This window comes from Pseudomonas sp. WS 5411 (assembly GCF_012985595.1).
Taxonomy (GTDB): Bacteria; Pseudomonadota; Gammaproteobacteria; order Pseudomonadales; family Pseudomonadaceae; genus Aquipseudomonas; species Aquipseudomonas shahriarae.
Genome location: NZ_JAARMC010000027.1, coordinates 1 through 57,110 on the forward strand (window position 1 = coordinate 1; position 57,110 = coordinate 57,110).

Here is a 57,110-nt window from a genome sequence, read left to right on the forward strand (position 1 = left end):
TTAGCCGCGCTGGGCCATGGATGGCCCATCGCGGCGGCCCCCCAAATCAATGTCGGATGACGGGCACACCGAGCCTGGGCGAGGTGCCGAGTGGTGGGGCAAGAGCCCTTTTGGTTACTTTTGGGGCTCTTTTCCAAAAGTGACCCGCCGTAAGGGCGGAACCCTAAGTGGCCATGACCGCAGCAACGGATATGTACACAAACCTAAAAATCACTAAAGAGATGTGTAGCTGGCTTGCCTGCAATGGGGCCCTGAAAACCAACCAATCACCCGCGCCGGGCAGCACGCTCGCGCAGATACTCCACCACCGCGCCCTGCTCCCCGGAAAACTCGATCCGGGCGCCCTTCTTCTCACGCTGGAACGCGTACATCGGGTCGTAGTATTCACGCAGCCCGACAATCCACCCGCGATGCAAATCCACGTTCCCCGAGCGGGCCTGCTCGGCCAGGGCGTCCTGCATCAGCCCGTGCAAGCGCTGGTAGCGCTCCCCACCCAGACGCTTGTGGATATTGGCCAGGCTCTGCACCAGGCGCTCGGCGAACAGGCTGAAGCCCGCTTCGCCAAACTCGGCGTTGAACTGCGCGCACAGGTCGATCACATAGTCGCGCAAGACCCGCTCGACGCGGTTTTCCAGACTCTCTTCCAGCCACACCATCGGGTACGCCTGCATGCCCCGGTGCAGGTTCAGCGGCAAGGCGCAGCTACCGATCATGCGGCTTTCGTCCTCAAGCACAAACTGCTCGATGCCCCGCGCGCGCTTTTTCAGTACGTCCACCGCCAGGCGGTTTTCAAAGTCGATATTCGACGGCTGGCCCGTGGCCCGCTTGCCAAAGCTGGAGCCCCGGTGGTTGGCGTAGCCTTCCAGGTCCAGGCCATTGCGCAGTTGCTGGAGCACCTCGGTCTTGCCGCTGCCGGTCAGGCCACCCAGCAGGACGAAATCGCACTGTTCCACAGCCTGGTCCACGGTCTCCAGCAAGAAGGTACGCATAGCCTTGTAGCCACCGCCGACCCGGGGATAGTCGATCCCCGCTTCGTCCTTGAGCACCTTCTGCACCAAGTGCGAGCGCAAGCCGCCACGGAAGCAATACAGGTAACCGTCAGGGTTGGCCTGGGCAAACGCGGTCCAGCGCGCCAGTCGCTCCTGCAGCGTTGCGCCGCTGACCAGTTGGTGTCCCAGCACAATCGCCGCCTGCTGCCCTTGCTGCTTATAGCAAGTGCCCACCCGCTGGCGCTCGTCATCGTTCATCAACGGCAGGTTGACCACGCCGGGGAACGCACCCTTGACGAATTCGACCGGCGCACGGGTATCCATCATCGGCCGGTCGTTAAGAAAGATATCGCGGTAATCGGTGATGTCGATGGGCATCAAGACACCTCTACCGCGTGGCTCTGTCGCTCGACCAACTGGCCAATGGGCGCAAGGTTCAGCCCCAGTTCGGCCGCTGCCGCGAGAAACTCGGCTTCGCCCTCAGGCGTGACCGCCACCAGCAGCCCGCCACTGGTTTGCGGGTCGCACAGCACGCGCTTGTGCAACTCATTGATACGGCCCAGTTGGCGCGAGTAACTGTCGAAGTTGCGCAACGTACCGCCAGGCACACAACCCTGGTCCAGGTAGTACTCGACCCCTGGCAGGCGTGGGACTTTTTCGTATTCGATAAGCGCGGTCAAACCGCTGCCGTCAGCCATTTCCACGAGGTGCCCGAGCAGGCCGAAACCGGTCACGTCGGTCATGGCGCTAACCCCGGCCAGCTTGCCAAAGCGGCTGCCGGGCTTGTTGAGGGTGCACATCCAGTCCCGCGCCAGGCCGATATCGGCTTCCCGCAGCTTGCCCTTCTTCTCGGCGGTGGTAAGGATGCCGATGCCCAGGGGTTTGGTCAGGTACAAGCGGCAACCGGCGGTGGCGGTGTCGTTGCGCTTCATATGACGCTTGTGCACCAGCCCGGTGACGGCCAGGCCGAAGATCGGCTCCGGGGCGTCGATGGAGTGCCCACCGGCCAGGGGAATGCCTGCCGCGTCGCACACCGCACGGCCACCGCGAATCACTTCCCGGGCGATCTCCGGGGCCAGCACATTGACCGGCCAGCCGAGAATCGCGATGGCCATCAACGGATCGCCGCCCATGGCGTAGATATCGCTGATGGCGTTGGTGGCAGCAATGCGCCCGAAATCGAAGGGATCGTCGACGATCGGCATGAAAAAGTCCGTGGTGGACACCACCCCGCGCTCGTCATCAATGGCGTACACCGCCGCGTCGTCCCGCGAGGCATTACCCACCCAGAGCTTGGGGTCGAGGTTCTGCGCACCGCTGCCGGCGAGGATCACTTCCAGCACCTGTGGCGAAATCTTGCAGCCGCAACCGGCACCGTGGCTGTACTGGGTCAGGCGAATCGGCTCGTTCATGGTGGACCTCAAACTATCAAGTGCGGGGATTCTAACAGACAGCAAAAGGCCGGCTGGGCTCTTGTGAGCGCAGCCGGCCTTTGGGGTTCAGCGGTTACTGGCGGGCAGCGAGTAAACGCTTGTGGCGATTACGCCGGGCAATGTTCAGGCACTCGATGGCAGCCGAGAAAGCCATGGCCGCGTACACGTAGCCTTTCGGCACATGGGCACCGAAGCCTTCGGCGATCAAGGTCATGCCGATCATAATCAAGAAGCCCAGGGCCAGCATGACCACGGTCGGGTTGTCGTTGATGAACTTGGCCAGGGGTTCAGCCGCTACCAGCATCACGATTACCGAAGTCACCACGGCAATGATCATGATCGGCAAGTGCTCGGTCATACCGACGGCGGTGATGATGCTGTCGATAGAGAACACCAGGTCGAGCAACAGGATCTGCCCGATGGCCGCGGCAAAGCCAATAGCCACTGTGTTGCCGACGCTGGCCTTCTCTTCGGGCTCCGGGTCCATGCTGTGGTGGATCTCGGTGGTTGCCTTCCATACCAGGAACAGGCCGCCGGCGATCAGGATCATGTCCTTCCACGAAAACGCCTGGCCGAAGACTTCGAATACCGGCGAGGTCAATTGCACAATAAACGCGATGGTGCTCAACAGGCCCAGGCGCAGTATCAGCGCCATGCTGATGCCGATGCGCCGTGCCTTGGCCCGGTGCTGCTCCGGCAATTTATTGGTGAGGATCGAGATGAAGATCAGGTTGTCGATCCCCAGCACGATTTCCATGACGATCAACGTCGCCAGGGCCACCCAGGCGGTAGGGCTCGCGGCCAGTTGTACAAGATAATCCATAGGTCAGTCCTGACTCGGTATACGGGGAATTAAGCTTCTTTGGAACTTGGCTCAGGCTTGGAGTCCTGATCCTGCTCGTCGTCCTTGGGGGCGATCAAGCCCTGGGTCGCTTCGCTCAACGCCTGTTCGGCGGCTTTATGGGTGTCGTCAATGGCCTGCTTGGCCGCTTCGCTGGCTTTGCCCAGCACCTGCTGCGTGCTTTTCTCGACCTGGTCGCAACCACTGAGCACCACTAATGAAAGCGCAAGCAACGACGCCGCGCCCAGGGAATTGAGTTTCATGATGTATTCCTCGTTAGAACCGTTGGGCCCAAGCATTGGGCCCGCGATAGCGAGGCATTCTAAGGAAGCGAACACTTCAGGAAAATTCGTATTTTTTTCGCTTATACTTCGATTTATACGAAGTAATACTCTGCAACCGAGGCACCTGATGCTCAACTACCGACAACTGCATTACTTCTGGGTGGTCGCCAAGACCGGCAGCATCGTGCGCGCCTGCGAGCAACTGAACCTCACACCGCAGACCATCAGCGGGCAAATCAGCCTGCTGGAGCAGACATTTGGTATCGCACTGTTTCAACGAGTCGGCCGCCAGTTGGAGCTGACCGAGGCCGGGCGCCAGGCCCTGCCCTATGCCGAGCAGATGTTCCAGACCGGCAATGAATTGGAAGCGATGTTGCGCGCCCAGCCCAATGAACAACAGATTGTGTTTCGTGTCGGCGTGGCGGATGTGGTGCCCAAGTCCATCGTCTACCGCCTGATCGCGCCGACCATGGAGCTGAGCGAGCCGCTGCGCATCACCTGCCGCGAAGACAAACTCGAGCGGCTGTTGGCCGACCTGGCGATCCAGCGCCTGGACCTGGTGATCTCCGACAGCCCGATGCCGACCCACCTGGATATCAAGGGCTACAGCCAGAAGCTGGGGGAATGTGGCATCAGCTTCTTCGCCACCCAGGCGTTGGCGGACCTGCACGGCGGCGATTTCCCACAATGCCTGCACGGTGCGCCGCTGTTGATTCCTGGTGCAGAAACCGTGGTGCGCAGCCGTTTGCAGCGCTGGTTCGCCGAGCAGCAGATCCGTCCGAAGATTATCGGCGAGTTCGACGACAGCGCCTTGATGCAGGCGTTCGGCCAATCCGGCAGCGGGATTTTTATCGCCCCCAGCGTGATTGCCGAGGAAGTGCTACGCCAATACGGCGTGGCATTGATTGGCCAGACAGACGCGGTCACCGAGTCGTTCTATGCCATCTCGGTGGAGCGCAAGGTCAAGCACCCCGGCATCGTGGCGATTACCGAAGGTGCTCGCCGCGAGCTGTTTACCGCGCTTTAGGCGCAGGCGACCCGGGTCTTGGCGGTCATCAGCCACAGGGCCAGGAGAATCGACAGCAGGATAAACCCCGACGCGGCAAACCCCAGGCTGCCCAGGCCCATGGTGTCGATCACCCGCCCACCGACCATCGCGCCCAGGCCAATGCCCAGGTTGGCCCCGGCAATGTTCAAGGACGCAGCAAATGCCGGCGCATGGGGTGCGGCCTTCATCAACCGCACATGGCTGACCAAAAACAGCGCCGCCTGGGTCACGCCCCAGATCGCCATGGCCGCCGCCAGGCCGAGGGTGGAGTGGATCGCCGGTACCAGCGCTACCATGCCGGCGATCATTAAGCCGCAGAACACCATGGAAGCGATCAGCGGATGCTTGTCGACCATGCGCCCGCCCAGGGAGTTACCGATCAGGCCGACGGCGCCAAAGCCCATCAGGCACCAGCCCACCAGGGTGCCATCGAAGCCGGCCAGGCGCTCCAGAATATCGGCCAGGTAGGTGTAAGCGGTGAACATGCCGCTGAAGACCAGGATCGACAGCAACACATGGCCCTGCATCAACGGGCTGCGCAGGATCTTGAACTGCGAACGCAGGGTCACCGCGTCCTTTTTCACGGTGGTGGCCGGCAGGTAGATCAACAGCAGCAATGCCTTGAGCATCGCCACCCCGGCGAGGATGCCAAAGGCGCTGCGCCAGCCGAATGCATCGGAGATCAGGGTGCCCACCGGGATGCCGAAGACGGTAGCGCAGACAATCCCGAAACCGATCTTGGCAATCGCCCGGCCAGCGTAGTCCGGCCCGACGATGTCCACTGCCGTTTCACTGGCCAGGGCCCAAAACACCGGCAGCCCCAGAGCGGGAATCAGGCGGGCCACGGCCATCACCCAGATATTCGGCGCCAGGGCCGCCAGGGTATTGGCCGCGCCAAACATCAATAGAATGCTGATAAACAGACGCTTGCGCTCGAAACGCGCGAAATACGCGGTCAGAAACGGCCCGAACGCGGCCACGGTAAAGGCAAACAAAGTCACCAGCAGACCGGCCTGGGACACGCTCACATCCAGGTCGCGAGCGATGGAGGGTAATAGCCCGACAATCACAAATTCGGTGGTCAACACGGTAAAACCGGCTGCGGACAGCAGCAGGATGGGCAACAACATGCACAACTCCAGAAACGGCGACGCCAGCGTTAGCCTTGAGGCCCGCTGACAGAGATATAAGAAGAGGATGGCGAATCTTAACAGAATGTGACCGTGCCACACACGGCCTTGGCGACTGAATGCCGCAGTAAACTGGATATTTCCTACAGCATGTTAGACTTCGCGCCCCGCATAGCGCTGTACACATTAAAAAAACTAGAGACACTCTTATGACTGCTGCTCCCTCACTCTTTCAACGACTTATGCGCCTCAGCCTGGTCACCCAGATTGTCATCGGCCTGACCGCTGGCATCTTGCTGGCCCTGCTGTCGCCCAGTGCGGCCCTGTCCACCGCGTTTATCGGCAAGGTATTTGTCTCGGCGCTCAAGGCCGTGGCGCCAATCCTGGTGTTTGTGCTGGTGATGGCCTCGATTGCCAACCACAAGCATGGCCAGGAAACCCATATCCGGCCGATTCTGTTCCTGTACCTGCTGGGCACCTTTTCGGCGGCGGTGGTCGCGGTCATTGCCAGCACCCTCTTCCCCTCGAACCTGGTGCTCAGCACCCATGACGTGGCCGTCAGCGCCCCCGGCGGGATTGGCGAGGTGATGCAGGGCCTGTTGCTCAGCGTGGTGGACAACCCTATCAGCGCCCTGATGAACGCCAATTTCATCGGGATCCTGGCCTGGGCCATCGGTATGGGCATCGCGATCCGTCATGCCGGGGAAACCACCCGAACCGTGCTGGACGACCTGTCCAACGGCGTCACGCTGATCGTGCGCGTGGTGATTCGCTTCGCCCCCCTGGGTATTTTCGGCCTGGTGGCCTCGACCCTGGCCGCTTCCGGCTTCGATGCCTTGCTAGGTTATGCGCACCTGTTGCTGGTGCTGATCGGCTGCATGCTGTTCGTGGCACTGGTGGTCAACCCAGCCATCGTGTTCTGGAAACTGCGCCGCAACCCGTACCCGTTGGTGCTGTTGTGCCTGCGTGAAAGTGGGATCACCGCCTTCTTCACCCGCAGTTCGGCGGCCAATATCCCGGTCAACCTGGCGTTGAGTGAGCGCCTGGGCCTGCATGAAGACACCTATTCGGTGTCGATCCCGTTGGGTGCGACCATCAATATGGCCGGCGCCGCGATCACCATTACCGTGCTGACCCTGGCGGCCGTGCACACCTTGGGCATCGCCGTCGACCTGCCGACCGCCGTGCTGCTCAGCGTGGTTGCAGCGATCTGTGCCTGTGGCGCGTCGGGTGTGGCCGGGGGTTCGCTGTTGCTGATTCCACTGGCGTGCAGCCTGTTCGGCATTCCGAGTGAAATCGCCATGCAAGTGGTGGCCGTAGGCTTCATTATCGGGGTGTTGCAGGATTCGGCGGAAACCGCGCTGAACTCGTCTACCGACGTGTTGTTCACCGCTGCGGCGTGCCTGGGCCAGGAAGACAAGAACCCGGCCTGACACAACCCGGCAAGCAAGTGGGCGCTGGTTTGGGTGGAAGCTGGCTTGCCTGCGATGCAAGCAACTCGGTCTATCAGTGATACCGAGGTGATGCTATCGCAGCGATGCGGCGATCCGACAAACCAGCTCCCACACAAACCAGCGCCCACATTTGTTTTGCGGTGTGACTCGGGGCTTAGAATGCGCCCATGTAGTCACGCTTGCCCACTTCCACACCGTTATGACGCAGCAAGGCGTAGGCGGTGGTGACGTGGAAGAAGAACTGCGGCAGGCCGTAGGTCAGCAAGTAGGACTGGCCGCTGAATCGCTTCTCTTTAGGCGTGCCCGGACGGGTGACGATCTCGATACCTTCCTTGCCGTCGATCTGTGCCGGGGTGATGGTGTCGATAAAGGCCAAGACCTTGGCAATCAGCGCTTGCAGGTCAGCGAAGGTAACTTCGGTATCTTCGTATTTCGGCACTTCGATCTCAGCCAGGCGCGCGGAAACGCCCTTGGCAAAATCCACGGCGATCTGTACCTGACGGACCAGCGGGAACATGTCCGGGAACAGACGCGCCTGCAGCAAGGCGTTAGGGTCGATGTTCTTGGCGGTGGCGTGGGCCTCGGCCTTGTTCAGCACATCGCTCAGGGCGTTGAGCATTTGCTTGAAGACCGGAAGTGAAGCGGCGTACAGGGAAATAGTCATGACAGTCTCGACAGTGGTGACAGGGTTTGAACAGCGGCGATTATAGACATGAGCGCTGCTTGTCTTTTATTTTTTCGGGATTAGGCTAGTGGGCTCACTGCATAGGGAAAGCGCGATGACCGCCGAGCACGACACCACCTCTTCCGAGCCGCGCCTGAACAGCACGGAAATCCGCGTTTTGGGCTGCCTGATCGAGAAACAGGCCACTAACCCGGAAACCTACCCGCTGACCCTCAATGCCCTGGTCCTGGCCTGCAACCAGAAAACCAGCCGGGAACCGGTGATGAACCTCAGCCAGGGCCAGGTTGGCCAGAGCCTGCGCGCCCTGGAGGGCCGTGGTTTTACCAAGCTGGTGATGGGCAGTCGCGCCGACCGCTGGGAACACCGCGTGGACAAGGCCCTGGAACTGGTGCCGGCACAGGTGATCCTTACCGGCCTGCTGTTCCTGCGCGGGCCGCAGACGGTCAACGAACTGCTGACCCGCAGCGGGCGCATGCATGATTTTGAAGATGCCGAGCAGGTGGTGCATCAACTGGAACGCCTGATCGCCCGTGACCTGGCGGTGCTGGTACCCAAGCAGGCCGGCCAGCGCGAAGACCGCTACACCCACTCCCTGGGCGATCCCGCGGATATCGAGGCGATCCTGGCCGCCCGCGGTAGCCCGGTGGAGCGCAGCAGCGCCAGTGGGGTTTCCGTGGAGCGCATCGAGGAGCTGGAGGCGCGGATTGCGGCGCTGGAAGAGCGCCTGTCACGCCTCGAATAAACGTCCCCCCTTATGGGAGCGGGCTTGTGTGGGAGCGGGCTTGCTCGCGAAAGCAGTGGGTCAGTCAACATCAATGTTTGCTGGGCCGACGTCTTCGCGAGCAAGCCCGCTCCCACCTGGGCCGGCGGTGTTTACTGCCGGGCGAAATCCACCGCCTTCTGGAACTGTTCGTCCGTCGGCCGGATGCCGGTGTACAACACGAACTGCTCCAGGGCCTGGATCGCGATCACTTCCAGGCCGGTAATCACCCGCTTGCCCTGGGCCCTGCCCCGCACGATCAACGGCGTTTCGGCGGGGATGGCCACCACATCGAACACGGTGTCTGCCGCATCAATCGCGTCGGCCGCAAACGCCAGGTCCTGCGCCTGGGCGCCGCCAGTCATGCCGATCGGCGTCACGTTGACCAGCATCTGCGGGCGCGCTTCACCCAAGGTCGCCTGCCACTGATAGCCCAGGTTCTGCGCCAGGGCCCGGCCCGCCATTTCATTGCGCGCAACGATCACGCCATTGGCATAGCCACCATCCCGCAAGGCACTGGCCACGGCCTTGGCCATGCCGCCGCTGCCGTACAGGGCGAAGGTCGAGTCCTTGGGCACCGCGTGTTTTTGCAGCAGTTGCTCGATGGCGATGTAGTCGGTGTTGTAGGCCTTGAGGTGCCCGGCGGTGTTGACGATGGTGTTGATCGAGGCGATGGCGCGGGCCGATTCGTCGAGCTCATCGACCAGCTCGATGCAGGCTTCCTTGAACGGCATCGACACCCCACACCCACGAATCCCCAAGGCACGGATCCCGGCCACGGCGCCGTTCAAGTCCTGGCTGCTGAACGCCTTGTAGTAGAAGTTCAGCCCCAGCTGCTCATACAAATGGTTATGAAATCGCAGGCCGAAATTGCCCGGACGGGCCGACAGCGACATGCACAACTGGGTATCCTTGTTGGGGTTCATCAGCATCGGTAACGCCTCTTCGAAGTAAGCAAATCGGTACAGACCTTACACAACCTTTACCTAGTGGCCGTGCTGTTTTCCTGAAATACGTTGTCTTAAAAGTATCCCCGCGACAATCCTTGAGTCTATTGATTGCAGACCACAAGCGCAGGGGCCAACCGAGGAAAGACCATGATTCGTAAAATCCCCAGGATCGCTTTGCTGATCGGTGCACTTGCTGTAGCCGGCCAAGCCTCCGCCCATGGTGGCGGTTGGGGTGGCCCGGCCGTATTGGGTGCGGTTGTCGGCGCAGCCGTAGTGGGCTCTGTGATCGCCAGCCATGATCGACCGGTGTATGTGCAGCAGCAACCGGTGTATTACCAGCCCCAGCCGGTGTATGCCGCCCCGCCACCGGTCTATTACCAGCCGGCGCCAGTGTACGTGCAGCAGCCGGTGTATTACCGCCGGGCGCCCGTGTATTACGGGCCACCACGTGGCTACTACGGCCCGCCCCGTGGCTATTACGGGCGTGGCTGGTAAACCCATCAGCAAAAGCCCCGCACACCCGGCGGGGCTTTTTTATGGGTGGCCAGGTCTGAATAAATCTCGCCAGGGTCGTTATGGGGACAACCCTGGCTGTTAATTCCGACATTATTAGGGCCAACGTGCACTTGCCCAATGGGGGGCCGCGCTGTCATGTTTGTGTCACACGGCACTCTCACTATCAAAACTGTCCCCTATAACAGGCCATAACAACAAGGACGCCCCAGCATGCCCACACAAAATCCGCACCGTACCGCCGGCCTCTGCACCTCGAGCAAGGTCTATAGCGCCTTGACCGAGCTCAAGCACCTGGAAGGCCATCGCAGCGCCAAGTTTCTTTCGCTGCTGGCAGAAAACCTGGTCCACAAAGGCCTGCTCAATGAACAGGAGGTGCTGCACATGCTGGACCAGGTGGTTGACTGAGCCCCTGCCGGTGCAGCCTCGATGACAGTGATGTTGACTATCGAGCAGGGTGATTTTCCCTCGCCGCCGGGCCACCGTAAGGTGACCTCCATCAGCAATGGAGGTAGATATGCCCACTATCCAGATCATGTCCGTCGTCGGCAGTGCCGTCCCTGTCCCCCTTCGCGAGCTGGGTTTGCTCGCCTGCTGGTACCTGGTACGCGACGGTGAAGCCATCAGTGGCCCCCTGACGTCGCTGCCCGATGCCCAGGCCCTGTCACGCAAGATGGCCCATTGTTTCTCGGCTTAGGGCAATGGCAGGCGTACCCGAGGTTTGGTTTCTACAAACAGCCCCCAGCTGGAAATAAACAGCGCGGCAATCAACGGCCCGATTACAAAACCATTGAGGCCGAAGACCGACAGGCCGCCCAGGGTTGAGATCAGGATCAGGTAATCCGGCATCTTGGTGTCCTTGCCCACCAGGATCGGGCGCAGCACGTTGTCCACCAGGCCGATCACAAACACCCCGAACAAGGCCAGCACCACCCCTTGCCAGATTGAACCGCTGAGCAGGAAGTACGCGGCTACCGGCCCCCACACAATCCCGGCACCCACCGCCGGCAGCAATGACAGAAACGCCATCAGCACCGCCCAGAGCAACGCACTGGGAATATCCAGAAACCAGAAAATCAGGCCACCCAGCGCCCCTTGGGTCACCGCCACCAGCACATTGCCCTTGACGGTCGCCCGCACCACGCGGTTGAACTTCAGTTGCAGGCGACGCTTCTGTGGCTCGGCCAGCGGCACCGCCGTGCGCACTTTGCGCACCAGTTCGGGGCCGTCGCGCAGCAGGAAGAACAGCAGGTAGAGCATGATGAAAAAGCTCACCAGGAAATCAAAGGTGCCCTGACCAAAGCTGAATGCCTGGCTGGCAAAGAACTGGCTGCCCTGCATCGCGCCCTTGACGATTTTCTCGCGCAGGCCTTCCAGGTTGCCCATGCCGAAGCGATCCAGCAGGTGCTGAAAGTACGGCGGCAGGAAGTTCTTGAATTGCTCGATGTAGCCCGCCACATCCAATTTGCCGCTTTCGACGTTCTTGTACAGCGTCGCCCCCTCCTGCACCAGCAAGGCGCTGGTGATGATCACCGGCAAGATCGCGATCACCAGGCACACCATCAGGGTACACAGCGACGTGAGGTTGCGGTTCCAGCCAAACTTGAGCTGCAGGCGCCGCTGCATAGGCGCAAAGATGATCCCGAGGATGACCGCCCAGAACACCGCGCCGTAGAACGGCAACAGGATCCAGAAAAACGCGAGGGTCACCAGGACCAGCAGCAATAGCAGGGTTTTGAATTGCAGATTCGTTTGGTTCATGTCCGATCCGTGCCAGAAAAACGCTGGGCGCCCAGCGCGCCCTGTTGCTTAGTCCACCGCGCATCCGGCGAGTGCCATCTTTATTTCTACAGCGTAGACCCAGATCAATAACCGCCAGGCCCGGCTCGGCTACCCTGCCGCCCTTTTGCGATCTGAATCCCATGCTCCCTGTCCTCGCTCCCGAATTGCTCGCTCCTGCCGGCACCCTGAAAAACATGCGCTACGCCTTTGCCTACGGCGCCGATGCGGTCTACGCCGGCCAGCCGCGCTACAGCTTGCGGGTGCGTAATAACGAGTTCGATCACGCCAACCTGGCCCTGGGCATCGCCGAGGCGCAGGCCCAGGGCAAGCGCTTTTATGTAGTGGTCAATATCGCGCCGCACAATGCCAAGCTGAAAACCTTCCTCAAGGACCTGGAACCGGTGATCGCCATGGGCCCGGACGCGCTGATCATGTCCGATCCGGGCTTGATCATGCTGGTGCGCCGGCACTTCCCGCAGATGCCGATCCATCTGTCGGTGCAGGCCAACACGGTGAACTGGGCCAGTGTCGAGTTCTGGCAGCAGCAAGGCATCTGCCGGATCATCCTGTCGCGGGAGCTGTCCCTGGAAGAAATCGCCGAAATCCGCCAGCACGTGCCGGCCATGGAGCTGGAAGTGTTTGTGCATGGCGCGCTGTGCATGGCCTACTCCGGGCGCTGCCTGTTGTCCGGCTACATGAACAAGCGCGATGCCAACCAGGGCACCTGCACCAACGCCTGCCGCTGGAAATACCAGGCCACACCCGCGACCGAAAACACCGTGGGCGATATCGTCCAGCAGTATCAGCCCGAGCCGACCCTGGGCCTTGGCGCGCCCACCGACCAGGTGTTCCTGCTGCAGGAGGCCAACCGCCCGGATGAGCAGATGCCGGCCTTCGAGGACGAACACGGCACCTACATCATGAACGCCAAGGACCTGCGGGCGGTGCAGCATGTCGAGCGCCTGACGCAGATGGGCGTGCATTCGTTGAAAATCGAAGGCCGCACCAAGTCCCACTTTTATGTGGCGCGCACCACCCAGGTGTACCGCCAGGCCATTGATGATGCGGTGGCCGGTCGTGCGTTCGACCGGGGCTTGATGACCAACCTTGAGTCCCTGGCCCAGCGTGGCTACACCGAAGGTTTCCTGCGCCGCCATGTGCATGACGAATACCAGAACTACCAGAACGGCAGCTCCGTTTCGGAACAACAGCAGTTTGTCGGTGAATTGACCGGCGAACGGCGCGGGGAGCTGGCCGAAGTCAAGGTGAAGAACCGCTTTGCCGTGGGCAATCACCTGGAACTGATGACCCCGGCGGGGAATTTCCATTTTGACCTGGGGATGATGCATAACGCCAAGGGTGAGGCGATTGAGGTGGCGCCGGGGGATGGGCACACGGTATATGTGCCGGTGCCGTTGGACATGGATATCGGGTTTGGGTTGTTGATGCGGGATGTGTAGCGGCTGTTAGGGCCCCATCGCAGGCAAGCCAGCTCCCACATTTGACTGCATTCACAGTTCAACATGTGGGGCCTGGCTTGCCTGAGATGAGGCCAGAACCAGCACCGCAATTGCCAGATCAGATCCTGAACTGCCCCACCAGCTCCCACATTTGACTGCATTCACAGTTCAACATGTGGGAGCTGGCTTACCTGCGATGAGGCCAGATCAAGCACCGCAATTGCCAGATCAGATCCTGAACTGCCCCACCAACTCCCACATTTTGACCATGTTCACCGATCAAGTGTGGGAGCTGGCTTGCCTGCGATGAGGCCAGATCAAGCACCGCAATTGCCAGATCAGATCCCGAACTACCCCAGCAACTGCCACATTTTGACCGTACTCACCGATCAAGTGTGGGAGCTGGCTTGCCTGCGATGGAGCCAGATCAAGCACCGCAATTGCCAGATCAGATCCCTAACTACCCCAGCAACTCCCACATTTTGACCATGTTCACCGATCAAGTGTGGGAGCTGGCTTGCCTGCGATGAGGCCAGAGCCAGCACCGCAATTGCCAGATCAGATCCTGAACTGCCCCACCAACTGCCCCAACCGCTGCCCCAGTTCCGCCAGGCTGCGGGAGGTCTGTGCGCCCTGCTGGGTCTCGTCCGCCACGCTGTCCACCGCCACGGCAATCTGATGCACGCTGCGGTTGATCTCTTCGGCCACGGCGGTTTGCTCTTCTGCAGCACTGGCGATCTGCGCGTTCATCGTGTTGATGGTGCCGATCAGTTGCGCCATGGTATCCAGGGACGCCCCGGCTTCGTTGGCCTGGGCCGAGGTGCCGTCGCCGGCATCGCTGGAGCGGCGCATGGATTCCACGGCCGCCTCGGTGCCTTTTTGCAGGCGGTCGATCATGCCCTGGATTTCCTGGGTACTTTGCTGGGTGCGGCTGGCCAGTGCGCGTACCTCATCGGCCACCACCGCAAAACCACGCCCGGCTTCACCGGCACGGGCGGCTTCAATGGCGGCGTTGAGGGCCAGCAGGTTGGTCTGCTCGGCAATCGAGCGGATCACCCCAAGCACGCTGACAATCGACGACACGTCCTGTTGCAGGCTATCCAGGGACACGCCACTGCTGCGGATGTCATTCACCAACGCATGAATCTGCGCGATGCTGCCATCCACCACTCGCTTGGCGGCCTGGCCTTCGGCGTCGGTCTGCTGCGCCGCCACGGCCGCGCCCTGGGCACTGCGGGCCACTTCATGGGCGGCAGACGACATTTCATTGATCGCCGTCGCCACCTGGTCGGTTTCCTGGCGCTGGCGTTCCATGGCCTGTTCCGAACGATGGGCCTGCTCGGACACCTGGCTGACCAGCCCGGTCAGTTGCGAGGTCATGTCAGTGATCTGGCGTACCAGGCCGTGGATCTTGTCGACAAACCGATTGAACGAGCCGGCCAGTTCACCCAACTCGTCCTGGCTGGTGATTGCCAGGCGCCGGGTCAGGTCGCCCTCACCGGCGGCGATATCGTCGAGGTTGGCTTTCATCAGGTGCAAGGGGCGCAGGATGGTATTGGCCAGCAGCATGCCCGCTGCAGCGATCAGCAACAGCAGGATTACGGCGATGCCGACAATGCTCAACAACACCCCTTCCATGCGCTCGTTGACCTTGGCTTCGACTTCGCTGACCAGGGCCTCGATACCGTCGAGGTTGACCGAGGTACCGATCACCATGTCCCACTTGGGCAGGTACTCGGTGTAGCCGAGCTTGGGCACCAGTTCGGTTTGCCCCGGCTGGGTCGAGCTGTATTGCAGGTAGTGGGTGCCGTCCTTGCCGACCTTGACCAGGTCGCGGTTGACGTAGACGCCGTTGGGGTCACGGTTGTCCTTGAAGCTTTTGCCCACGCCGTCGGGGCTGTTGCCCTTGAACAGGCGGATGGTTTCGGAGTCGTAGCCGAAGAAATAGCCGTCCTTGCCGTAGGTTGTGTTGGACAACAGCTTGACCACCTGCGCCCGCGCCTCCGTATCGCCGGGGGCTGCCGCGTCGTACAGCGGCTTGATGGTGGTCATCGCCACTTCGACATAACTTTGCAGGGTGGCCTTGGCGTTGTTGAGCAGGCGCTGGCGGGTTTCGGCCACCTCGGTGCGCGCCTGTTCCTTGAGAATCCACACGGTGGTCAGGCTGATGACCACGGCAAACAACAACACTGGCAGTACAGCGAGGGACAGGACTTTGGCCTTCAGACTCAGACGCATGGATCTTCTCTCTTGTAGGGCAACGTTACGAGGTTAACGGCCCTAAAGGAGAAAACTGTAGGAATCTGCTTGTTACAGGGTCATCGCAGCAAACCAGCCGAACACCAGCAACGGCAGGTTGTAGTGCAGGAAGGTCGGGACCACGGTGTCCCAGATATGGTGGTGCTGGCCGTCGATGTTCAAACCCGAGGTCGGCCCCAGGGTAGAGTCGGACGCAGGCGAACCGGCATCGCCCAAGGCCCCGGCGGTGCCGACGATGCAGACAATGGCCAGCGGGCTGAACCCCAGTTGCACACACAGCGGTACAAAAATCGCCGCGAGGATCGGCACGGTGGAAAACGACGAACCGATGCCCATGGTCACCAGCAGGCCTACCAGCAACATCAACAGCGCACCCACGCCACGGCTGTGGCCGATGAATTCGGCCGAAGCCTGCACCAGCGTCTGTACCTGGCCGGTGGCCTTGAGCACTTCGGCAAACCCCGACGCCGCGATCATGATGAAGCCGATCATCGCCATCATTTTCATGCCTTCGGTGAACAGATCATCGGTGTCGCGCCAGCGCACGATGCCCGATACCGAGAAGATCAGGAAACCCGCCAGGGCACCGATGATCATCGAATCCAGCCACAACTGGATAATAAAGGCCGAGGCAATGGCCAGCCCGGCGACCAGCAGGGTCAGCGGGTTGTACTGCACCGCCACTTGCTCGACCCGCTCGATCTTCTGCAGGTCGTAGATGCGCTTTTTGCGGTAGCTGATAAACACCGCCACCAACAGGCCGAACACCATGCCCAGCGCCGGAATACCCATGGCATGGGTAACGTTGACCTGGCTGATATCCACCCCGCTCTTGGCGACATTGGCCAGCAGGATCTGGTTGAGGAAGATATTGCCGAAGCCCACCGGCAGGAACATGTACGGGGTGATCAGGCCGAAGGTCATGACGCAGGCGATCAGGCGCCGGTCAATCTGCAACTTGGTCAGCACATACAGCAGCGGCGGTACCAGCAGCGGGATAAAGGCGATATGGATCGGCAGGATGTTCTGCGAGGCAATCGCCACCGCTCCCAGCAGGCAGATCAGCAGCCATTTGACAGAACTGCCGCCAGTGGCGTCCTGGCGGCCCACCAGCAGCAGGGCCTTGTCCGCCAGGGCATGGGCCAGGCCGGACTTGGCAATCGCCACCGCGAAAGCACCGAGCAATGCGTAAGACAACGCCACCGTGGCACCGCCGCCCAAGCCGCTGTTGAACGCGCTGAGCGTCGCGTCGATCCCCAGGCCACCGGTCAAACCGCCGACCAGGGCACCCACGATGATCGCGATGACCACATGCACGCGGGACAGGCTGAGCACGAGCATGGTGCCGACCGCGGCGATTACTGCGTTAATCATGGTTACCTCAAGACAGAAATATAAACACAACACGCGCCGGCGCCCCGGCCAGATGTCGACCACGGCACACGCAGAAAGGGAGTTTTATTAGAGGCCGCGCACTTTGCAGCAGCCGGCGCGCCATGTCAAAGAACGACGTCGCGAATAGATTCAATTGAACGTATGAATAAAGAAAAACAACCCGCGGCCGATAGAGTGGATTATCTCTGTCGCAACGAAAGGTTAAGGATCTCCATGTCGCTCAGGCAGCTGTCCATTCAATGGAAAATCACCCTCCTCGCCGGCCTTTGTCTGTTGGGCATCGTGACCCTGCTGGTGGGTCTTTCGCTGTATCGGATGGACCAGAGTTCACAACGGGTCCAGACCTCCAGCACACAGATGCTTAATGTTGCAGCCCAATCGCGCATCGAAGCCCAGGGTGAAGTGCAGGCGCTGGGCATCCGCCAGCAATTTATGGACGCCTACCAATATGGCCATGGCTTTTCGCGCCAGGTGCTGTTTTTGCGCGAACAGGCCGAAAAACGCTTCCTCGATGCCTTCGACCTGCGTGAAGACCTGACCCGCCAGGTCAAGGCCGCCCTGCAAGCCAACCCGGACCTGCTGGGCCTGTCCCTGGTCTTTGAAGCCAATGCCCTGGATGGCAAGGATGAGCTGTTCGCCGGCCAAGCGGAGCTGGGCAGCAATGAAAAGGGACGCTTTGCCCTGTACTGGTCGCAGCCGACACCCGGCACCCTGACCTCGATGGCGCTGCCGGAAAGCGATATGTCCGACACCAGCGTCGGCCCCAGCGGCGAGAAGGCCAACACCTGGTTCACCTGCCCACGCACGACCCTCAAGCCGTGTGTGATCGAGCCGTACTTCTATGTGATCGACGGGCACAACGTCTTGCTGACCAGCATCGTGTTCCCGCTCATGGCCAATGGCAAAGTCATCGCCTCGCTGTCGGTGGACATCAACCTCAACAGCCTGCAGGCAGTCAGCCAGAATGCCAGCCGCGAGCTGTATGACGGCCAGACCAACGTCAGTATCATCAGCCCGGTGGGTTTGCTGGCCGGCTACAGCCCGGATGCGAGCAAGCTCAGCCAGCGCCTGGACAGTGTGGATACCGCCAGCGGCGCACAACTGATCAGCGCCATGGCCAGCAGCACCCAGACCTACAGCCTGCGTACCGACCATCAACTCAAGGTGCTGGCACCCTTCCAGCCCATTCCCAATGGCAAGTCCTGGGGCGTGTTGCTGGATGTGCCGGAAAAAGTCCTGATCGGCCCCGCCGAAACCCTCAAGGCCGAGCTGGATGCCGACAACACCAAAGGCACCCTGCTGGAACTGGGCCTGGGCCTGCTCGCCGCCATCGTCGGTTTGCTGCTGGTGTGGCTGATGGCCCGCAGTGTCACCCGGCCGATCCTCGGCGTGGCCCATATGCTGGAAGATATCGCCAGCGGCGAAGGCGACCTGACCCGGCGCCTGGCCTACGACAAGCGCGACGAGCTGGGCGAACTGGCCAGTTGGTTCAACCGCTTCCTCGACAAACTGCAACCGATCATTGCCGAGGTCAAACGCTCGGTGCAGGACGCGCGCAGCACCGCCGACCAATCAGCGGCAATCGCCAGCCAGACCAGTGCCGGCATGGAGCAGCAGTACCGCCAGGTGGATCAGGTGGCCACCGCCTCCCACGAAATGAGCGCCACCGCCCAGGATGTCGCCCGCAGCGCCGCCCAGGCGGCACACGCTGCACGGGATGCCGACCAGGCCACCCGCGAAGGCCTGACGGTGATCGACCGCACCACCACCAGCATCGGCCACCTGGCTGCCGACATGAGCACGGCGATGGCCCAGGTCGAAGGCCTGGCAGCCAATAGCGAGCAGATCGGTTCAGTGCTGGAAGTGATCCGCGCGATTGCCGAACAAACCAACCTGCTGGCCCTCAACGCCGCCATCGAAGCCGCCCGTGCCGGTGAAGCCGGGCGTGGTTTTGCGGTGGTGGCGGACGAGGTGCGCAATCTCGCACGGCGCACTCAGGAGTCGGTGGAAGAAACCCGCCAGGTGATCGAACAGTTGCAAAACGGCACCCAGGAAGTGGTGAGCTCCATGAGCAACAGCCATCGCCAGGCCCAAGGCAGTGTCGAACAGGTCGGCCAGGCCGTCACGGCATTGCGCCAGATCGGCGATGCGGTGACGGTGATCAGCGACATGAACCTGCAGATCGCCAGCGCCGCCGAGCAGCAAAGCGCGGTGGCCGAGGAGATCAACAGCAACGTGGCGACGATTCGTGATGTGACCGAGTCGCTGTCGGAACAAGCCAATGAATCGGCGCGGGTCAGCCAGACGCTCAATAGCCTGGCCAATCAGCAACAGGGGTTGATGGACCAGTTCCGGGTCTGATCGCGGTTAAAAGGTGCGGGGCCGGGGGCTGGACGCAACCTCCAGCTCACACCCCCACAGCTCTACCGCCGGCTGGCTCGCCTGGGGCGGGCCGAGCCAGGCACTCAGCCACTGGCACTGCTGGTTGAAACACAGTTGATAATCCCCGGCCTCGGGGGTGCGGCCCAGGCGCAGGGGCTGCAAGGGTGGCAACTGACGCTGGTAATGCCAACTGCCATCACGCAGTTCGGCGCCGTGCGGGATCTCCATACCGGCCCCGGAACCCTTGACCCGCGCCTCGCCCAACACCAGGCCCTCAGGCGTTACACGGTAATCCTCTTCCCAGCGCACTTTCTCAATCGTATGCGTCCAGGCCAGGGTGAACACAGGCGTAGGCACTTGTGCCCATACCGCGCCCGCCAAGCCCAGACACAGACCGATCACGCAGTGGCCGCCTGGGCACGATGGGCCCGCCAGCAGTGCTGTGCGATCAACAGCCCCACCATGACGAAGCCGATTTCATCGCTTAACGGCGTCGCCAGAATCAGGCTACCACCGGCGAAGAAGCCCAGCAGGCGCTCCCACCAACTCAGCCTGGCTTGCAAGTAGCCGGTAAATACCGCACCCCAGATACCAATGGCCAGCAACGCTTTGGCCACCACATACAGTGTGGCCAACAGGCTATCGCCCTGCAGCATCAGCGCCGGCTCGTACACCGCCATAAACGGCACAACGAACCCCGCCACCGCGATGCGTACCGCCCAAAAGCTGATCTTCAGGCCGCTCTCCCTGGCAATCGGTGCCGCCGCGAAACAGGCCAATGCCACCGGCGGTGTGAGGTCGGCCATGATGCCGAAATAGAACACGAACATATGCGAGACAATCAGCGGTACGCCGAGGTCCAGCAGTGCCGGTGCAGCGATCGAACTGGTGATGATGTAGTTGGGAATGGTCGGGATCCCCATGCCCAGCACCAGGCAAGTGAGCATGGTGAGCACCAGCGACAGGAACAGGTTGTCCTGGCCAATGGCAAGGATGTAGCCGGCAAAGGTGGAAGCCACCCCGGTCAGCGACACGACACCGATAATCACCCCCACCAGGGCGCAGGCAATCCCCACCGGCACCGCGTGCCGTGCGCCCTCTACCAGTGCATGCAGGCAGATGGTCAGGGTGTCGCGGCCGCCTTTGATAAACCAGCACACCGCCACCAGCAGCGCCACCACCCCGAACACCATGCCGATACCGAGCCGGAAGAAGCCCGCGCAAAGCAGACCCAGGACGATCCAGAAGACAAAACGCATCACCTTGGACGAGACCCGCAGGATGATCGCCGAGCCGAGAATCACAATGGACGTCAGGGCCAGGCCAACCATGCCGGAGAACAGCGGCGTGCGCCCGGAGAACAGCAGGTAGATCAGCACAAAGAGCGGAATCAACAGGTACCAGCGCTGCTTCACCGCGGCCCAGGGGTTCGGGCATTCGTCCTTGGGCAGGCCACGCAGGTTGGAGCGCTTGGCTTCCAGGTGAACCATCCAGAATACCGAGCCGAAGTACAGCATGGCCGGAATCAGCGCGGCCTTGGCCACCTCGAAGAACGGCACGTTGATCGTCTCGGCCATGATAAAGGCCACTGCGCCCATGATCGGCGGCATGATCTGGCTGCCCATCGACGAGGTCGCTTCCACGCCACCGGCAAACGCCGACTTGTAGCCGAAGCGCTTCATCAACGGGATCGTGAATTGGCCGGTGGTGACCACGTTGGCCACCCCCGAACCGGTGATGGTGCCCATCAGCGCCGACGACACCACGGAAACCTTGGCCGGGCCACCGACTTTGTGGCCGAACAGGCCCATGGCGAAATCGGTGAACAGCTTGATCATCCCGGCCTGTTCAAGGAACGCACCGAACAGGATAAACAGGAAGATGTACGTGGCCGATACATAGGTCGGCGTGCCATACAGCCCCTCGGTGCCAAAGGCCAGTTGGTTGACGATCTGGTCGATGGCATAGCCGCGGTGCATCAGATCGCCCGGCAGGTACTGGCCGAACAGGCCGTAGGCCAGGAACAGCGCACAGATCAACGGCAGGGCAATCCCCATCACCCGCCGCGCCGCTTCAAACACCAGCACAATCAGCAACAGGCCGATGACCAAATCGCTATCGGTCAGGTCGCCAGAGCGTTGAATCAAGTCGGCTTCGAAATACCACTGGTAGAACGCCGTGGCCATTCCGGCCAGCCCCAGCAGCCAGGCCATCGGCTGCCAGGGCTGAGCATTGCCACGCGCCGGAAAACACAGAAACACCACCAGCAACAGAAAGCCCACATGCACGGCCCGCAGAATCTGGCTGGAGACCGGATGGAAGGCCGCGGTGATGATTTGGAAGACGGAAAACAACAGCGCGACATAGAACAGCGCTCGCGGCCAATCCCTGGGACTGGCGGCAAGGCCTTGGTCTTGCTCACTCATGCAGGTCACTCCCACGTTACAACATCGACATGCCAACAAGCCTGGCGCGTTGTGCGCGCCAGGCTATTCACCGCTCTGGCACAGCGCGCAGCGCTTGGCACCGCGCACCGCACCCACCTGGGCCTTACAGTGCGCCCGCTTCCTTGTAGAAACGCTCGGCGCCCGGATGCAGTGGGATAGGCAGGCCCTTGGCCGCACCTTGCAACTTGATATCTTTGGCCGCCGAGTGGGCGTTACCCAGACGATCGAGGTTGTCGAACATGAGCTTGGTCATCTGGTAGGCCACCTCATCGGTCACGCCGTCATGGCTGACCAGGATGTTGGTGATGGCCACGGTCGCTACATCGCTGTCCTGACCGTCATAAGTGCCCGCCGGGATCACCGCGCCCTGGTAGGCAGCGTTATCGATCTTCGCCGTGATATCCGCCGGAATGGCAACGAAGGTTATTGGCAGGGTCGCGGCCAGGTCGCGGATCGCCGCCATGCCCAGGCCCGAGGACTGCAGGGTGGCATCCAACTGGCGGTTCTTGATTAACTCGACCGACTCGGCGTACGGCAGAAACTCGACCTTGCCCATGTCTTCGTAGCTCAGGCCAGCAGCCTTGAAGATAGCGCGGGCGTTCAGCTCGGTGCCGGATTTCGGCGCGCCGACGGAGATACGCTTGTTTTTCAGATCCTCCAGGGTGGTGATGCCAGACTCCTTGCTGGCGACGATCTGGATGTAGTTGGGGTAGGTGCCGGCAATCGCCCGCAGTTTTTTCAAGGGCGCCTTGAAGCCGGCGTCTTGCACGCCATTCCAGGCATCGGCGACCGAGTCACCGAGGGCAAAGGCCAGCTCGCCGCGACCGGCTTGCAGCAGGTTGAGGTTTTCCACCGACGCCTTGGTGGCCTGCACCGAGGTCTTCGATCCGTCTATACCGTTGCTGTACAGCTGTGACAATGCCACCCCAATCGGGTAATACACGCCGCTGGTGCCACCGGTCAGCACATTGATAAAGGTTGGGGCGGCAAGTGCCGAGGAACTGGCGACAAGGGCTGCGGCAGCAGCAAACAGGCTCAAGCGTTTGGTCATTTGCATGGGTTCACCTTTTATCTTTCTTGTTAGGTGCCGAGCAGCCGCGTGACCGGCTGGCGAGGGCTATAGCAACTGCCGTGGCCGAAACAGAGAAAAAACCAGGGTGCCTTTCACCTGTTCCACACGGCCTGCGTGGTGGCTGTTATAAGCGAAATTGCGCGAGCCAGGTTCTGTAAGAAAAGTCTTGTTGCAAATCGGCGCGCGTATCCGCCAGTCAGGTTTGGCGCCGGGGCAGTTCGATCAACACTTTGAGCCCGCCCAGTGGGCTCTCTTGCAACTGCAATGTACCGCCCCATACATCGACAATATCGCGCACGATGCCCAGCCCCAGGCCATGACCAGCGGTCTGTTCATCCAGGCGGGTGCCACGACTGAAAACCTGGTCACGCTGGGACTCGGGAATACCCGGGCCGTCATCTTCGACGATCAGTTGAAAACACTCCGGGGTCTGCTCAATGCTCAAACGCACCTCGGCATCCGCCCATTTGCAGGCGTTGTCCAGCAGGTTGCCCAAGAGCTCCAGCAAGTCTTCGCGGTCCCAGGGCAGTTGCAGGCCGGGGCGAACCTGGTAGCTCAACTCCAGGTGCTCGCCGTGGATCATGTTCAGGGTCGCCAGCAGGCCCGGCAGTTCGCTGTCGCAGTCGAACAGCGCGCCGGGCAGGGTTTCACCGGCCAGGCGCGCGCGGTTGAGTTCGCGGTTGAGCCGTTGCTGCACCTGCTGCAACTGCTCGCGCAACAACTTGGCCAATTGCGGCTGGTCCTTGAGCTGCTCGCTGGAAGCCACGCTCAACAATACCGCCAGCGGGGTCTTCAAGGCATGGCCGAGGTTACCCAGGGCGTTGCGCGAGCGTTTGAGGCTGTCTTCGGTATGGGCCAACAGGTGGTTGATCTGTGCCACCAGCGGCTCCAGCTCCGCCGGCACCTGGGTATCCAGTTGCGAGCGCTGGCCTTGTTGCAGCTGTGCAATCTGCTCGCGCGCAGTTTCCAGCGGGCGCAGGGCCCGGCGTACGGTGACCCGTTGCAGGATCAGGATCAGCAGCAACGCCGCCAGCCCGAGGACCAAGCCGACCTGGCGCATCAGGCGAAAACTTTCCCGCACGGGCGTGTAGTCCTGGGCCACGCTGATGGAAATCGACTGGCCAAAACGCTTGTAGTCCGATCGCAGGACCAGCAGTTGCTGGCCTTCCGGGCCCAATTGCAGGTTGCCCTTCAGGCCGGCCTGGGGCAGTTGCGGCAGTTCCTGGTCCCACAATGAACGGGAGCGCCAGTGGTTGTCGCCGAAGTCGATACGGAAATAGTGCCCGGAAAACGGCCGTTGATAGGCCGGTGACAAGCGCTGTTCATCCAGTTGCACGCCGCCGGGCCCACGCACCAGGGCCACCAGCAGGTTTTCGCTGTCGTTGCGCAGACCCGCTTCCAGGTAGCGTTGCAGACCCACTTCGAACAGCCACAGGCTGGTCTGCGCCAGCACCAGGCCGACGATCACCATCACGCTGATCAGCCCCAGGCTCAGCCGCCGCTGGATCGACCTCACGCGGGGCTGGCGCCAAAGCGATAACCCTGGCCACGCCGGGTTTCAATCACGCTGCGCCCGAGCTTGCGCCGCAGATGGTTGACGTGGACCTCGAGGACATTGGAGTCGCGCTCGGTTTCGCCGTCATACAGGTGCTCGGCCAGATGGCTTTTGGAGAGGATTTGTTCGGGATGCAGCATGAAGTAGCGCAGCAGGCGAAACTCGGCAGCGGTCAGTTGCACCTCGGCACCGTCGCGCATCACGCACTGACGGCCTTCATCCAGGTGCAAGCCCGCCGCCTGCAAGGTCGGCTGGTTGGCCTGGCCATGGGAACGGCGCAGCAAGGCCTGGATGCGCAGGTACAACTCCTCGGGGTGGAACGGCTTGCTCAGGTAATCGTCGGCCCCGGCCTTGAGCCCTGCGATGCGCTCGGCCCAGGAATCGCGGGCGGTGAGGATCAACACCGGGGTCGCCAGCGCGGCGGCGCGCCACTGGCTCAGCACCTCAAGCCCCGGCAAGCCAGGCAGGCCCAGATCGAGGATGATCAGGTCATACGGCTCGCTGCGCCCCTGATACACCGCATCGCGACCGTCCGCCAGCCAATCCACGGCATAGCCCTGGGCTTTCAGCCCGGCCATCAGTTCATCAGCCAACGGTACGTGGTCTTCCACCAGAAGCAGGCGCATCAGTCATCTTCCTCGTCTTTAAGCAGCGCGCCGGTGGTCGCGTCCAGTTTGATTTCCCGGACCACGCCATCGGTGGTCACCAGCTCCACCTCATAGACGTAACTGCCGTGTTTGCTCTCAAGCTCCGCCTCCAGCAACCTGGCGCCGGGATGCCGCGCCATGGCCTGCTGCAGCAGTTGCTCCAGGGACAGGATCACCCCTTGCTGACGCAATTCCAGGGCTTCATCCTGGTTGAGGTCCCGGGCAGCCACCACCGAGCAAAAGGCCAGGAGCACCAGCGCCAGTCGACTGCCGGTGCGTAGATTTACCTTCATTACGTATCCTGATGATCCTTGAGGACTTGCCCGGTGACAGCGTCCAATTCCACATCCCACTCGACGCCCTGGGCATCGCGCAGGTCAACCTGGTAAATATACTTGCCGTATTCCTGCTCCAGCTCGGTTTCATGCACCGTGCCACCAGGGTGCTTGGCCAGGGCGGCGGCATTGAGCTTCTCGAAAGACTGGATGGTACCAGCGTCACGCAATTTCAGCGCTTCATCCGGCCCCAGGTCCCGCGCCTGGGCCAGGCCGCTGGTGAGGGCGATGATACTGGCGGTGATAATTGTGAGGGTTTTCATGATCGTTCTCCATTTCAGGATGTTTTGCCTACGGCCCCCACAGTACGGGTCGCAACTTAACTGAAACTGAATTGCCACCATGGCAATTGTCCCACAACACCTTGCCAGGCTCCGGGGAATATTTCCTATACTGCCCGGCTCGCCTGCACAGAGATCGGTATGACGGCCATTCACATCAAGTTCCCAGCCCTGACGCTCAAGGCTGGCCAACGCGCTTTTGCACGCATTCGCGAACAAGGCCTCCAGCCTGCCGATGTGGGGATTCTGCCCGGCGCGGCCGGTGGTCCCAAGGCCCTGGGCATTCAGGGTCTGGACCTGGCGCTGTTTGGTGACTGGCTGGCGCGTGCCCCCCGCGAGCGTGCGCTGATCGGCGCGTCGATTGGTTCCTGGCGCTTTGCCAGTGCCTGCCTGCCGGATCCGGTACAGGGCCTGCTCGACCTCGGGCGCCTATATAACGAGCAACGCTTTGCCAAGGGCGTGACCATGGCCGAGGTCAGCCAGAGCTGCCAGCGCATGCTCGACGACCTGCTGGCCGGGCGCGATGCGTCGCTATTGGATAACCCGCACTATCGCCTGAATATAGTCGTGGTCAAAAGCCATGGCCTGTTGGCCGACGATCACCGAGGGCGCCTGGGCCTGGGCCTGTCCTCGGTGATCGCCGATAACCTGCGCGGCCGTGCACGGCTGTCCCGGCATTTTGAACGGCTGATCATCCACGACCCGCGCCAGGCGCCGCCACTGCACCCGCTCACGGATTTCCCTTCGCGCTTTCTCGCCCTGGAACCGGGCAACCTGCGCCAGGCCCTGCTGGCGTCCGGCTCGATCCCCATGGTGATGCAAGGCGTACGCGACTTGCCGGGCGCCGGTGCCGGCACCTATCGCGATGGTGGCCTGCTGGACTACCACCTCGACCTGCCCTACCACGGCGATGACATTGTGCTGTACCCGCACTTCACTGATCGAGTCATCCCCGGCTGGTTCGACAAGAGCCTGCCGTGGCGGCGCAGTAGCCCACAGGGTCTGCAGAATGTGTTGCTGGTGGCCCCCTCACGGGACTACCTGGCCCGCCTGCCCCACGGCAAATTGCCGGATCGCAGCGACTTCAAGCGCTTTATGGGGGATGACGCGCGACGCAACCAGTACTGGCAAACCGCGATGAGTGAAAGCCAGCGGCTGGGCGATGAGTTCCTTGAACTGGCCGATAGTGGCCGATTGGGTGAGCGCTTGATTGCGCTCTGAGCCACCAGGCCTTATTTTTCCGCAAATTGGCGTAGCGCCCGGCGAGCGTAGGTTCACCCTTACCTTGGGTGTATCATCCGGCGCTATGTATGCGATCATACAAGGCATCTTTCTGTGTGCATTCTCATTAACAGTGGCCGAATCAAAAGTTATCGACGATGAAAACAAAAGCATCATCTAACCCATGACAATCATCATTCGATTGGACGTCATGATGGCGAAGAAGAAGATTCGCTCCAACCAACTGGCAGATGCCATTGGGATTACCGAAGCCAATCTATCGCTATTGAAAAACGGAAAGATCAAAGGCGTTAAACTCGAAACCCTGAACAAGCTGTGTATCGCCCTGGATTGCCAGCCAGGCGACTTGCTGGAGTTCGAGAGCGAAGAAGCCTAGCCCTGGAATGAGCTGCCTGGCTTGCGGGCAACCCTGTAAAACACTGATAAATTCAACGCGGACCTCCCCCTTATGAAACCCATAAAGTTCCTGGGCCTCGTCACTACCGCCCTGATTACTGGTTGCAGTAACACCAGTTTCAGCCCTTCCTCGTTCAAGGTTTATGAACCAGGTACGCAGTTCGGCAACCGCCACGGCTCTTCTTTCTGGCTGGATACACCCTGCCCTAAACGTGGTTGCGATAATAATAAGTTGTTCTTCAATCCAGCCCACCAGGAAACAACTTTGGAAAGATACAACCATGCATTCTAATCGCAAAAAAATGTACAGCCTTGGTATGTTCCTGCTTCTGGCAGCAGGCCAGGCAAGCGCGCAGGACTTGCCCAATCTCTCGCTTCTCACGCGCTATGGCGTCACCGAAGATCAGTTGCCGGCAGCCCCCACCGACCTGGCACTGAGCACCGAACCGACGAAAAGTCGCTTTGAAGTGCAGCCCGAACGGCCACTGATCCGGTTGGAGAAAAACGGCAACCTGGTATCTGAAACCACCGGCAATATCAGCATTGATAACGCCGCCGCCCAAAGCCAGGTGCAGTGTGCCCGTGCGTATGCCGAACTGGAGCGCCGAGGGTCGCAGCGCTCATTGCCGTGTGGGGATGGGGTCAAGGTCAGTACAACGTTATGGTCCCAGGAGTAACAGCGCTTTACGCACTCCGCCTGGTTGCCCGATAAAACAGGTTAGAATGCGCGCCAAGTCGGTCACCTGGGCCCATAAAGCGCTCACCCCACACTGACAATCGCACACAGCCCTAGAAACTCCTGCCTTACAGGTCATACCGTGGAAATTTTCAAAGAGTTTACATTCGAGTCCGCCCACCGCCTGCCCCACGTCCCCGAAGGCCACAAATGCGGGCGCCTGCACGGCCACTCCTTCAAGGTGGCCATCCACCTGAGCGGCGACCTCGATCCGCATACCGGCTGGATCCGTGATTTCTCGGAGATCAAGGCGATTTTCAAGCCGCTCTATGAGCGCCTCGACCACAACTACCTCAACGACATCCCCGGCCTGGAAAACCCTACCAGCGAAGTACTGGCCAAGTGGATCTGGAATGAGCTGAAGCCGTTGTTGCCGGAACTCAGCGCCATTCGTATCCATGAGACCTGCACCAGTGGCTGTATTTATCGCGGTGAATAAAGCACCTCTACAAAACCGAGGGGACACCTCCCTAGCCATGGATTGCTCCATCCCTGGCTTGCCCTCGACGATAGCAGCGAATAAAACCAGGTTTTGAAGCAAACCAAGGAACCACACCATGGAATCCACCTGGCTGGCACAGGCCAAGCGTTTGCAGGCACTGGCCTCTACCGCGTTGCATTTTTGCAAAAACGAATTTGACCGTGAGCACCTTGAGGAAATCGCCCATATCGCCCACTCGATGCTCGCACAGTTGGGTAACGTGCCTCTGGAAAGTATTACTGGCCTAGTCTCGGACTTCGCACAACGCTACTCAACGCCATTGATTGATGTGAGAGGTGCAGTGATCGAAGGCGATCGCATCCTGCTGGTGCGCGAGGCAACGGACGGTTGTTGGGCGCTCCCCGGTGGATTTGCGGATGTCGGTTTTTCAGCGGCCGAGAACGTGATTAAGGAAATCCACGAAGAAGCCGGGCTGACCGTCACGGCACGAGTGCTCTACAGCATTACTCACAAAGCCAAAGGTCCGTACACACCCGATGTAAGGGACTTCTACAAGTTGTACTTTCTCTGTGACCGGACAAATCAGACCGCCCCAACGGTCGGGCTTGAAACCACCGACGTCGGCTTCTTCAGCCTCGACAACCTGCCGCCCCTGTCACGCGGCCGCACCATCGAAAGTGATCTTGAAGCAGCCTTCGCCTTTCACCGTGGGGAAATCACCCAGACCCTGTTCGACTGACACCCTGGACCGGTGATCCCATTTGTATCACCGCCGCACCACTTTAGTGCCGGGCTGGGCACAATCCACAAGCCATCCCGCCTCCCTGCCCTACCCACCCCCAAATATTGTGCAACCTGCACAGCTCCCACCGTGCACCCATCACTGCCCGGCAGTTGGCACGGGCGCTGCAACAGGCCCTGCGTCACTCACAGGGGAACGGCACATGACGCAGAACGAACCGGGCAACGATTACCCTCTCAGCGAAGTGCCCATGCATGCACGCAAGGGCCTTGGCTCCACGGCCATGGTGTTGCTGGGCTTCACCTTTTTTACCGCGACCATGTTTGCTGGCGGCAAGCTGGGGGTGGCCTTCAGTTTTACCCAGATGCTCGGGGTCGTGGCCCTGGGTAACCTGCTGTTGGGTATCTACGCCGCAGGCCTGGGGTACATCGCCTTCAAGAGCGGCTTGAACTCGGTGCTGATGGGGCGTTTCTGCTTTGGCGAAGTGGGCAGCAAGTTGAGTGACCTGATCCTGGGTTTCACCCAGATTGGCTGGTACGCCTGGGGCACCGCCACGGCGGCCGTGGTGCTGGGCAAGTATTTCGAGTTGAGCCAGGGCAGCGTACTGGCACTGATGGTGTTGTTCGGCCTGGCGTTCTGCGCCACGGCCTACGTGGGCTATCGGGGGCTGGAAATTCTCTCTTACATTGCAGTCCCGGCCATGGGCCTGCTGTTGTTGCTGTCGATGTGGGTGGCCACGGTAAAAGTCGGCGGGCTGGAAGGTTTGCTCGCCGTGGTGCCCAGCAGTGAGTTGGATTTGTCCACGGCCATTACCCTGGTGTTTGGCACCTTTGTCAGCGGTGCCACCCAGGCCACCAACTGGACGCGCTTTTCCCGCTCGGCCAAGGTGGCGGTGCTGGCCAGCCTGATCGGCTTTTTTGTCGGCAACGGCCTGATGGTGCTGATCGGTGCCTACGGCGCCATCGTCTATCAGCAACCGGATGTGGTGGAGGTGTTACTGCTGCAAGGTTTCGCCATGGCGGCGATGGCCATGCTGCTGCTCAATATCTGGAGTACCCAGGACAACACCATCTACAACTTTGCCGTCGCCGGCTGCAACCTGCTGCGCACCAGGCGCCGCAAGACCGTGACTCTGGTCGGCGCAGTGATAGGCACCCTGCTTGCCTTGCTGGGTATGTACGACATGCTGGTGCCCTACCTGATTTTGCTGGGCACGGTGATCCCACCGATTGGCGGGGTGATCATGGCCGACTTTTTCTATCGCTACCGCGGCCACTATCCACGGCTGGCAGATGTGCGCTTGCCGGCCTTCAATTGGCCGGGGCTGATTGCCTATGCCGTGGGTACGGTGCTGGCGTTCAGCTCACCGTGGGTTGCGCCACTGGTGGGGATTATCGCTGCGGCCGCTACCTACATCGCGCTCACCGCCGTCCTGCGGGTGCGGGTGCCATCGGCTGACGCCCAGGCATGAGCCTGACGGTGGCGGATGTACTGGCCCTGCCGGGGCTGGAGTGCATGAGCCTGCGGGCGGGTAGCGCAGGCCTGGATAATGGCGTGCGCTGGCCTTATGTAGCCGAGAACAGCGGTATTGCCGAGTGGGTGCTGGGCGGCGAACTGGTGTTCGTCACCGGCATCAACCATCCCCGTGACGAGGCCAACCTTTTGCGCTTGCTCGACGAAGCCTGCGCGCGGCAAGTCGCCGGCCTGGTGATCCTGACCGGGCCGGCTTACATCCAGGCAATCCCCCCTGGGCTGCTGGAAGCTGCCGACGCCGTCGGCATGCCGCTGATCGAACAGCCTTATTCCCTGAAGATGGTCCTGGTAACCCAGGCCATCGGCTCCGCGCTGATCGAGGCCGAGCAACTCGGACGCTCACGGCATGAGGTGCTGGAGCGCCTGTTGGCGGGCGACTATCAGTCCCTCGACCTGCTCCTGCATCGCGCCAGCCAGCTGGGCATGCCGCTGGACGGGGATTGGCAAGTGGTGCAGTTGCAACTGGACGGTGGCGACGCGCTATTTGCCCAAACCGCGGCCGCGGATGCCGAAGCCCAGTTGGCCCGCCAGCACGATGGCATTACTCGCCGATTGCGCCAGTTCGCCGCCGAGCATCCTTCGCGTCTGCCCGTGCTCGGCAGGGCTGGGCAGTGGACCTTGCTACTGCCCACCGATGACAACCGGCAACGCCTGGCAAACTGGCTCAGGCCCCTGAACCTGCGCCTGGCCCCGCTGAAGCTGTGCATCGGTTTGAGCGCGGCAAAACATCCGCCAGCCGGCCTGGCCCAGGCCCTGGATGAAGCGCGCCAGGCGCTGGCGGTCGCCCGGCGCTTTGGTGAACATGCCGGTATCTGTGTCTACGATGAACTCGGGGTGCTGAAGCTACTGAGCGCAGTGCGCGATCGCGGGTTGCTCGACCAGTTTCTCCAGGAACGCCTGGGGCCCCTGCTGCGCCATGATCAACGTCACGGCCCGAGCCTGATGCCGACCCTGCAAGCGTGGTTCCTGGACAATGGTAACCTTGTGGCTGCTGCCCTGCGGTTGGCGGTCCACCGCAACACCCTGACCCATCGCGTCCAGCGCATCGAGGCCCTGTGCGGGCTGTCGCTGGACAACCCCAATGACCGTCTGGACATCGGCGTCGCGCTGATGATCTGGCGGCTGTCTGCCTGATTGCTTTTTGCCCAAGAGGAACTTGCCCATGCATATCATCAACGCCCGCCTGCGCAACCGTGAAGGCCTGCATGATCTGCACCTGGAACATGGCCGGATCGCCAGCATTACCCCACAAACCGCCGCGCCGACCCTGGGGCCGGACGACTTGGACGCCGCTGGCAACCTGGTGGTACCGCCATTTGTCGAGCCGCATATCCACCTCGACGCCACCCTCACCGCCGGCGAGCCGCGCTGGAATATGAGCGGGACGCTGTTTGAAGGGATCGAATGCTGGGGCGAGCGCAAGGCCACCATCACCCAGGAGGACACCAAGACCCGCGCCAAGCAGACCATCCAGGCCCTGGCGGCCCATGGTATCCAGCATGTGCGCACCCACGTGGACGTCACCGACCCGGACTTGACCGCACTCAAGGCCATGCTCGAAGTCCGCCAGGAGAGCGGCCACCTGATCGACCTGCAGATCGTGGCGTTTCCCCAGGAAGGCATCGAGTCCTACCGCAATGGCCGCGAACTGATGGAAGAAGCCATTCGCCTGGGCGCCGATGTGGTGGGCGGCATTCCCCATTTCGAGTACACCCGCGACCAAGGGGTCAGCTCGGTCAAGTTCCTTATGGACCTGGCCGAACGCACCGGCTGCCTGGTCGACGTGCATTGCGATGAAACCGACGACCCGCACTCGCGCTTCCTCGAAGTGCTGGCCGAAGAAGCCCGCAGTCGCGATATGGGCAGCCGGGTCACCGCCAGCCACACGACGGCCATGGGTTCCTACGACAATGCCTACTGCGCCAAGCTGTTCCGCCTGCTGGGCCACTCGGGCATCAGTTTTGTTTCCTGCCCCACCGAAAGCATTCACCTGCAAGGCCGCTTCGACAACTTCCCGAAACGCCGGGGTGTGACCCGGGTCAACGAACTGTTGGAGGCCGGCATGAACGTCTGCTTTGGCCAGGACTCCATCGTCGATCCCTGGTATCCACTGGGCAACGGCAATATCCTGCGGGTGCTCGAGGCCGGGCTGCATATCTGCCATATGCTCGGCTACAGCAACCTGCAAAGGGCCTTGGACCTGGTCACCGACAACAGCGCCAAAGCCATGGCCCTGGGCGACCGCTACGGCCTGGAGCCCGGGCGACCGGCGAACCTGCTGATCCTGTCGGCAAACAGCGACTATGAAGTCATTCGCAGCCAGGGCCTGGCGCTGTATTCGATCCGCAACGGCAAAGTGTTGATGAAACGCCAGCCAGCGCAGGTGACATTTTTGTAACCCGCGAGGCTAAACGATCGAGTCCAGGTCCAGTGTCTGGCCCTTGTCCCGATCGCCCTCGAAGGCCGGCGGGATGCTTGCCACCTGGGGCAACTCATGGTTTTCCGGGTGGCTGAACCAACGAGCCAGGCTGGGTTGCAGGTTTGAGGATGAAGCGTGACTGCCGTATACATCGCGCCCTTCCACACGGCGCCAGCGCAGGCTTTCCAGACGCTGGCGACTGGTTTGCAATCGGTCGATTTCAGCGGTCAAGGCATCGTAATGCTCATGGCCGCGTCCGTTCGCCGGGCTGCGACGGTGCAGCTCAAGCCGCTTGTCCTGCAGTTGTCGGCGCAGGGTGCTCAGCGCGTGGTCGATCAATGCGTACTCCCGTGCCGTCACCAGGGAGCCGCGGGTATCCAGTGTCTGTTGCCAGCGGCGTAACGTGGCCCACGCCGCCGGCACGTAGCTGGCAACCATGAAGTGCTGGCTGGCCTGGAACAGTTGCTTGAGCAGGTTGTCACGATCGGGCATATCACCGTGCAAACGCAAAGCGCGATTACACGCCGCCTCCTGCACCGACGCACAACCGGGCTGCCACAGCACCGAGGACTGTGTGCCGTCCGCCAGGATGATCGGCATGAAGTGTTGCTGCTCGCCGTGATGCCGATAGGGCTGGCCACCGAGCCGCACCAGCCCCGCAGCAAACAACAGGCCTCCCGGCGCGGGCGCGCCGAATAAGGTCACAGCGCCCGGCACCCATAGCTTGGCCGTGGTGTTCATCCACGTCGCCGGCACGCTGGGGACCGGATCATTGTGGTTGACGATACGATGGTGGACCAGGGCAGCCGCTCCCCCTGTGAATTCAGCATCGGCGGCGCGCGGAGCACCGTAGGTGTACAGCAACACGTTGTAGTCGGCATCCTTGACCCGGCGCAGTCCCTCGGCCAGCAACAAAGCGATGGCCCCACCCAGGCTGTGGCCACAAATCACGATGCGTTGGCCGCTGTAGAACTGATCCAGATAGCGCAATACAAAGTCACGCAAGGCACGGTACGCCTGGTAAAAGCCTTCATGGACCTTACCGATGCCGTCCGCGAAAGGTACCTGGTGGGCATTCGCGTCACGCAGGCCATCCGCCGCACTGGCCGTGCCCCGCACCGCAATCAGTACCACTTCATCGTGATGGCTGATAAAGGCCTGGGTATCGGTACCCTGCTCTTCGTCATCGAAAAAATGCAGACGCGCCGGATGCTCCTGCCTCGCCTCCAACTGCGGACTGTTCTGCGGATACAACTGAGGGTCGAAGGGCAGGATCTCGAAACGCCGCGAGTATGGGACATCCTCATACAGCGGGTAAAAACGCCGGACTTGCTCGGCATCAACCCTCCAGGCCTGCTGATACCCCGCGAGTTTTTCAGCAAATAGATGGCCGATGCTGGGGTCCAGAGGAAAATGGACTTCATCTTGCGGGTGAGTGGCCGGCTCCTGGCCAAAACGGCAGTAACTCAAGGTCGCCATCAATGCCAGTTGGTACAGGTTCAAGGCACAGAATTCGTCGTCCCTCGACAGCATCGGGCGCAGTGCCCGCAAGGGTCGGACTTCCAGCGCCGTGTGCTGATTGGGGAACAGCACCACGCCCGACAACTCGGGCTGGGGTGGGCCAAACCCAAGGTCGGCCATCATTTTCAGGGCATGTGGCTGGGGGCCGTGAGACCGTGGCGCCAGCGGTGGCAGGTGGGCAACATGGCGAACCAGATCGCGCACTTCGACCTGGTAGAACCGATCGGCTTGTCGTCTTGCTGGGTTGCCCTCGAGACGCTGGCCATCCCCGGTAGAAAACTCGCTTCGTTCGGCGCGAACCTGAAGTTCGGTGATGGGTAGTTTGTAAGTCAGGCGCGTCGTCAGTCGGTGATACGGTGCTTCTGTCCCGGTATAGGGTTCATCCAACGTAAGCACCACAGGACCACAGTAAAAATCCGTTATTTTGGCGAAGCCCTCTCCATTCAATCTACCGCTGTATTGTTGCCCGGCACTGTCATGGAACGAGTACGGCAGCCCCCCATAATTCTTGCCATTGCCGGTTTCATCGACCAAACAAAAACTCACCCAGTGCCCTCGCAATGGGCACGCCGGCATCTTGTCACTGAAAAACTCCTGCTTCCATGCCTCCAACTCCATAACTTCACTCCCTGTTAGTTGCACGTTGGATAAACATCACAGATACGTCCGTCAGGCATTTTTATAGGTTTGAAGTCGGTCGTATTGCCCCGGCAGTACGCGAACATATCTTCGAAACTCTCACCCCGGCACCGCCTCCAGCCGTTTGGAACAGCTACCCAGTTATCGTCAAAGGCAGGCAGCTCTTCGTCAGACAGGTTCAACACCAGCCTGAGTTTTTGCCCCGCCAGTCGATTTCGTTGCACAGCGCCGCCTGCCGACGCTTTACCTGAAAGCCCATTTGCGTCCACTGATCTGCACATGAGGATTTTCCTGATCGCATGCACCGGCCCCACTGTGCGAAAGAACCACCTGCATCGTGCTTGCAACTCCAGCACCCCCGACTCAGGCCTCCCCGGCCCATCCGCGTCTAAACGATCCTGAATATGGATAGCCGCAATATCTCCGCCAACATCCGTATCGCGCGCGCCCCACCGCGCATAAAAATCAAACTCCACGCTGCGCAATACCAACGGGCAGCCTTCGACTGTTTCAGTCAGGGGCAGCGTCTGGGTCACGCGGCTGGCTACCGGGCTGTAGGGAACACTAAAAATCTTCCGCTCGGGCCTTTTGCCTCGACGCCAAGGCAAGGTGCAACGTTCACCTGCTGCGGGGCTGTAGTTAGCGGCGCTTTTAACGCGGAAATTGGCTGGCAAATCCAACTCCAAGGTAAAGCGATCAACGGGCACCACCGCACACCCCGATGTCCAGGCCATACCCAGCACCAGCAGAACTCCACACGCCTGGTTACTCATGCTTGCCCCAACGTGCGCCACTGCTCAGCCACCCGCCTGAAGTGTTCCTCCGGCGCCTCCCCCTTCAGCGGCTGCCACTGAATCACCCTGGGCCCGGTTGCCTCTGCCAAACGCCGCACCACCAAAAACTCCAGTTGCAGAGCGCCGTACCATTGCCAACTGCGGGCCTCGTCCAGTACCTGGGCCAGCCATCCCCCTGGATCCTGGAACTCGACCAACGCCGCAAGGCTTTCGCTGTGTTCGGCCAGCAGGTAGCGCAGGATATTGGCCTGCAGAATGGCCGAGGCCTGGGGGTTGGGGATGTTGAGCCAAGGAGCGGGGTCGGGTATCGGGTACTTTCCGGGCGCTGGGTTGTTGGCGCAGCACCATTGCTCTTCGTGCCAGTAGCAGACGCTGATCAGTGGCCCGAGATAGGCCGGCCATTGCGCTACCGGCACGCTGGTCAGCGCACGCCCCAGGGTGCGGTTGTCGTGGAAACGGTACAGGGCCTGATTGCCCGGTGGCCCCACCAGCATCCGCGCCTGCCAATGCTCGATGACGTCGCCCAGGTCCCCGTCGGGCAAGCTGCCCAGCCAGCCCCAGTTCATCTCAGGGTGCTCGAGCAACCCCACAAGCGCAGGCTCATCGAACTGCTCCACCAGCAGGATCACCGGCCCGTCAGCCGCCAGTGCCGCCACTGCACTGCCACCGTAAAGGCTGCAACATTGCCCCAGGTTGCGAGGCGCCATCAGCGGCTGACGGGCGTTGCTGTTTCCCTCAAGAATCAAACACAGCCGGCGTCCTGCCTGCTGCTGTTGGGTCATCCATTGGCCCGGTGTACGCAGCATCAGGCCGCCCTCCCGCGGATGTCGCACACGCCTTCGCGGCAGCGTTCACATACCGGGCAGAAGTCCGCATCCAGTTGCCGGGCCATGCTCATGACGACAGCCTGGGCCGCTGAAATTTCCGCACCGCTGACGGCCGCACCCGCAGGGCTGGCCGAGCGCGCAACGGCCGGTTGGCCACCCTGGGTAATCGGGCGGCTGCTGAAGATTCCACCGGCCTGGATCAGTACGTGCTCGCCTCCGGCCTTGAGGCTCAACTGCGCGCCAGCGTCGATCACCAGGCTGGCACCCGCCTTGAGATGAACCTGTTGCCCTGCCTCGATCACCAGGGCCTGGCCGATATAGGCCAGGCTATCGCCCTGCACCTGGAGGTGATCGCTCGCACCCAGGACCACCTTGCGATCACCACTGACATGTCGCTGTTCGGCGCTTTCCAGGCGCACCGTGCTCGGGCCGCGAATGGTTTCCCGCCGCTCCCCGCCGACTTCCAGGTGGCTGTCACGGCCTACCTGCTGCTGCCAGTCCCGCTGGGCCCGCAGGTAGATAAGCTCTTCACCCAGGCGGTCCTCCAGGTGCAGTTCGTTGCCGCCCGCACCACCTGGGGAACTGCGACTGCGCAATACGCTGCAGGTCTTGTGTTGCGGCAGTGGATAAGGCGGCATGTGCCGCGCATTGGGCAGGCAACCGTTGATCAATGGCCGGTCCGGGTCGCCCTCCAGGAAGGTCACCAGCACTTCCATGCCGACCCGGGGCGTCATGACCGCGCCAAAACCGTCGCCCGCCCAGCCGGAGGCCACCCGTACCCAACAACTGCTTTTATCACTGGCCTTGTCCAGGCGATCCCAGTGAAAACGCACCTTCACCCGGCCGTAGGCATCGCAATGCACCTCCTCGCCCGCCGGGCCCGTCACAGTGGCTGTCTGGCTGCCGGTAATGGTTGGCTTGGGATGCTTGAGCGCCGGGCGGTGGATCGCACGCCAGGGCGTGGCGTTGAAGCGGTTGCGATAGCCCTGGAACCTGTCGCCAGCGGGCATCGCCTCCTCTAGCACCTGGGGTTGATACCCCTCGTGACGCACCGACGTAAGCAGCCACAAGTCATTGCAGGCAGGCTGCGGGTGATCGTGCAACGGCAGGAAATGACCACTGCACAACGCCGGTTGATCACTCTTGCCCAAGGCCCGGTGACGGTCGCGCTGATGGCGCTCCAGGCTGCGACGCGCCAATTGCACACCCCGCGCATGGCCGGTAAACCCGGCGGGGTAATGGTAGTCCTCAAGAGGCAGCACCGATGCAGCCCCGGCGTGTTCCTGCAAACGCCGTGAAGGATGCTCGAAATCGTGATCACGGCGCACTGCCTGGCGGCTGCGCGTCGCCAGGCGCACATCGAAACGCTGGATCACCCGTGCCTCGGCGGCCGGCCCGCTGGCAGGGCGATAAAACTGTGCAGGCAAGCGACGGAACACCGTCTGGTCATCCCCAAACACCAATACATGGGCGTCCGGGCTGTGGCGAAAGTGGTAGTGAATCCCCTCCTCCTCACACAGCCTCTGGAGGAAGTGCAGGTCGGTTTCCGCGTATTGCACACAGAACGTGCGGGGCGGATAGACCACCGGCCCCAACTCGAAGGCATACGCGTCGGCCAGGATGCCATGGTGCTCGAGCACGGCCGCGATGATCTGCGGCACGCTGCGTTGTTGAAAGATGCGCTGGTCGCGCCGATGTTCCAGCCACGCCAGACGCGGCGCCAGGGTCAGGCGATAACGGGTGAGCCGGCCCCCGGGGTCATCACGACCGACGGCATACACCTGCCCGTGCAAACCTTCGCCCATTTCACCGAAGCCTAGATAGGCCGGCTGGTGCAGCAATGCTTCTAGGTCAAGGCCGGGGTTTTCGCTGACCAGTTGCACTTCGATGAAGTAGGGCTGGTCAAGGGCTTCGCGGCCTTTGAATGCCAGTACTTGGAAGTCTGTCTCCATGCCTTGAACAATAAAGTTGAAACGTGACGAAACAAACGCACTCACCATCCGTCGTTACCCGCCATCCACTATCTGACTGAAATACTCCCTCCCGCAAAAAAAAACCTGCGGCCAAAGAAGTGCCTGAACGCTCTAAAGATTAGCGAGATCCACGAGAATTCGGCGCTTTGAAAATAAAAAAGAAGTTTCGTACGGACACAATGGAAGTCTCTTTTACAAGATGAGAAATCCTCAAAACAAAGCAAGCCGTAACAGCAGGAACTTCCTTACGCGACGCTTCAAACAATAACTAAACAATAAAGAAACAACTGACACTTAGTTAAGCCATCACGTACCTCAGCCTTGAAGCATCGCGGTCCCGAACAGGCTGACACCCAGCAGCGCATCTGCCTGAACGTGCAAGCGCACCGGCGCCGTACCGCCCGGCATCACCACGGCCACCTCTCCCGCCTTGACCCAACCCGCCCGCCATGCCGCACAGGCCACTGCGCTGGCACTGGTCCCGGAGGATGCCGTGGGCCCCTCACCGCGCTCGAACACCCGGGCAATCAGCCGATTGGCAGAGTCTCGCGCTGCCCATTGCAGGTTGACCCCGGCCGCACAGGGCCGGCCATTACCTGCGGGAGGAGCGAAGGCAATCGCTTTCAACGGCTCGAACAGATCAGGTTGGTGCATCTGCCGATTGTCCGGCAAGGCCGATACGTGTTCGACCAAGGTCACGCAATGGGGGTTGCCGATACGCACAAATTGGCTGCGGGTCCATTGCGGGTTGATCGCAGCCAGCTCATTCACTGGGCCAGGCTCGGCGCTTTCCGGCCCCATCGCTGCCACTGCCTGCGGCCCGAATGCTGGCTGCCCCAGTGCCAGCCAGAACCCATGGAGCTGCCCATAGACCGCCGGTTCAACCCCGGTCACCAGCGGCGTCACCCCATCAGGTTGATCGTGGTGTACCCGTAGCTCGCAGGCCTGGGTCATCAGCCCCGCGTCCGTCAGGGCCTGGGCAAAGATCGTCAAGCCATTGCCGCTGCGCTCAGCCAGGGAACCGTCGGTATTGACGATCAGCAGGTCATACGGCGGTGCAGCCTGGAACGGCCCGACCAGCAAACCGTCGCAGCGATAGGCCTTGGCCTCGGCTGGGCGCAGCGACGTCCCCCAGCCACATTCGGACGCTATCGCCAGCCCCGTCCACGCCTGGCGAGTGCTGGCGGCCAGGGCGGCGTTATCGGGCACGGCAATACCCCGGCTGCGCAACAGGGCCGGGCTGGCAACACCGTAGATATTGCCGCGAGCGTCGTAGAACAGGGTCATTGTGAGATCACCTCAGCATCCGCCGATGGTCAGCCATGGGAAAAGTGCCTGGCGATTGTGGGCGATCTCAGCGTAGGACACCAACAGCGAGCGCGCCGAGCGTGGCAAAAAAACCAGCGCGCCCTACACTCCTGTGTCCCTGGATGGACGTTTTCATCAGGCCGAAGTCCGTGCGCAGTCGAGCAAACGCCGTCCTCATTTTCCTGGAGGATGCACCATGAAGACACTTGCCCCGCAGAGCCCCGTTGAAACGCTTTACCGCGCCGGCCGCAAAACATTCATTGAGCGGGTACCGGATGGCGGCGCACGCCTGGATGCGTTGTTCCATACCGCGCCGGCCCTGGGCGAATTGGCGGTCGGTGTGGTGTACGGCTATCTGCACGAGCGCCCGGGCCTTGATCCGCGCTTGCAGGAAGCAGCGATCTTTGCCGCGATCGTCGCCGCCGGTATGGTCGGCCCGCCGTTGAGCGTGCATTTCAAGACCAGCCTGGCCCAAGGCCTGGCGCCTGGGGAGCTGACTGAACTGCTGCTGGTGGCCTCGGCCTTTACCGGTTTCCCCCGTGCCGTCGCCACTGCCGAGCAGCTCAACCTGCTGTTCACCGCAGCCAACCTGCCCTCGCCGCCACCACCGCCGCCACGGGCCGTGGCAGTAGCGTTTTGCGACAGTGTGCGCCGGGGCCAGCCGTCATTCCCGGTGGACGCCCAGGCTCGAAAGCTGCTGCGCAAACCCCATAAGCTATCGCTGCACGCCACGGCTGCGGATCGGGTGCTGGTGGAGAGTTACATCGGCCAGGAAACCACGCCCCGTGGCACCCTCCTGGTGCGGGTCGCTGGCGCCGACGTGGTGCAAGTCAGGGCATATCTCCCAACCCCCAACTGACCCACGCGCAGAAGTGGCCTGGAAGGTGGTAATCCTGTGCAAGCAGCCTGGGGTTCAACGCTACTCACAGGGATTACGCACCCTCCAGACCACCTCAAGCAGGCCCGATAACCTCTGTGTGGTGATCAACGGTAAAAGTGTTCCGTGTTGTCAGTAAAAACTTCGCGGCCCGCAAGGGAACCTGGCTCGCTCGATAGGGCCTGATGTGCAAGGATGTCGCGCTGGACATCGTTCGCTGAACGCAAAACCAAGGATATTCATGACTGCCATCACCCCCCAGGCGCCTGTGGTTCCGGGACGCCTGGAACAAATGTCGACCCGTATCGCGTTTTTTATTGCCGGCTTCGGCATCGCGGCCTGGGCACCGTTGGTCCCCTATGCCAAGGCCCGCGCGCAGCTCAACGAAGGCACCCTGGGCCTGTTGCTGTTGTGCCTGGGAGTGGGGTCGATCATTGCCATGCCAATGGCCGGCGCGCTGGCGTCACGCTTCGGCTGCCGCCGCGTGTTGAGCGCCGGGACGCTGCTGCTCTGCGTGGCCTTGCCGATGCTGGCCACGGTCAGCTCGATACCCTTGCTGATGGCCGGATTGTTTCTGTTTGGTGCAGGCCTGGGCACGGTGGACTCCACCGTCAACCTGCAGGCAGTGATTGTTGAGCGGGCCAGTGGCAAAACCATGATGTCGGGCTTCCATGGGCTGTTCAGCCTGGGGGGGATTGTGGGGGCGGCAGGTGTCAGTGCGCTGCTCGGCCTGGGGCTGTCACCGCTTTCGGCCACCCTGGTGGTTATCGTGATTACCCTGGGCGCCTTGCTCAAGGCGGCCCCGCACTTGTTGCCCTACGGCAGCGAAAGCTCCGGCCCGGCCTTCGCCATCCCCCATGGGGTGGTGCTGTTTATCGGCTGCCTGTGTTTTATCGTATTCCTGGCAGAGGGTGCCGTGCTCGATTGGAGCGCGGTGTTTCTCAGCGACGAACGCGGCCTCGACGAAGCCTACGCGGGCCTGGGTTATGCGGCGTTTGCCTTGACCATGACCCTCGGCCGCCTGACCGGCGATGCCATTGTGCGCCGCCTGGGTGCCAAACGGGTGATCGTGATCGGTGGTTTGCTGGCCACCGCCGGCATGCTGCTGGCCACCCTGCTCCCGGCATGGGAAACCGCCCTGCTGGGTTATGCCCTGGTCGGTGCCGGCTGTTCGAATATCGTGCCGGTGCTGTACACCGCGGTGGGCAAGCAAACGGTCATGCCGGAGCACATTGCGGTGCCCGCCATTACCACCCTGGGATATGCCGGTATTCTCGCAGGCCCCGCGCTGATTGGTTTTATCGCCCACGGCAGCAGCCTGAGCGTGGCCTTTGTGTTGATCGCCGTGCTGCTGTTGGCGGTGGCGATCAGCGGCAAAATACTGCGGGTGTAAGGCCCCCAGGCGCTACAGGTCTCTAGTGTTTTCAAGCCAGCCGTCAAGGTCTTTGTTGCTCAGCCATCCCTTCTGGTAATGACTACCGTAAATGCGTCGCCAGCCAGAATGGATGCGTTCCAGGGAACTCAAAAGCCTGGGACGGTCCACCAGGTTTTTTGACATATACACCAGTTGTTCGCTGTACATTTTTTTCGGTAGCCCCGTGGCAGGGTCTCGGATAACGGCACCATTCTGGTCCGTTTCATCCGGATCCTTACTGATTGACACAAGCCGTTCGATCTGGACGTAGCCGACACTCTCAAAAAAGCCCGTGCGGTCCCGGGATCTGTCACGCAGTTCATCAAAAGCGGCCCTGAACGCCAGCACCAACTCGACATTGGTCTTGGCGTGAAAAGGATCCGGACTGAAGGCATTGGGGTCGCTGTTGCCAAACACACCCTGTACCGCCCGCTCCAGGCTTTGCCGCGTTATAAACCCCTCTTCGTCAAGGATCGCGTCGATCAACCGCGGGCGCTGGACCAGTGCCCTGGCCAGCAGAATGGCGTTGTTGAGCGCCGGTGTGTCAGTCATTTTTGCACTGGCAATTCGCCGCAGCGACGACAGTTTCAGTCCTTCATTTTTCATGAAAATTTTCCAGCACGGAAAAATGGTCACCCAGTGCCTTGACTAACTGGCGGTCCGGCAATTGGGTATAGGGGTTCACATTGGGGGTACGCGTCGAGGGCGCGTTTCTCAGCTCCTGATGATGCAGCATGACCTCATCGGGCGTGGCCCACCGCAACGGGCGGCGGAATCCCGAAGAGCGGATAGTGCTGGGCAAAGGTTGATTATCGGCCTGCCAGCCACGCGGCGTGGTCTCGCTTGAAGCAGCATGAGCTTTCTGTTGTGCGTCATCCGGTATCGCTTCATGGCGGCTCGTAACATCGGGCCGCAGGAGAGGTACCCCACCGTCAATTGCCATGTTCATATCCACCTTTTCTAGATCCATACTCAGACCGGCTGCCACCACCGTCAGTGCAAGGGTGGGTTTCCAGCAAGCGCAAAGTATGTGGCCAACCACCGGCAATGGTTCCGGGGCACCCGATCAATTTCGATGTCTGTATGTAAACAATGGTCAGTCCTGGGCGCGGCCCTCAGTCAGGTTCTCGGGGCGACAATGCTCCTGATCGAGAACCGCCCAGCAAGGCTTTTATGGCATTGATCAACCCGCTCGTCGTACCCGCAGGCGTCTGCATGGTGGTGGTTGGGACGGCAGTGGCGCGGTAGGACTGCATGCCTTTGGCGAAGTCATCCGCCGCCGGGGCCTTGAAGGTGTACTGGCCGGAAAAATTCCTTACCCGTTGGGCTTCGGTGCCTTCCCCTCCCGGCACAGCCTGATTCTGGGCATCGAAAAGTTGTCTCTGCGTCGTGTTTTCGCAAGGTGGAGCAAGAAGGGATTGCGGCAGGCCGGGAGTTTGAGTTCCAAACGACGTTGAAGTCATGTCAACACCCTCTCTTTGAGTGAAACTGCCGGCGTCATAAAGGCCGTCAGATACACGTTATGTGGCAAACCGCTGAAAACAGTTCCTGATCAGCGAAGTGGCAGGCGATAAGTGGACACGTGCAGCCCCAGCCAGAGCGGTCATCCGCAAGACTGGCAACCCTGGTCGAACCGGGAAATACCGCGAAAGACTCGCGGCGCTTCCCGGTTGTGTGCTCCCAGTGCAATACCGGCGGTTTAATGGGACAACTTCTTCAACCCACGCTTGCTGATTCTGCCGTCATAGTCGGGGCTAGCGACGTTGTCCATTTGTTGCAGCAGGTTGGAGCGGTTGAAGACCTCCCTCGCCAGGTGGGTGAGTTGGTCCCGATGAGGGTTACCTGTCAACGGGCGCTGGGCCCTGGCATTGAGATCGGCGACCTTGATGTCTTTGCTCCAGAAACTGCCTTTGAGCTGATTGAAATTCTTCAGCATGTCCTTGGCGAGTTGTTCATCGTCCTTGTACTTCAAGGGGTTGTCAGAGCGGATGACGTCATAGATGTTTTGACGGCTGATCTGAGCATCCAGCCCCCCCGTACGACCATCACGGTCAAGCGCTTTGAGCAGGTCCGGACGCTTCATGATTTCCCTGGCCAGCCGGATGTCCTGATTCTTGTGCGGGTACTTTGTCAGGGGTGTTTCAGCCTTTGCTTTCAACCCCTGCGGCGTAATGTAGTCCGGGTTTTTCGGATCGTTGAACGCCTTGAAATTATCCAGAAGTTGCTGGGCCAACTGATCATGGCTGCGCTTTGAATAGATCGGATCGGGTTGCTGCGGGAACGGCCTTGGCGGCGGGCTCCCAGGGAGCGGGGGCCTGCCCCCCCGGGCAGCATCGGCCTGTACGCCGGCGGCGCCTTGTGCCATCGGCTGCGCAGCCGCAAACACCGGCCCAGACTTGCTCTCTGGCCCGCTGAAACTAGGCCCCTTGGCGGCTGGCCCGGCGGCCGACGCCGCAGCGCCCGTGGTGTTGGCCTCGGCCTCGTGACGCATGGCGTCATTCGGTAGATTGACGACAGGCTGATTGAACGCAGGTACCGACATAATGTTCTCCAGTGCGGCTTGTTGACACGATGTACCTCACCGTCCGAAGCACCCAGGCGATAAATTGATCACCGGATGTCTGTGCACAGTGGGCTAATTGTGTCTGTGGCGGACTGGGGGAGTTCGGTTCCGGAAAGCGACGAAAATCGCCTAAAAAAGGTAGGAAGCCCGCCAACGTCCCCTTCAACCTCGGCTGAAGGATCGTAAGGAGCAAGAGAAAGGCCAAGAGGAAAAGCGCGTGGAAGGGCGTCAGCAGCGACGCCCCCCATCAATAGAAAAATCGTCGCCGGCAGGCGACGATTCCCCGTCAGAACCCCACGCTCGCCTGTACAAAGAAGGTGCGTGGCTCACCCAGGTAAATCCCGGCGTTGTTGTCGCTGGAACGGGTGAAGTGCTGCTGGTCAAACACGTTTTTCACCCCAACACCCAACTTCAGGTTCGACAGTTGCGGGCCGAAGTCATAGCCACTGCGCACATTGACGGAAACATACCCCGGGATATCCCCGTACTGGCCGTCGGCGGTCGGTTCGGTGATATAGGTGTTGGTGGTGCCTGGCGCGCGCTGGCCGGACTGGGCATACGCGTCCAGGTTATGGGTCCAGTGATTGACGGCATAACGCAGCCCCAGGGTCGCCACTTGCCGGGAGTACAACGGCAGGTCACGGCCCTTGAACGCCACATCACCTTCAGCGGTCGCCTTGGTGTAGGTAAAGCCGGCATTGGCACTCAGGCCCTCCAGACGTGGGTCGAGGTCGGCCAGGTCGTAATGGGCCGAAGCTTCGATACCCGTGTGTTTGGTCGCGCCCAGGTTGGTCCAGCCCACGTCATTGCTGACGTATTGCAACTCATCGGAGAAGTCGATGTAAAACAGCGTCACTTCGCCGCCCCAGACGTTGTCGTTGTAGCGGGTGCCGATCTCGTAGGTCTTGGCCTTTTCCGGTTGCAGGCCGTTGGCCGTCTGGTCGCCATTTCCGCCCTGGCCCAGCTGGAAATACTGCAGGCTGCCGAAGGATGTTTCATAGTTGGCGAACAGCTTCCAGGCATCGGACACGTGGTACATCACGCTCAGCGCCGGCAACGGTTCGTTGTTCTTGATCGCGCGGTGCTTCTCCTGGGTGCGGGAACCATTGAGCGCCACCACCGGGCGGTCATGCCATTGGGTGCGGATGCTTTCAAAGCGGATACCGGGGGTAATCGTCCACTTGCCCACGTCGATCTTGTCATCAATATAGAAAGCGTTGGCCTCGGTGCCACCGGTGCGGTCCTGGTACACATGGCCGTCACTCTGGCCACCCGGCGTCGGCACGTTGTTGATCAGGTTGAGACTGGTGGCCTGCTCGTGCATGCCCTCTTTCAAGTAGCGATAGCCGATACTGGCTTCCTGGGTGGTCGGGCCCAGCTCGAACACATGGGACACCCGTGGCTCGATGCCGAACGTGTAGTAGGTCCGCGGGTAGGAGCTGAGGGTTTTCAGGTCACGGTTGGCGATGTTGCTGCCCCGGAAACTGTCGGAATAATAGGTCAGCACTTCGGCCTGGGTGCGGTCGTCGATCTGGCGGATGTACTTGAAGGACACATCCTTGCGCCGGCCGCTGAAGTTGTCCCAGTCGCGCACCGACTGGTAAGGGTTGGCGTCGAACTGCTTCTGGGTCAGGCCGCCGGGCATATCGGCGCTGGCGTCGTAGTAATGGAAATTGAGGGTGAAATCGTCTTGATCGGTCGGCGCCCAGTGGGTCTTGAGGATCACATCGTCAATGTCGTTCCCGTTGTTGCTGTCGCGATAACCGTTGCCATTGACCCCGGAATACAGGAGCGCCATGCCAATGCCGTTGTCTGCGGTGCCGCCGATAAATGCGTTGTCGACATGTTTCCAGCCGCCATGGGACGAGGTCTGCAGGGTGGTGCCGACCTCACCGGAAAAGGTCTCGGGGATCGCCCGGGTCACGAAGTTGATCACGCCGCCGACGTTCTGTGGGCCATACCGCACGGAACCGGCGCCGCGTACCACGTCGATGCTCTCCAGGTTACCGGCGGAAATCGGTGCCATCGACAACTGGGGCTGGCCATAGGGTGCGAACGCCGCAGGAATGCCGTCGATCAACACTGTGGAGCGCGGCGACAAGCGCGATGTCAGACCGCGTACGCCGACGTTGAGGGAAATATCGCTGCCACCGGTACCGTTGGATTCCTGCACCTGCACCCCAGGCACCCGGCGCAGCACGTCACCGACGTTCATCGCGCCCTGCTCTACCATAGCCTCGCGCCGGATCACGGTACGCGCACCGGGATGGTTCTGCACCACTTCGGCGTTGGCATCGCCCAGCCAGTCGCCCACCACCTGGATCGCGGTCGCGCCAAGTTCCAGGGGTGAACCGGCTTCACCGGTGCCAGTGGCGAGGGGATGCAATGTCACCGAGCCCGAGTCGATCTGGTAGTCCAGGCCGCTGCCTTGCAGCAACTGGCGCAGGGCCTGCTCCGGCGACAGGTTGCCATCGACGGCCGGGGCTTGTTTGCCGGCCACCATCTGCGGGCTGAAAAACACTTGCAGTGAGGTTTGCTGGCCCAATTGGCTCAGTGCCGCCCCCAGTGGCTGGGCCTTGATGTGGATGGCATCGTCGGCATAGGCCGCAGTACTGATCGCCAGGGCCAGGGCCAATGGCGCCCAGCGGGCAGTTTTATTGTTGTTCGCAGCGAGTTTTGTCACGTCGTAATCCCAAGAAAGCGCGGCTGTTAATGCAAACCAGTTGCAGTTGGACAAGAAGACGAAGAACTCGGAAAAAACCTGAACCTAGCGTGAAATTATTTCCTGGCTACCGTCGGGCAGCGTGCGCAGGGCCACCGGCAGAATGTGCGGCAGGGCCTTGAGCAAGGCATCGGTGTCATCAGATTTGAACACGCTGGTCAGGCGCAGCTCGCTGGCGGCAGCGCTGACCCGCAAGGGTTTTTCGCGGTAGCGCGAGACTTCCCGGGCCACCTCGGCCAGGCTGGCATCGTTGAACACCAGCTTGCCGGTCTGCCAGGCCAGCAGTGCCTGGGCGTTGACCGGGCGGGCCGCCGCGACCGCGCCCTGACGGTCGATCGAGGTACCGAGGCCGGCGGTCAGGGTGACCGCTGGCTGGGCAGCCTGCCCTTGTACCTTGACCGTTCCGGCCTCGACCACCACGCGGGTCTGGTCATCGTCGCGGCGCACGTCAAACCGGGTCCCGGTGACCGTCACCTGCCCTGCCCCGGCCTGCACCACAAAAGGCCGGTGGGTGTCGTGCTCAACGCTGAACAGCGCTTCACCCTGCTTGAGTTCGATCCCACGCCGGCCCTTTTCGTAATGCACCGCCACCACGCTACGGCTGTTGAGGTCCATCAGCGAGCCATCCGGCAACGCCACCTGTCGACGCTCGCCCAACCCGGTGCTGAATTGCGCCTCATAGCCGCGCGGGTGGTCCAGGCCACTGAACAACCCAAGGCCGACGGCCACCGCCAACACGCTGGCCGCCATGGCATAGCCCACGGCCCCGCGACGCTTGCGCGGCACAGGCGTATCGAGCAGGGCCTGCAAACGCACCTTGGGCAGCAGGTCGGCGGCGCTCCACAGCCCCTGCAGCACCTCGAACTCATACTGGTGCGCGGGATGCTCCCTACACCAACTGTCAAAAAGACCCTGCTCCTCAACGCTCAGGGGCGGGTCCTGCAGACGCACAAACCACTGCGCCGCCTCGTCGCGCACCGTTGCGCTGCCACAGGCACACTCGCGGGTATCCATCATGGAAGGTCCTGTTTCAAAGCGGGCATTGGTCATGGGGCCAGCGCATCCAGGCGCTCGCGCAGATGCCGCAGGGTGCGGATCATATACTTTTCCACCATGTTTTTAGAAAGCCCCAGGCGCTCGGCGATTTCCTGTTGGGTCATGCCTTCGATTTTTTGCCAGATGAAAATCCTGCGGCAATTGAGGGGCAATTCGGCCAGGGCCCGCTCGATGGAGTCCGCCAACTGGACGGCGTGCATGAAATGCTCCGGGTCGCCACTGTGCGGCGCACTCTGGTCAAGACCTTGCAGTTCCAGTGCTTCGCGCCGGTCTGCACGCCGATAGGCGTCCACCGCAATATTGCGCGCCGTCTGGTGCAAATAGGCACGCGGCTGCTCGACCCGCGCCGACTTGGACTCCAATACCCGCACAAACGTATCGTGGGCCAGGTCCTCGGCCTGCTGGCGATTGCGCAAGCGACGCGTCCAGGTCCCGACCAACTCTTCGTAGTACGCGAAAAAGCCTGGTCTGCGGGGCGGCTGGGGAGTCATCGACGGTGCACTGGGTAGGCGGGGCGTGAATAGTAATGCTTCCTATTAATGGGAGCAATTACTGACCGTCGCCTCCCCCTCTCTAGACCAACCGCTTAATCTGCTTATGCCGCCACACCAACCGGTAATACGCCGTCTGCAACCCCAGCATCACCAGGTAAGTCACCGGAAACGCCATCCACACCCCTTCCAGGCCAAAGCGGGCATTGAGCAGGTACGCCACCGGCAGCTCCACACCCAGCACGCAGAAGATCGAGATCGCCACCGGCATCAACACCACGCCACTGGCGCGCATGATGCCGCCAATCACTGCCTGGAAGCCGAACACCAGAATGCTCCAGAGCATGATGTGCAGCAGGTGTTCGGCCTGGACCCGCGCCTGATCATCGGTGATGAACAGGCCCAGTAGCCAGTGGGACAAGGCGTAGCCCAGCACGATCAGGCCTCCGGTCAGGCACAGGTTGATCGCAAGCCCGGTGCGCAGGATCGGCCCGATGCGTTCCAGGCGCCCGGCGCCAATGGCCTGGGCGCCGAGGATCGAGGCGGTGATGGCGATCGACAGCGCCGGGAACTGCACATAGTTGACGATCTGCGTCACCGCGCCATACGCCGCCGTGGCCTGGGAGCCGTGGCCGTTGACCAGTGCCAGGATCACCAGCTCCGACAACGACAGCACCACCATCTGCAAGCCGGTGGGCAGGCCGATGCGCAGGACTTTGCCGAGGATCGCCCGGTCCAGGCGCAAGGCCGCCAGTAATGCGCGGTCCGGCGCCATCACATGGTTTTTATGGCGCAGGCGCAGCACCAGAAACAGCATGGCCACGGCGTTGGCCACCAGGCCGGCATAGGCCGCGCTCTGGATGCCCATGGGCGCCAGCCCCAGCCAGCCGCGGATCAGGGCCGGGGTCAGCACCAGGCCGACCACCGTTGAAACCATCAGCGCCAGCAACGGCGACACCGTATCGCTCACGCCTCGCAGCAATTGGGTGTAGAGGATGAACACCAGCAGCAACGGCATGATCAGCATCATCACCTGGGCATAGCCGACGGCGTCGTCCAGCACATCCAGCGGCGTGCCCAGCGCGTGCATGGCCGGGCGGGCGAACAGGCTGCCGAGCACGGCGGCGAGAACTCCGATCAACGCCCCCAGGGTCAGGGTCGCGCCGGTGATGACCTTGACCAGTGCGGTTTCCCCCGCGCCCCAGGCCTGGCCGATCAGCACCGAGGCGCCCGCCCCCAGGCCAATCACCAGGGCGATAAAAAAGAACACGATGGGAAACATCCCCGACACCGCCGCCAGCGCCTGGGTGCCGAGCATCTGCCCGACATAAATGCCATTGAGGGTGCCGGAAAAACTCTGGAGGAAGTTGGACAGCACCATCGGCGCAAGAAAGAACAGGTACACCTGCCACAACGGGCGTTGCAAAGGGTTCTGCATGAAAAGCGGGGCCTCGGAATGACACAGCGACCGAGGGGTTATAGCGTATTGGATCCGATCATGCAGTGTTTTAAACCGCTACCCACCTATCCCAGCATTTCCCGAAGCCGGTACCACACCATGCCCAGCGCCAGTAACGGCGAGCGTAAAGCCTTGCCGCCGGGAAAGGTCATGTGCGGCACCCGGCTGAAGGTGTCCAGGCCCTGGCTGACACCTGCGTGGATCCCCTCGGCCAGCAGCCGTGCGCACCAGTGCGTGACGTTAAGCCCATGCCCGGAATAGCCCTGGGCGTAAAACACGTTGGGGTACTGCTGCAACCGCCCAACCTGGGGAAAGCGATTGGCGGTAATCCCGATCTTGCCGCCCCATTGGAAGTCGATGGCGGTGTTGGCCAGTTGCGGGAACACCTTGAGCATCTTCGGCCGCATGTACGCGGCGATATCGACCGGGTCACGGCCCGAATAATGACAGGCGCCACCGAACAACAGCCGACGGTCGGCGGAAAGCCGGTAGTAATCCAGGCCGACTTTCTGGTCGCACAGCGCCAGGTTCTGCGGGATCAGCTCGTCGGCGAGCGCAGCCGGCAACGGTTCGGTGGCGATGATATAGCTGCCGGCCGGCAGCACCTTGCCACTCAGGCGCGGCTCCAGTTCGTCGAGGTGCGCATTGCACGCCAACACCAGGCTACCAGCCCGCACGCTGCCGCCGGCGCAGCGCACCTGCACGGTGTCGCCATGGATCAATTGCAGCACCGCGCTGTGCTCGAAAATCCGCACACCCAGCGCCTCGGCCACACGGGCCTCGCCCAACACCAGGTTCAGCGGATGCAAGTGGCCCGAGCCCATGTCCACCAAGCCCCCGGCGTACAGTTGAGAGCCGACCACCTGCGCCATATCCTGCGCCGCCACCAGGCGGGTTTCAGGCTGGTAACCCAGGGCCGCGAGGCTTTCCTGCTCCCCCTTGAACGCAGCAAATTGCGCCGGTGTATTGGCTAACTCGCAAAAGCCCCAGCGCAGGTCGCAGTCGATCCCATGCTCCCGGATGCGCTCACCGACCAACGCTACCGAGTCGATCCCGGCCCGTTGCAGGTAACGCACGCCCTCCTCGCCCACATGCCGGGCAAAACCCGAGACGTCATGGCCGATCCCCCGGATCAACTGCCCGCCATTGCGCCCGCTGGCGCCCCAGCCGATGCGCCGGGCTTCCAGGAGGATCACCGACAGGCCGCGCTGGGCCAGCTCAATCGCGGTGTTGACGCCGGTAAAGCCGCCGCCGATCACACACACATCAGCGCTCAGGTCCTCGGCCAGCGCCGCGCGCTGGGGCATGGCATTGGCCGACGCCAGGTAATAGGAACGGGCATGGTCTTGGGACTGATTCATCGGTTGGACTTCACTTTGCTCCAGGCCCGGGTCATCACACGCATGATGGCCGGGCTGGGGGTGGTGGAAATGTACAGCTTGTCGAGCACGTCCTGGGGCGGGTACACCTCGGGGTTATTCACCAGTTCCGGCGCCATGAAAGTCTTCGCCGCCAGGTTGGCGTTGGCGTAGCCGACATAGGTGCTGATCTTGGCGATGACTTCGGGGTCCAGCAGGTCGTTGATAAACGCGTGGGCCTGTTTCGGGTTGGTGGCGTCTGCGGGAATCGCCAGCAAGTCGAACCACAGGTTGCTGCCCTCCTTGGGAATTGCATAGGCGATGTTCACGCCATTCTTGGCTTCCTTGGCGCGGTTGGCGGCCTGGAACACATCGCCGGAGTAACCGAAGGCCACGCAGATATCGCCATTGGCCAGGTCCGAGATGTATTTGGAGGAATGGAAATAGGTGATGTACGGGCGCAGGGTCAGCAGCTTGGCCTCGGCCTTGGCATAATCGCCGGCCGTCTCGCTGCGCGGGTCCATGCCCATATAGTTGAGGATCGCCGGGAATGCTTCATCTGCCGAATCGAGGAACGCCACCCCGCATTGCTGCAGTTTCTTCAGGTTCTCGGGCTCGAACATCACCGCCCACGAATCAATGTGGTCGATGCCCAGCACTTGCTTGACCTTGTCGACGTTATAGCCGATGCCATTGGTGCCCCACAGGTAGGGCACCGCATGGGCATTGCCAGGGTCGTTCTGCTCCAGCAGCTTGAGCAACTTGGGGTCCAGGTTCGGGTAGTTGGGCAGTTGCGCGCGGTCCAATTCAAGGAACGCCCCGGCCTTTACCTGGCGCCCCAGGAAGTGATTGGACGGCACCACCACGTCATACCCGGTACGCCCCGCCAGCAGCTTGCCCTCCAGGGTTTCATTGGAGTCGAACACGTCGTAGACCACCTTGATTCCCGTCTTGGCCTGGAAGTCGGCCAGGGTGGTCTCGCCGATGTAGTCAGTCCAGTTGTAGACACTGACCGTCGGCGCGGCATGGCTGGCGCTGCTGAACACTGCGGCGAGGGCCAGTGGGAGGAGCTGTTTGACGAGACGCATATCGACACCTTTTTTTATGGTTGATGGTGGAGTCAGACACTTAGCAACAGGAACTCACGCTCCCAGGAGCTGATCACCCGCTTGAAATTCTCATGCTCGGCGCGTTTCACCGCGACATACCCGCGCACGAACTTGTCCCCCAGGTACTGCTTGACCGTGTCGCAGGCCTCCATGCGCGCCAGGGCATCTTCGATGGTGATCGGCAGGCGCAGGTTGCGCCGCTCATAGGCGCGGCCTTCCACCGGGGCGCTCGGTTCGATCTTCTCGATCATCCCCAGGTAGCCGCACAACAGGCTGGCGGCGATGGCCAGGTAGGGGTTGGCATCGGCCCCCGGCAGGCGGTTTTCGACGCGCATCGCCTCGGGGCTGGAGGTCGGCACGCGCAGGCCGACGGTGCGGTTTTCTTCGCCCCACTCCACGTTGACCGGGGCCGAGGTGTCGGGCAGGAAGCGGCGGAACGAGTTGACGTTGGGCGCAAACATCGGCAGCAGCATCGGGATGTATTTCTGCAAGCCGCCAATGTGCTGCAAGAACAGCGGGCTCATCTGCCCGTCGGCGTCGACAAATACCGGCTTGCCGGTGGCGATCTCCACCACGCTCTGGTGCAGGTGCATGGCGCTGCCCGGCTCGTCGGCCACCGGCTTGGCCATAAAGGTCGCGGCCACATTGTGCTTGAGCGCCGCTTCACGCAGGGTGCGCTTGAATACGGTGATCTGGTCGGCCAGGTCGAGGGCGTCGCCGTGACGGAAGTTGATTTCCATCTGCGCCGGGCCGTCTTCATGGATCAGCGTGTCGAGGTCCAGGCCCTGGGCTTCGCACCAGTCATAGACATCTTCAAACAGCGGGTCGAACTCGTTGGCCGCGTCGATGGAAAACGACTGGCGCCCGGTCTCGGCACGCCCGGACCGTCCCACCGGGGTTTTCAGCGGCAGGTCCGGGTCTTCGCAGCGCTGGGTCAGGTAAAACTCCATTTCCGGCGCGACAATCGGCTGCCAGCCCTGGTCGGTATACAGCTGCAGGACTTTTTTCAACACATTGCGCGGCGACAACTCAATGGGGTTGCCCTGCTTGTCGAAAGTGTCGTGGATCACAATGGCGGTGGGCTCGATGGCCCACGGCACCACGTAGGTGGCGTTGGCCACCGGGCGGCAGATCATGTCGATATCGGCCGGGTCCAGCAGGTCGTAGTAGATATCGTCGTCGACAAAATCCCCGGTTACCGTTTGCAGCAACACACTTTCCGGCAGGCGCATGCCGCGCTCATGCAGGAACTTGTTGGTGGGCGCAATCTTGCCGCGGGCAATGCCCGTCAGGTCGCTGATCACGCATTCGACTTCGGTAATCTTGTGTTCTTTCAGCCAGGTGGACAGCTGATCGAAAGGGGCATTCATAAAGACCTCGGCATGGGTTGGGTGCTGCGCCGACTTGTACTCCCGGCGCATTGAGGTCTATCTTGGGCCAGCCTTACCCAGGCATCTATCCACTTTGCACGACCCACAACGCACCAATAGAGTGCGCACGGATCACCCATGACACAGGCAACAGCTTTGCGCGTACAGGCCTTCACCACCGGTGATGTGGCCGCCCAATGCAGTGCGACACCCGGTTGGGTACAGCAGTACCAGCAGATGTCCCCGGGGCATTTTGCCGGGCAGATCCGCTACCTCGACCTGCAGGGAGTGCAGGTGTACGAAGAGTGCATGAACACCCGCGTCGAGCAGCACTTCAACGCGCCGCCAGGCGCCCTGGCGTTCTGTTTCGACGGCAGCGACAACGCGCTGTACCTGCTCAATGGCGAAAGCCGCAACACCTGGATCACCCCGGAAAACTACCGGGAAGTGGCCGTGGTGTTCGGCCCGCAGTTCGTGCAACGCCATGGCCTGGATGTGGCCAGACTCGAAGGCCTGTTCATGGCGCCGTTGACCTGCCAACAGAACGCGCTGTTCAGCCGCTGGCTCAGTGGCACCCTGACGCGCTTGTCCAGTGAGATCGACCCGATCAGCCGCGACGCCCTCACCCGACAACTGCTCGACGATTGCCTGTTTATCCTCGACAACGCCTGCGTGTGCCTGGACCGCTACTCATTGCAGCGGCGCAGTGAAGAACGCCGGCTGATGGCGCGCATCGGCGCGTGGGCGGCGGATGCGCCGGATGAGACCGTCAACCTGCTGCAACTGGCGCAGATTGCCGGCGTGCCGTTGCGCCAGTTGCAACAGGGCTTCAAGACCTACACCGGGATGAGCCCGGCGCAGTGGTTGCGCCTGCGCCGGTTGAACGGCGCACGGCGCGAGTTGTTGAGCTGCGACCAGACCACGGTGGCCGAGGTGGCGATGAATTGGTCGTTCTGGCATCTGGGGCGGTTTTCCAATAGCTACCGCGCGTTGTTCAAGGAACTGCCCAGCGAAACCCTCAAGCGTCATGGTTGATACACGGTCAACCCTGTGGGAGCGGGCTTGCTCGCGAAAGCGGTGTGTCAGGCAATGAATGTCTGACTGACCCACCGTATTCGCGAGCAACCCGCTCCCACATTTGATTGCTATCAGGCTTGAGATTTGAGGAAGAGACTCAGCAACTGATTCACTTGCTCCGCCGCCTCCAACTGCACCATATGCCCCTGCCCTGGCAAGACCTCCACCTGGGCCTGCAACCCCTGGGCATGCCGTACCGGGATAATGGCGTCGTCACTGCCCCAGATCACCAGGCTCGGCTGCTGCCCCACCACCGAACGCAGATCAAGCATCTGTCGCCCGCCGTCGAACAGCTTGGCATTGAGTTGACGCAACGCCTGATCAACCCCCTCCAGGCGCTTGAACTTGAGCATGTCCTCCAGCATCTGCCGCGTGACCAGCGCCGGGTCGCTGAACAGTTGCACCAGTTGCGGCTTGAGCGCGTTGCGGTTATTGGCCTCGGTGAATCCCTGCAGGTAATCACCGTTGATATCCGCCCCCAGGCCGGCGCTGGCGATCAATACCAGGGAGGCGACCCGCTGCGGTGCCTGGCGCGCCACCGTCAGCGAAACCAATCCGCCCATGGAATGCCCGGCCAGGTGCACCCGGTCGAGCTTGAGGTGATCGAGCAAGGCCAGCACCGCCTGGCTCAATTCCTCGGCATCGCCACTGTGCAAGTGCTTGCCCGACTCGCCATGCCCCGGCAAGTCGAGGGCGATCACTCGGCGCTCGGCGGCCAGGGCCGGATGGTTGAACAGCCAGTTGTTCAAGTCGCCGCCAAACCCGTGGATCAGCACCAGCGGTAGGCCGCCCTCGCCAAGGTCGAGGTAGCGCAGCAGGCGCCCGCCCAGCTCGACTTTCTGCGCACTCGGCCCCGACGCCTGCGCCTCGGCGCTGCTGGAGACAAAGCCGGCATTGAAGCTGTCGATCACGCCGTCGATTTCTGCCTCGGTGGCGTCACCCTCCACCACAATCCCCAGTAATGCACCCACCGGTAAGGTCTCATCGCTCTGCGCCAGCACTCGGCGTAACACCCCACTGAACGGCGCCTCGACACTGCTGGAGATCTTGTCGGTCTCCACGTCGAGCACTTCCTCGCCCTTCTCTACCCGGTCGCCCGGCTGCTTGAGCCAGACATCGACCCGGCCTTCAGTCATCGACAGCCCCCACTTGGGCATGGTCAAGGTATGGATCATGCCGCAGTCCTCTTGTCAGCGATCTTGCGCACCGCAGCCTCGATCTTCGCCGCGTCGGGGATGTACAGGTCTTCCAGGGCATCGGAAAACGGCACCGGCGTATGCGGCGCGGTGACCATCTCAATCGGCGCACGCAGGAAGGAAAACCCACGCTGGGCCACCAGG

The 57,110-nt window shown here is 61.5% G+C and carries 54 protein-coding genes (1 of these 54 running past the window's edge); 19 read left to right on the forward strand and 35 right to left on the reverse strand.

The features are described 5' to 3' along the window. Positions 1-266: 266 nt before the first annotated feature. From mnmH to HBR93_RS23855, 4 genes are all read right to left on the reverse strand, one after another. Positions 267-1,367 (reverse strand): tRNA 2-selenouridine(34) synthase MnmH, encoded by a 1,101-nt coding sequence (gene mnmH / locus HBR93_RS23840; RefSeq protein WP_057439454.1) that lies wholly within the window; start codon positions 1,365-1,367, stop codon positions 267-269. After that, a complete protein-coding gene (selD, locus tag HBR93_RS23845) occupies positions 1,367-2,401 on the reverse strand; it encodes a selenide, water dikinase SelD (RefSeq protein ID WP_057439455.1) in 1,035 nt (344 codons plus the stop codon). Before selD ends, mnmH begins: the two co-directional genes overlap by 1 nt. A 94-nt stretch (positions 2,402-2,495) precedes the next feature. Beyond that, a complete protein-coding gene (locus HBR93_RS23850) occupies positions 2,496-3,245 on the reverse strand; it encodes a TerC family protein (RefSeq protein ID WP_057439456.1) in 750 nt (249 codons plus the stop codon). Positions 3,246-3,274: 29 nt separating this feature from the next. Further along, on the reverse strand, positions 3,275-3,526 hold the full coding sequence (locus HBR93_RS23855; RefSeq protein WP_057439457.1) for a hypothetical protein: 252 nt from the start codon (positions 3,524-3,526) through the stop codon (positions 3,275-3,277). 148 nt (positions 3,527-3,674) lie between these two features. Between HBR93_RS23855 and nhaR the strand changes: the two genes are divergently transcribed. Further along, positions 3,675-4,574 (forward strand): transcriptional activator NhaR, encoded by a 900-nt coding sequence (nhaR, locus tag HBR93_RS23860; protein ID WP_115128544.1) that lies wholly within the window; start codon positions 3,675-3,677, stop codon positions 4,572-4,574. On the opposite strand, the gene HBR93_RS23865 is transcribed toward nhaR, so the two are convergent. Further along, positions 4,571-5,725, reverse strand: a complete 1,155-nt coding sequence (locus HBR93_RS23865) for an MFS transporter (protein ID WP_169961216.1) — start codon at positions 5,723-5,725, stop codon at positions 4,571-4,573. The genes nhaR and HBR93_RS23865 overlap by 4 nt on opposite strands. Before the next feature lie 209 nt (positions 5,726-5,934). Between HBR93_RS23865 and sstT the strand changes: the two genes are divergently transcribed. Continuing rightward, positions 5,935-7,158, forward strand: coding sequence for a serine/threonine transporter SstT (gene sstT, locus HBR93_RS23870; RefSeq protein WP_115128545.1), 1,224 nt, complete (start codon positions 5,935-5,937; stop codon positions 7,156-7,158). A gap of 175 nt (positions 7,159-7,333) precedes the next feature. Here sstT and HBR93_RS23875 read toward each other — a convergent pair whose 3' ends face one another. Then, positions 7,334-7,843, reverse strand: a complete 510-nt coding sequence (locus HBR93_RS23875; protein ID WP_057439460.1) for a DUF1993 domain-containing protein — start codon at positions 7,841-7,843, stop codon at positions 7,334-7,336. Positions 7,844-7,958: 115 nt separating this feature from the next. Between HBR93_RS23875 and HBR93_RS23880 the strand changes: the two genes are divergently transcribed. Beyond that, on the forward strand, positions 7,959-8,606 hold the full coding sequence (locus HBR93_RS23880; protein WP_057439461.1) for a DUF480 domain-containing protein: 648 nt from the start codon (positions 7,959-7,961) through the stop codon (positions 8,604-8,606). A 131-nt stretch (positions 8,607-8,737) separates the two neighbouring features. On the opposite strand, the gene HBR93_RS23885 is transcribed toward HBR93_RS23880, so the two are convergent. Further along, on the reverse strand, positions 8,738-9,556 hold the full coding sequence (locus HBR93_RS23885; RefSeq protein ID WP_169961217.1) for a shikimate 5-dehydrogenase: 819 nt from the start codon (positions 9,554-9,556) through the stop codon (positions 8,738-8,740). 165 nt (positions 9,557-9,721) lie between these two features. On the opposite strand from HBR93_RS23885, the gene HBR93_RS23890 reads away from it, so the two are divergent. From HBR93_RS23890 to HBR93_RS23900, 3 genes are all read left to right on the forward strand, one after another. Next, positions 9,722-10,069, forward strand: a complete 348-nt coding sequence (locus HBR93_RS23890) for a hypothetical protein (protein ID WP_057439463.1) — start codon at positions 9,722-9,724, stop codon at positions 10,067-10,069. Positions 10,070-10,300: 231 nt separating this feature from the next. Further along, positions 10,301-10,495 (forward strand): hypothetical protein, encoded by a 195-nt coding sequence (locus HBR93_RS23895; protein WP_029296627.1) that lies wholly within the window; start codon positions 10,301-10,303, stop codon positions 10,493-10,495. A gap of 109 nt (positions 10,496-10,604) precedes the next feature. Next, the gene (locus HBR93_RS23900; RefSeq protein ID WP_057439464.1) at positions 10,605-10,784 is read left to right on the forward strand and encodes a hypothetical protein; all 180 of its coding nucleotides are present in this window, start codon (positions 10,605-10,607) and stop codon (positions 10,782-10,784) included. On the opposite strand, the gene HBR93_RS23905 is transcribed toward HBR93_RS23900, so the two are convergent. Next, positions 10,781-11,848: an AI-2E family transporter gene (locus HBR93_RS23905; protein WP_057439465.1), complete on the reverse strand. Its 1,068-nt coding sequence runs from the start codon at positions 11,846-11,848 to the stop codon at positions 10,781-10,783. The two genes, HBR93_RS23900 and HBR93_RS23905, sit on opposite strands and share 4 nt — an antisense overlap. Before the next feature lie 161 nt (positions 11,849-12,009). On the opposite strand from HBR93_RS23905, the gene yegQ reads away from it, so the two are divergent. Continuing rightward, on the forward strand, positions 12,010-13,329 hold the full coding sequence (gene yegQ, locus HBR93_RS23910; RefSeq protein WP_115128548.1) for a tRNA 5-hydroxyuridine modification protein YegQ: 1,320 nt from the start codon (positions 12,010-12,012) through the stop codon (positions 13,327-13,329). Between the two features lie 558 nt (positions 13,330-13,887). Here the strand turns inward: yegQ and HBR93_RS23915 are convergent. Next, entirely contained in the window at positions 13,888-15,567 is a 1,680-nt protein-coding gene (locus HBR93_RS23915; protein ID WP_115128549.1) for a methyl-accepting chemotaxis protein, read from the reverse strand. Between the two features lie 72 nt (positions 15,568-15,639). Then, positions 15,640-16,959: a Na+/H+ antiporter NhaC family protein gene (locus tag HBR93_RS23920; protein ID WP_169961237.1), complete on the reverse strand. Its 1,320-nt coding sequence runs from the start codon at positions 16,957-16,959 to the stop codon at positions 15,640-15,642. A 237-nt stretch (positions 16,960-17,196) separates the two neighbouring features. On the opposite strand from HBR93_RS23920, the gene HBR93_RS23925 reads away from it, so the two are divergent. After that, positions 17,197-19,344 carry a methyl-accepting chemotaxis protein gene (locus tag HBR93_RS23925; protein ID WP_057439468.1) on the forward strand — a complete coding sequence of 716 codons (2,148 nt, stop codon included), beginning with the start codon at positions 17,197-17,199 and terminating at the stop codon, positions 19,342-19,344. Between the two features lie 6 nt (positions 19,345-19,350). On the opposite strand, the gene HBR93_RS23930 is transcribed toward HBR93_RS23925, so the two are convergent. The 7 genes from HBR93_RS23930 to HBR93_RS23960 form a co-directional block, all read right to left on the reverse strand. Then, positions 19,351-19,767 (reverse strand): DUF1850 domain-containing protein, encoded by a 417-nt coding sequence (locus tag HBR93_RS23930; protein ID WP_169961218.1) that lies wholly within the window; start codon positions 19,765-19,767, stop codon positions 19,351-19,353. Then, positions 19,764-21,791: a TRAP transporter permease gene (locus HBR93_RS23935; protein ID WP_057439470.1), complete on the reverse strand. Its 2,028-nt coding sequence runs from the start codon at positions 21,789-21,791 to the stop codon at positions 19,764-19,766. Before HBR93_RS23935 ends, HBR93_RS23930 begins: the two co-directional genes overlap by 4 nt. 124 nt (positions 21,792-21,915) lie before the next feature. Beyond that, positions 21,916-22,869 (reverse strand): TAXI family TRAP transporter solute-binding subunit, encoded by a 954-nt coding sequence (locus tag HBR93_RS23940; RefSeq protein WP_057439471.1) that lies wholly within the window; start codon positions 22,867-22,869, stop codon positions 21,916-21,918. Positions 22,870-23,080: 211 nt separating this feature from the next. Beyond that, positions 23,081-24,400, reverse strand: coding sequence for a sensor histidine kinase (locus HBR93_RS23945; protein WP_057444136.1), 1,320 nt, complete (start codon positions 24,398-24,400; stop codon positions 23,081-23,083). Next, positions 24,397-25,065 (reverse strand): response regulator transcription factor, encoded by a 669-nt coding sequence (locus HBR93_RS23950; protein WP_057959091.1) that lies wholly within the window; start codon positions 25,063-25,065, stop codon positions 24,397-24,399. Before HBR93_RS23950 ends, HBR93_RS23945 begins: the two co-directional genes overlap by 4 nt. After that, on the reverse strand, positions 25,065-25,379 hold the full coding sequence (locus tag HBR93_RS23955; protein ID WP_057439472.1) for a PepSY domain-containing protein: 315 nt from the start codon (positions 25,377-25,379) through the stop codon (positions 25,065-25,067). The genes HBR93_RS23950 and HBR93_RS23955 overlap by 1 nt, the downstream gene beginning before the upstream one ends. Continuing rightward, on the reverse strand, positions 25,379-25,684 hold the full coding sequence (locus HBR93_RS23960; protein WP_057439473.1) for a PepSY domain-containing protein: 306 nt from the start codon (positions 25,682-25,684) through the stop codon (positions 25,379-25,381). Before HBR93_RS23960 ends, HBR93_RS23955 begins: the two co-directional genes overlap by 1 nt. 159 nt (positions 25,685-25,843) lie before the next feature. On the opposite strand from HBR93_RS23960, the gene HBR93_RS23965 reads away from it, so the two are divergent. From HBR93_RS23965 to codA, 8 genes are all read left to right on the forward strand, one after another. Beyond that, positions 25,844-26,923 (forward strand): patatin-like phospholipase family protein, encoded by a 1,080-nt coding sequence (locus HBR93_RS23965; protein WP_169961219.1) that lies wholly within the window; start codon positions 25,844-25,846, stop codon positions 26,921-26,923. Between the two features lie 184 nt (positions 26,924-27,107). Beyond that, positions 27,108-27,320, forward strand: a complete 213-nt coding sequence (locus HBR93_RS23970; RefSeq protein ID WP_057439475.1) for a helix-turn-helix transcriptional regulator — start codon at positions 27,108-27,110, stop codon at positions 27,318-27,320. Between the two features lie 301 nt (positions 27,321-27,621). Continuing rightward, complete coding sequence (locus HBR93_RS23975) at positions 27,622-28,017, forward strand: hypothetical protein (protein WP_169961220.1); 396 nt, start codon at positions 27,622-27,624, stop codon at positions 28,015-28,017. A gap of 141 nt (positions 28,018-28,158) precedes the next feature. Next, the gene (gene queD / locus HBR93_RS23980; protein ID WP_003190259.1) at positions 28,159-28,515 is read left to right on the forward strand and encodes a 6-carboxytetrahydropterin synthase QueD; all 357 of its coding nucleotides are present in this window, start codon (positions 28,159-28,161) and stop codon (positions 28,513-28,515) included. 118 nt (positions 28,516-28,633) lie between these two features. Beyond that, positions 28,634-29,257: an NUDIX hydrolase gene (locus tag HBR93_RS23985; protein WP_169961221.1), complete on the forward strand. Its 624-nt coding sequence runs from the start codon at positions 28,634-28,636 to the stop codon at positions 29,255-29,257. A gap of 205 nt (positions 29,258-29,462) precedes the next feature. Then, complete coding sequence (codB, locus tag HBR93_RS23990) at positions 29,463-30,731, forward strand: cytosine permease (protein ID WP_057959086.1); 1,269 nt, start codon at positions 29,463-29,465, stop codon at positions 30,729-30,731. Next, positions 30,728-31,927 (forward strand): PucR family transcriptional regulator, encoded by a 1,200-nt coding sequence (locus tag HBR93_RS23995; RefSeq protein ID WP_169961222.1) that lies wholly within the window; start codon positions 30,728-30,730, stop codon positions 31,925-31,927. The genes codB and HBR93_RS23995 overlap by 4 nt, the downstream gene beginning before the upstream one ends. Before the next feature lie 28 nt (positions 31,928-31,955). After that, positions 31,956-33,191 carry a cytosine deaminase gene (codA, locus tag HBR93_RS24000; RefSeq protein WP_057438504.1) on the forward strand — a complete coding sequence of 412 codons (1,236 nt, stop codon included), beginning with the start codon at positions 31,956-31,958 and terminating at the stop codon, positions 33,189-33,191. A gap of 9 nt (positions 33,192-33,200) precedes the next feature. Here codA and HBR93_RS24005 read toward each other — a convergent pair whose 3' ends face one another. From HBR93_RS24005 to HBR93_RS24025, 5 genes are all read right to left on the reverse strand, one after another. Next, the gene (locus tag HBR93_RS24005) at positions 33,201-35,351 is read right to left on the reverse strand and encodes a lipase family protein (protein ID WP_169961223.1); all 2,151 of its coding nucleotides are present in this window, start codon (positions 35,349-35,351) and stop codon (positions 33,201-33,203) included. Positions 35,352-35,365: 14 nt separating this feature from the next. After that, entirely contained in the window at positions 35,366-36,145 is a 780-nt protein-coding gene (locus HBR93_RS24010) for a hypothetical protein (protein ID WP_169961224.1), read from the reverse strand. Then, complete coding sequence (locus HBR93_RS24015) at positions 36,142-36,972, reverse strand: DUF4123 domain-containing protein (protein WP_169961225.1); 831 nt, start codon at positions 36,970-36,972, stop codon at positions 36,142-36,144. The genes HBR93_RS24010 and HBR93_RS24015 overlap by 4 nt, the downstream gene beginning before the upstream one ends. Continuing rightward, entirely contained in the window at positions 36,972-38,993 is a 2,022-nt protein-coding gene (locus HBR93_RS24020; protein WP_169961226.1) for a type VI secretion system tip protein VgrG, read from the reverse strand. Before HBR93_RS24020 ends, HBR93_RS24015 begins: the two co-directional genes overlap by 1 nt. A gap of 288 nt (positions 38,994-39,281) precedes the next feature. Further along, on the reverse strand, positions 39,282-40,253 hold the full coding sequence (locus HBR93_RS24025) for a diaminopimelate epimerase (protein WP_169961227.1): 972 nt from the start codon (positions 40,251-40,253) through the stop codon (positions 39,282-39,284). Positions 40,254-40,470: 217 nt separating this feature from the next. Here HBR93_RS24025 and HBR93_RS24030 point away from each other — a divergent pair, with 217 nt between their 5' ends. Further along, on the forward strand, positions 40,471-41,133 hold the full coding sequence (locus tag HBR93_RS24030) for a carboxymuconolactone decarboxylase family protein (RefSeq protein WP_057959080.1): 663 nt from the start codon (positions 40,471-40,473) through the stop codon (positions 41,131-41,133). Positions 41,134-41,392: 259 nt separating this feature from the next. After that, positions 41,393-42,544 carry an MFS transporter gene (locus HBR93_RS24035; protein WP_057959079.1) on the forward strand — a complete coding sequence of 384 codons (1,152 nt, stop codon included), beginning with the start codon at positions 41,393-41,395 and terminating at the stop codon, positions 42,542-42,544. Between the two features lie 12 nt (positions 42,545-42,556). On the opposite strand, the gene HBR93_RS24040 is transcribed toward HBR93_RS24035, so the two are convergent. The 11 genes from HBR93_RS24040 to HBR93_RS24090 all read right to left on the reverse strand — a co-directional run bounded on the left by HBR93_RS24040 (position 42,557) and on the right by HBR93_RS24090 (position 54,693). Then, entirely contained in the window at positions 42,557-43,171 is a 615-nt protein-coding gene (locus tag HBR93_RS24040) for a hypothetical protein (RefSeq protein WP_057438498.1), read from the reverse strand. Then, positions 43,161-43,535 carry a hypothetical protein gene (locus HBR93_RS24045; protein ID WP_152987925.1) on the reverse strand — a complete coding sequence of 125 codons (375 nt, stop codon included), beginning with the start codon at positions 43,533-43,535 and terminating at the stop codon, positions 43,161-43,163. Before HBR93_RS24045 ends, HBR93_RS24040 begins: the two co-directional genes overlap by 11 nt. 145 nt (positions 43,536-43,680) lie before the next feature. Next, a complete protein-coding gene (locus HBR93_RS24050) occupies positions 43,681-44,028 on the reverse strand; it encodes a hypothetical protein (protein WP_152987924.1) in 348 nt (115 codons plus the stop codon). A gap of 236 nt (positions 44,029-44,264) precedes the next feature. Continuing rightward, positions 44,265-45,107 (reverse strand): hypothetical protein, encoded by an 843-nt coding sequence (locus tag HBR93_RS27095; RefSeq protein WP_233092104.1) that lies wholly within the window; start codon positions 45,105-45,107, stop codon positions 44,265-44,267. A gap of 307 nt (positions 45,108-45,414) precedes the next feature. Beyond that, positions 45,415-47,811, reverse strand: a complete 2,397-nt coding sequence (locus HBR93_RS24060; protein WP_169961228.1) for a TonB-dependent receptor — start codon at positions 47,809-47,811, stop codon at positions 45,415-45,417. Positions 47,812-47,895: 84 nt separating this feature from the next. Continuing rightward, the gene (locus HBR93_RS24065; RefSeq protein WP_169961238.1) at positions 47,896-48,864 is read right to left on the reverse strand and encodes a FecR family protein; all 969 of its coding nucleotides are present in this window, start codon (positions 48,862-48,864) and stop codon (positions 47,896-47,898) included. A 32-nt stretch (positions 48,865-48,896) separates the two neighbouring features. Then, on the reverse strand, positions 48,897-49,397 hold the full coding sequence (locus HBR93_RS24070; RefSeq protein ID WP_057438495.1) for a sigma-70 family RNA polymerase sigma factor: 501 nt from the start codon (positions 49,395-49,397) through the stop codon (positions 48,897-48,899). Positions 49,398-49,479: 82 nt separating this feature from the next. Beyond that, positions 49,480-50,835, reverse strand: a complete 1,356-nt coding sequence (locus HBR93_RS24075) for an MATE family efflux transporter (RefSeq protein ID WP_115128567.1) — start codon at positions 50,833-50,835, stop codon at positions 49,480-49,482. Between the two features lie 86 nt (positions 50,836-50,921). Next, positions 50,922-52,217 (reverse strand): FAD-binding oxidoreductase, encoded by a 1,296-nt coding sequence (locus tag HBR93_RS24080; RefSeq protein ID WP_115128568.1) that lies wholly within the window; start codon positions 52,215-52,217, stop codon positions 50,922-50,924. After that, complete coding sequence (locus HBR93_RS24085) at positions 52,214-53,302, reverse strand: polyamine ABC transporter substrate-binding protein (protein ID WP_169961229.1); 1,089 nt, start codon at positions 53,300-53,302, stop codon at positions 52,214-52,216. The genes HBR93_RS24080 and HBR93_RS24085 overlap by 4 nt, the downstream gene beginning before the upstream one ends. 32 nt (positions 53,303-53,334) lie before the next feature. After that, positions 53,335-54,693 carry a glutamine synthetase family protein gene (locus HBR93_RS24090; protein WP_115129415.1) on the reverse strand — a complete coding sequence of 453 codons (1,359 nt, stop codon included), beginning with the start codon at positions 54,691-54,693 and terminating at the stop codon, positions 53,335-53,337. Positions 54,694-54,831: 138 nt separating this feature from the next. On the opposite strand from HBR93_RS24090, the gene HBR93_RS24095 reads away from it, so the two are divergent. Further along, positions 54,832-55,728 (forward strand): helix-turn-helix domain-containing protein, encoded by an 897-nt coding sequence (locus HBR93_RS24095; protein WP_057959073.1) that lies wholly within the window; start codon positions 54,832-54,834, stop codon positions 55,726-55,728. 113 nt (positions 55,729-55,841) lie between these two features. Here the strand turns inward: HBR93_RS24095 and HBR93_RS24100 are convergent, their stop codons facing one another. Beyond that, positions 55,842-56,945: an acetoin dehydrogenase dihydrolipoyllysine-residue acetyltransferase subunit gene (locus tag HBR93_RS24100; protein WP_169961230.1), complete on the reverse strand. Its 1,104-nt coding sequence runs from the start codon at positions 56,943-56,945 to the stop codon at positions 55,842-55,844. After that, positions 56,942-57,110, reverse strand: partial view of an alpha-ketoacid dehydrogenase subunit beta gene (locus tag HBR93_RS24105; protein ID WP_057438491.1) — the 3' end only. 851 nt of this gene lie beyond the right edge of the window; only the last 169 of its 1,020 coding nucleotides appear in the window; the start codon falls outside the window, past its right edge; it ends in the stop codon at positions 56,942-56,944. The genes HBR93_RS24100 and HBR93_RS24105 overlap by 4 nt, the downstream gene beginning before the upstream one ends.

Coding starts and splice junctions, on each gene's coding strand:
- nhaR (WP_115128544.1), top strand. CDS start 3,675: ATGCTCAACTACCGACAACTGCATTACTTCTGGGTGGTCGCCAAGACC.
- HBR93_RS23890 (WP_057439463.1), top strand. CDS start 9,722: ATGATTCGTAAAATCCCCAGGATCGCTTTGCTGATCGGTGCACTTGCT.
- HBR93_RS24095 (WP_057959073.1), top strand. CDS start 54,832: ATGACACAGGCAACAGCTTTGCGCGTACAGGCCTTCACCACCGGTGAT.
- HBR93_RS23905 (WP_057439465.1), bottom strand. CDS start 11,848: ATGAACCAAACGAATCTGCAATTCAAAACCCTGCTATTGCTGCTGGTC.
- HBR93_RS23900 (WP_057439464.1), top strand. CDS start 10,605: ATGCCCACTATCCAGATCATGTCCGTCGTCGGCAGTGCCGTCCCTGTC.
- HBR93_RS24040 (WP_057438498.1), bottom strand. CDS start 43,171: ATGAAAAATGAAGGACTGAAACTGTCGTCGCTGCGGCGAATTGCCAGT.
- HBR93_RS24020 (WP_169961226.1), bottom strand. CDS start 38,993: ATGGTGAGTGCGTTTGTTTCGTCACGTTTCAACTTTATTGTTCAAGGC.
- HBR93_RS23975 (WP_169961220.1), top strand. CDS start 27,622: ATGCATTCTAATCGCAAAAAAATGTACAGCCTTGGTATGTTCCTGCTT.
- HBR93_RS24045 (WP_152987925.1), bottom strand. CDS start 43,535: ATGGATCTAGAAAAGGTGGATATGAACATGGCAATTGACGGTGGGGTA.
- HBR93_RS23850 (WP_057439456.1), bottom strand. CDS start 3,245: ATGGATTATCTTGTACAACTGGCCGCGAGCCCTACCGCCTGGGTGGCC.
- HBR93_RS24080 (WP_115128568.1), bottom strand. CDS start 52,217: ATGAATCAGTCCCAAGACCATGCCCGTTCCTATTACCTGGCGTCGGCC.
- codB (WP_057959086.1), top strand. CDS start 29,463: ATGACGCAGAACGAACCGGGCAACGATTACCCTCTCAGCGAAGTGCCC.
- HBR93_RS24025 (WP_169961227.1), bottom strand. CDS start 40,253: ATGACCCTGTTCTACGACGCTCGCGGCAATATCTACGGTGTTGCCAGC.
- HBR93_RS24005 (WP_169961223.1), bottom strand. CDS start 35,351: ATGGAGTTGGAGGCATGGAAGCAGGAGTTTTTCAGTGACAAGATGCCG.
- HBR93_RS23970 (WP_057439475.1), top strand. CDS start 27,108: ATGACAATCATCATTCGATTGGACGTCATGATGGCGAAGAAGAAGATT.
- HBR93_RS24065 (WP_169961238.1), bottom strand. CDS start 48,864: ATGGATACCCGCGAGTGTGCCTGTGGCAGCGCAACGGTGCGCGACGAG.
- HBR93_RS23940 (WP_057439471.1), bottom strand. CDS start 22,869: ATGCAAATGACCAAACGCTTGAGCCTGTTTGCTGCTGCCGCAGCCCTT.
- sstT (WP_115128545.1), top strand. CDS start 5,935: ATGACTGCTGCTCCCTCACTCTTTCAACGACTTATGCGCCTCAGCCTG.
- HBR93_RS23935 (WP_057439470.1), bottom strand. CDS start 21,791: ATGAGTGAGCAAGACCAAGGCCTTGCCGCCAGTCCCAGGGATTGGCCG.
- HBR93_RS24050 (WP_152987924.1), bottom strand. CDS start 44,028: ATGACTTCAACGTCGTTTGGAACTCAAACTCCCGGCCTGCCGCAATCC.
- HBR93_RS23915 (WP_115128549.1), bottom strand. CDS start 15,567: ATGCGTCTGAGTCTGAAGGCCAAAGTCCTGTCCCTCGCTGTACTGCCA.
- HBR93_RS23995 (WP_169961222.1), top strand. CDS start 30,728: ATGAGCCTGACGGTGGCGGATGTACTGGCCCTGCCGGGGCTGGAGTGC.
- HBR93_RS23880 (WP_057439461.1), top strand. CDS start 7,959: ATGACCGCCGAGCACGACACCACCTCTTCCGAGCCGCGCCTGAACAGC.
- HBR93_RS24070 (WP_057438495.1), bottom strand. CDS start 49,397: ATGACTCCCCAGCCGCCCCGCAGACCAGGCTTTTTCGCGTACTACGAA.
- HBR93_RS23895 (WP_029296627.1), top strand. CDS start 10,301: ATGCCCACACAAAATCCGCACCGTACCGCCGGCCTCTGCACCTCGAGC.
- HBR93_RS23965 (WP_169961219.1), top strand. CDS start 25,844: ATGACGGCCATTCACATCAAGTTCCCAGCCCTGACGCTCAAGGCTGGC.
- HBR93_RS23885 (WP_169961217.1), bottom strand. CDS start 9,556: ATGCTGATGAACCCCAACAAGGATACCCAGTTGTGCATGTCGCTGTCG.
- HBR93_RS23985 (WP_169961221.1), top strand. CDS start 28,634: ATGGAATCCACCTGGCTGGCACAGGCCAAGCGTTTGCAGGCACTGGCC.
- mnmH (WP_057439454.1), bottom strand. CDS start 1,367: ATGCCCATCGACATCACCGATTACCGCGATATCTTTCTTAACGACCGG.
- HBR93_RS24015 (WP_169961225.1), bottom strand. CDS start 36,972: ATGCTGCGTACACCGGGCCAATGGATGACCCAACAGCAGCAGGCAGGA.
- HBR93_RS24035 (WP_057959079.1), top strand. CDS start 41,393: ATGACTGCCATCACCCCCCAGGCGCCTGTGGTTCCGGGACGCCTGGAA.
- HBR93_RS23925 (WP_057439468.1), top strand. CDS start 17,197: ATGTCGCTCAGGCAGCTGTCCATTCAATGGAAAATCACCCTCCTCGCC.
- HBR93_RS23955 (WP_057439472.1), bottom strand. CDS start 25,379: ATGAAGGTAAATCTACGCACCGGCAGTCGACTGGCGCTGGTGCTCCTG.
- HBR93_RS24090 (WP_115129415.1), bottom strand. CDS start 54,693: ATGAATGCCCCTTTCGATCAGCTGTCCACCTGGCTGAAAGAACACAAG.
- HBR93_RS23855 (WP_057439457.1), bottom strand. CDS start 3,526: ATGAAACTCAATTCCCTGGGCGCGGCGTCGTTGCTTGCGCTTTCATTA.
- HBR93_RS24030 (WP_057959080.1), top strand. CDS start 40,471: ATGAAGACACTTGCCCCGCAGAGCCCCGTTGAAACGCTTTACCGCGCC.
- selD (WP_057439455.1), bottom strand. CDS start 2,401: ATGAACGAGCCGATTCGCCTGACCCAGTACAGCCACGGTGCCGGTTGC.
- yegQ (WP_115128548.1), top strand. CDS start 12,010: ATGCTCCCTGTCCTCGCTCCCGAATTGCTCGCTCCTGCCGGCACCCTG.
- HBR93_RS23950 (WP_057959091.1), bottom strand. CDS start 25,065: ATGCGCCTGCTTCTGGTGGAAGACCACGTACCGTTGGCTGATGAACTG.
- HBR93_RS24100 (WP_169961230.1), bottom strand. CDS start 56,945: ATGATCCATACCTTGACCATGCCCAAGTGGGGGCTGTCGATGACTGAA.
- HBR93_RS23875 (WP_057439460.1), bottom strand. CDS start 7,843: ATGACTATTTCCCTGTACGCCGCTTCACTTCCGGTCTTCAAGCAAATG.
- HBR93_RS23865 (WP_169961216.1), bottom strand. CDS start 5,725: ATGTTGTTGCCCATCCTGCTGCTGTCCGCAGCCGGTTTTACCGTGTTG.
- HBR93_RS24075 (WP_115128567.1), bottom strand. CDS start 50,835: ATGCAGAACCCTTTGCAACGCCCGTTGTGGCAGGTGTACCTGTTCTTT.
- HBR93_RS24085 (WP_169961229.1), bottom strand. CDS start 53,302: ATGCGTCTCGTCAAACAGCTCCTCCCACTGGCCCTCGCCGCAGTGTTC.
- HBR93_RS24010 (WP_169961224.1), bottom strand. CDS start 36,145: ATGAGTAACCAGGCGTGTGGAGTTCTGCTGGTGCTGGGTATGGCCTGG.
- HBR93_RS23960 (WP_057439473.1), bottom strand. CDS start 25,684: ATGAAAACCCTCACAATTATCACCGCCAGTATCATCGCCCTCACCAGC.
- HBR93_RS27095 (WP_233092104.1), bottom strand. CDS start 45,107: ATGTCGGTACCTGCGTTCAATCAGCCTGTCGTCAATCTACCGAATGAC.
- codA (WP_057438504.1), top strand. CDS start 31,956: ATGCATATCATCAACGCCCGCCTGCGCAACCGTGAAGGCCTGCATGAT.